Consider the following 51,558-nt stretch of genomic DNA (forward strand, 5'->3'; position numbering starts at 1 on the left):
GCGACGATGCCGGCGGCACCCTGGGCCCGTCCCTGGCCGGCTATGGCATCGGCCGGGGCCTCGATCCCGAGGCCCTGCGCCATCTCTATGAGCGCATCTACAATCCCCAGTCCCAGATGCCCTGTTCCGCCATGCCGCGCTTCGGCCATAACGGCTTCCTGACACCGGAGCAGATCCTGGACATCGCCGCCTATCTGCTGCACCCGGATTCCCCGGTCAACCGCACCGAGACCCTGCGCGAGGCCCCGGCCGATCCCGTCCGTCCCGTGGCCCCGCGCTGATCCCCATGCTGAGCTACCGACACGGTTTTCACGCAGGCAATTTCGCCGACGTGCACAAGCACGCGGTGCTGGCCTGGATCGTCCAGGCGCTGACCGCCAAGGCCAAGCCCTTCTGCGTGCTGGACACCCACGCCGGCGATGCCGGTTACGACCTGGCGAGCCAGTGGGCCGAGAAGACCGGCGAGTGGCGCGAGGGGGTCGGGCGGCTCATGGGGTGCCCCGGCGCGCCCGAGGCCATCGCCCCGTACCTGCAGGTGCTCGAGTCGTTCCGCGCAAGCCATGGCGAGCGCGCCTATCCCGGCTCGCCCGCCATCGCCCGAGGCCTGTTGCGTCCCGGCGACCGCCTGGTGCTCGGCGAACTGCACCCGGCGGCCTGGGAATCCCTCAGGGGCTTCTTCGCCGGGGATGGCCAGGTGGCGGTGCACCGGCGCGACGGCTGGGAACTGCTGGGCGCCCTGCTGCCGCCGGTGGAGCGGCGTGGCCTGGTGCTGGTGGATCCGCCCTATGAGCGTGACGAGGAATATCAGGCGGCGGCCCAGGCCTTGACGGACGCGTCCCGGCGCTGGCCTTCCGGGGTGTACCTGCTCTGGTATCCCCTGCTCGCGGCCGGCCGGCACCAGGCCATGCTGCGTAAACTCGAGGCGGCCAGGCCCGGCCCGATGCTGGTGGCGGAGTTGTGGACCGCGCCCCTGGATACCCCGGCGGGCCTGAATGGTTCGGGACTCTGCATCCTCAACCCGCCCTGGCGGCTCCACGAGGCCCTGGCGAGCCTGCAGCCCTGGCTGGTCGACTGTCTCGCGCCGGGCGGCGCCGGCGGCAGCCGCCTGCACTGGGCCATCCCCGACGCTTGAAATCCCCCGCCAAGACCCCATTTGTTCGGTACAGCTTCGTGCGCTGTCCCGTCTCAGGTTCGCGGGATGGCGTCCATTTCAATGTACCTGATCCAAGGGAGGTCCCATGTCCGTTGCCGGTCACAAGGAAACGCTGAGCTTCCAGACCGAGGTGAGCCAGCTGCTGCACCTCATGATCCACGCCCTGTACTCCAACAAGGAGATCTTCCTGCGCGAGCTGGTCTCCAACGCGGCGGATGCCTGCGACAAGCTGCGCTTCGAGGCCCTGTCCGACGATGCCCTCCTGGAAGGGGAGGGTGAGTTGCAGATCCAGGTGGAGTTCGACAAGCAGGCACGCACCGTCACCGTCCGCGACAACGGCATCGGCATGAGCCGGGAGGAGGTGATCGAGAACATCGGCACCATCGCCAAGTCCGGCACCAAGGAGTTCTTCTCCCGGCTCACCGGCGACCAGGCCAAGGACGCCCACCTGATCGGCCAGTTCGGCGTGGGCTTCTACTCCGCGTTCATCGTCGCCGAGCGGGTGGAGCTGACCAGCCGGCGTGCCGGGATGGGGCCGGAGCATGGCGTGCGCTGGGTCTCCGAGGGCACCGGCGAGTACAGCATCGAGACCGTGGAGGCGCCCCATCGCGGCACCGAGATCGTGCTGCATCTGAAGGCCGACGAGGACGAGTTCCTGGACGGCTACCGCCTGCGCCACATCATCACCCGCTACTCCGACCACATCCCCCTGCCCATCCGCATGCGTGCCTTCAACGATCAGGGCGAGCCGGGTGAGGAATGGGAGACGGTGAACAAGGCCAACGCCCTGTGGGCCCGCTCGCGGAACGAGATCACGGACGAGGAATACAAGGAGTTCTACAAACACGTGGCCCACGACTTCGAGGACCCGCTCGCCTGGACCCACAACCGGGTGGAGGGCCGCCAGGAGTACACCACGCTGCTGTACATCCCGAAGCGTGCGCCCTTCGATCTCTGGGACCGGGACCGCCGCCATGGCATCAAGCTCTACGTGCGCCGGGTGTTCATCATGGACGACGCCGAGCAGCTCATGCCCGCCTATCTGCGCTTCGTGCGCGGCGTGGTGGATTCCAGCGACCTGCCGCTCAACGTCTCCCGCGAGATCCTGCAGAACAACCGGCTCATCGACGGCATGCGCGCCGGGTCCGTGAAGAAGGTACTGGGCCTGCTGGAGGAACTGGCCAAGGACAGGCCCGAGGACTACCAGACCTTCTGGTCCGCCTTCGGCCAGGTGATGAAGGAGGGACCCGCCGAGGACTACGCCAACCGGGCGCAGATCGCCGGCCTGCTGCGATTTGCCTCCAGTCACACGGGCGAGGCCACCCAGGACGTGTCGCTCGCCGATTACATCGGGCGCATGAAGGAAGGCCAGAAGGCCATCTACTACATCACCGCCGACAGTCACGGCGCCGCCGCCCACAGTCCGCACCTGGAGGTGTTCCGCAAGCACGGGGTGGAGGTGCTGCTGCTCTCCGACCGAGTGGATGAGTGGCTCATGAGCCATCTCACCGAGTTCGACGGCAAGCCCTTCAAGTCCGTGTCCAAGGGCGCCCTGGACCTGGGTGAACTGGAGACCGACGAAGAGAAGAAGGCCGCCGAGAGCGCGGAGAAGGAGGCCGGCGACGTGGTCGCCAGGCTCAAGACCGCCCTGGGCGATAAGGTGGATGACGTGCGTGTCTCCCACCGCCTGACGGATTCGCCCGCCTGCATCGTGCTCAACGAGCACGACATGGCCCTGTACATGCAGCAGTTGCTGCGCCAGGCGGGCCAGAAACTGCCGTCCACCAAGCCGGTGCTGGAGATCAACCCGGGCCACGCCCTGATCCAGAAGCTCAAGGACGTGGACGAGGCCCAGCTGGGCGAGTGGGCCGAGATCCTGTTCAACCAGGCCCTGCTGGCCGAGGGTGCCCAGCTGGAAGACCCTGCCGGCTTCGTGCGCCGCCTGAACAGCCTGATCCTGTCGCGGCTCTAACCGACTGACCGTTCCATGTACCCCTGAAAGCCCGGTCTTCGGACCGGGCTTTTTTGTGTCGTCAGGATCAGGTTGGGTGGCACACCAGTTTCCCTCAGAACCAAAAGCCTTTCTCTCGTGGAGGGCGGAGGCGCTGGGAAGATCGCAATCTGATTTCTCGCAAAGACGCAAAGAGGCGAAGAAAAATCCAACAGTTTCAAAAGCTTTTCTTGGCGATGAGATGCTCTCCTGCCTCTTTCTGGCTCGGCATCTGAAGTGCCACGAGGGAGGCGTTAACAACCATCGAATGAAGAAGGGGGAGGCCGTATCCGAGAGGATTACGGTGGGCCTGGATCTGGCAAAGAACGTGTTTCATGGGGTGTCTTTGCGCCTAGGCGTGAGGGCCTTTTTGGGGTTCCCCAGTGACCCTGCGCCTCCGCGAGAGACTGGCTTGTGATCACGCCTCTATTGACAATGAGAACGATTCGTATTCATACTCGCGTTCGTGTTTGAGCCAGCCATCAGCCAGCCAGTGTCTCCGGGTCCTCAGTCCGTTGGTCGTGGCGGTCGTTGGCTGGCCTGGGGCGTGTCCATCAGCGTACTACTGCACGGTGGCGCTCTGACCTGGATGCTCAGGGAGCGGCCCTCCGCGGCCTTCGAGGTCGCCCCGGTGGTGCAGGTGGCACTGCTTCCGGCCGCGGCCCCGGCCCCGGCGAGGCCGGAACCGGATGATCAGCCGCAACCAGAGACCCCGCCAAGGCCAGAGCCTGAGCCGTTGGCGGTGATGTCTGCTGAAGGCGATCGTCCCGTGGAACCGGAACCGGAACCGGAACCGGAACCGGAACCCGAGCCCGAGCCCGAGCCCGAGCCGACGCGGGAAATGACGCAGGCGGAATCCGGGCCACAGGCGAACCAGCAGACCGACGAGGCACTCCAGGCCGAACCGGGCGATGCCCAGACGGCGGTGCGTGCGCCGGACTATCAGGCCGACTACCTGGACAACCCGCCGCCGGCCTACCCGCGCCTGTCGCGGCGCCTGCGGGAAGAGGGCGAGGTGACGCTGAGGGTGCGGGTGACGGCGGACGGTCGGCCGGCCGAAGTGGTGGTCGCCGGTTCCAGCGGATCGAGCCGGCTGGATCAGGCGGCGCAGGCGGCGGTGCAGGGCTGGCGCTTCGAGCCGGCCAGACAGGGGGCACGCCCGGTGGAGGCCTGGGTGGTGGTGCCCATCGTATTCAGACTGGAGGATTGAGATGGATATTGCATTGGTCTTCGAGCAGGGGGACTGGGTACTGATCGGGGTGTTCCTGATCCTGCTGCTGATGTCCGTGGCCACCTGGGCCCTGATCTTCGTCAGGACGGTCACGGCGCTGCGCATACGCCGGGACAATCGTGCCTTTCAGCAGGCGTTCTGGGATGCCCGAGGTGATGCCCAGGCCCTGGCACGGGCGGAACAGTCGGGCTCTCCCCTGGCGGCCATCGCGCGGGCAGGCATCCGCGGACTCAAGCATTACCGTAGCCGGGATCCGCAGAGACTGGGAGACGCCTGCAGCGCCGACGAGTTTCTGGTGCGCACTATTCGCAACGCCCTGGGCCGCGAACAGGCGCGTCAGCAGAGCGGTTTGACGGTGCTCGCGTCCGTGGGCAGCACGGCGCCCTTTGTGGGGCTGTTCGGTACCGTGTGGGGCATCTATCACGCCCTGATGGATATCGCTGCCGCAGGTAATGCCTCCATGGAAGTGGTGGCAGGCCCCCTGGGTGAGGCCCTGGTGGCCACGGCAGCGGGTCTGGCGGCGGCCATCCCGGCAGTGCTGGCCTACAACGCCAGCCATCGCTTCAACCGCAGCCTGGCCCAGGAGATGGATGCCTTCGCCCACGACCTGCATGCCTACCTGACCACCGGCGCCGCCGTGGCCACGGGCATCATCAAGCAGCCGGACATGGCCGGGTCTCAGGCCGTGGCGGAGTCCGCCTGATGGCCTTCGGTGGCTTCAGTCAGGACGGTGCGGGCGAGATGGCGGAGATCAACGTGATCCCCCTGGTGGACATCATGCTGGTGCTGCTGGTGATCTTCATCATCACTGCGCCGGTGATCACCCACGCGGTCAAGGTGGACCTGCCCAAGGCCAGCCACGAGGTGAATCAGCTCAGGCCCGAGACCGTGACTCTGAGCATCGACGCTCAAGGCGGACTGTACTGGAACAACGACCCCGTTGCCGCGGAGCGCCTGGAAATCCGCCTGGCCCGGGCGGCGGCGGAGCATTCGGACATGGAACTGCACCTGCGTGCTGACCAGGAGACCCCTTATGAGCGGGTGGCCTGGGTGCTCACGCGGGCACGCTCGGCGGGTGTGGTGCGCATCGGCTTCATCACCCAGCCGGAAGGAGAGTGACGCCATGAAATCCGAAAATCAGGACACGCAGATCACACCTGGGCGTGAAACCGGAGAATCCCTTGCAGGGAGTCCCGCGCGCGTGGTGTCCAGCCATGAACTGCTGGGTCGTCAGCGGCGCCTGCAGATCGACCATGGGGGTGAGCGCTACGTGTTGCGCGTGACCCGGCAGGGGAAGCTCATCCTGACCAAATGAACGACAGCGGTGCCGCTACCGGCAGCCGTTGATGATATCCAAACAGCCAGCCAGAAAGTCCCTCTGTCCTCCAGGCAGCCTCCCGGGGTCTTCAAGCCAGCCAGACCAACTGTTGAAGAACCCGAGGGGAGTACTGTGATGACCTGCAAGACTTGTTCGACTATCCGATCCGTAAAGGCGCCTCTGTGCCCAACGACCCTTGCCGCCGCGGTCGCATTGGCCTCGTTTCCGATACTGTCGGCTGCACAGGAGGTCCGCGAGTTGTCCCGGGTGGTGGTAACCGCAGGCGGATTCGAGCAGGAACTGATCGAGGCGCCCGCCAGTATTTCCGTGATCACCCGTGATGAACTGGAACGCAAACAGGTGCGCAACCTAGCCGAGGCCCTGAGCGGTATCGAGGGTGTCAATGTCAACGCTCTGGATGCTCGTAGCAACAAAACCGGCAACCAGGTGATCAGTCTGAGGGGGCTGCCCGCTGAATACACCCTGGTGCTCATCGACGGACGCCGTCAGAACGTGCCCGGCACGGTAGCGCCCAATGCCTTTGAGGATTCCGCATCGGTGTTCATCCCGCCCATCGCTGCCATCGAACGCATCGAAGTGATTCGTGGTCCCATGTCCACCCTGTACGGTGCCGACGCACTGGGTGGTGTGGTGAACATCATCACCCGCAGGTCCGGGCGTGAATGGGGCGGGGCGGCGAGCATCGCCGGCACTTTTCAGTCGGACCCCCAATTTGGCGGCGCTAGCACAGCCGAGGCCTATGCAGCGGGGCCGCTGGCCGACGAGCGTCTGTCGATGCAGATTTACGGACGTTTGTTCGAACGGGCCGAGTCACGGGTGACCTGGGAAGGGCAGAACGAAAGCCTGGTGGACAACCGCACCATGGGACAGAGCCCGGTGGGCGCCAATGTGCAGACGGCAGGTGGCCGACTGGTGTTCAGTCCCGATGCCGTTCACGATCTCACCCTGGGCTTTGATCTCACCCGTCAGACCTACAACAACGATCGGGGGCAGCTGGGACGCATCCGGCGCAATGCCCAGGGCCAACTGCGCGACGGCTATGACACGGAACTGGGTTTCGAGCGCGATCAGGTCTACCTGGCCCATACGGGACGCCTGGACGTCGGCACCCTGGAGAGCAGTCTGACACGTAACACCACGCGAACCACGGGGCGCACCATACCGGAGGCGGCCGTGCCGCCTGCTGATCCGCGTCTGGGCACGGCACGTACGCTCGAGAGCGAGACCACGGTGCTGGAATCGAAGCTTATCACGGGCCTTGGGGATCACTTGGTCTCCATCGGTGCCCAGTACATCGACGCAGAACTCACCGACGGTATCCCGGAAACGACCTTCAGCAACAGCCAGTGGGGCGTGTTCATCGAGGATGAGTGGAGTGTCACCGAGCGTCTGGCATTGACCGGCGGCCTGCGCTACGACAAGCACGACGCCTTCGGCGGACAGTTAACGCCCAGGGCCTACGCGGTCTGGTCCGCCACGGAGGCCTGGACCCTCAAGGGCGGCGTCGGTCGGGGATATCGGGCCCCTTATCTCGAGCAACTCCATGATGGGATCGTGGGCTATGGCAACCAGGGTCAGGACCCTCTGTTCGGAGATCCGGAGCTCAAGCCCGAGATCAGCACCAACTACGAGGTGTCGGCACATTTCCACCCAGGCCCCGATCTCACGGGTCACGTGACCCTGTTCTACACGGAGCTCAAGGACAAGATCGAGCGGCCCACGGCCGCCTCCGGGTTGACCAATACCTTCGCGAATATCGGAGAGGCCCGGATACAAGGCGTGGAACTGGCAGCGGCCTGGCGTTTCGCGCCCCGCTGGCGTCTGTCCGGCAACTACACATACACCGACAGTGAGGTCACGAGTTCCATCGTCCAGGGTTATGACAGGGGCGACCCGCTGTTCAGCGTACCCGAGCACATGGTGAATGCCACCCTTGACTGGCAGGTCACGCCGTCACTGAACACCTTCCTGCAGGCGGAATACCGTTCAAGCAGCCACCGTCCTGACAGTTTTCATGAGCCGCATCTGGGCGGCAGCGCACAGGGAGCCAAGGAGGCCCTGGGCGATTTCAAGGGCTATACCCTGCTCAACCTGGGTGCGAGTTACGAGGTCAACCGTCAGGTGAGTGTCAACGGCACCATCCATAACCTGCTCAACAAGGACTTCAACGACTACCGCGCCTATCCCTTGCGCAACGATCCGACGACCACCGCCTATAGCAACGTATACAGCAACCTGCTGGAGCCACGGCGTCTCTGGTTATCCATGAACGTGAATTTCTGAAGCCGTCTTCTCCGAGACCTTCTATGGGTCTTGCCCGGGGTGTTGTTCAGCCCCGGGCTTTTTTATGCCCCCACGCATTTCACTGGGTGCTGTGGGATGCGTCGTAAGCCGCCTGTTACCGCGCTCGGGCATTGAACCTGGTCACCCCCATATCTGTCGGGTGATGCGTACCGTGGGGTCATCGGCTATCCTGAGCAAAGAACAAATATCCGCCCAATCATTCCGTCAGGAGCGTGACATGACCGATTCCCAATCCCCCCTGGGGCAGTTGCAGGACGTCCTGCTGGCCACCGACGCCTCCGAGAACAGCCAGGCCGCCGAGGCCGCTGCCCTGGAGCTGGCGTCGCGTGTGGGTGCGCGTCTGCATATCCTGCGCGTGGTGGTCACCACGCCCGAGCAGGCCGCGGAGATGCCTCGCTGGGTGGCGGAGGCGGGTGACGAGGCCAAGGCCTACATCGATGGCCTGAAGGAGCGTGCCGTGGCACAGGGCCTGAGCGCTGACACCTACGTGCGCACCAGCAGCGATCCCTATGGCGAGATCGCCGCCACGGCCCAGAAGCTCGGCTGCGGTCTGATCATGCTCGGCCGTCACGAGCGCAGCGAGTTCGCCCGCCTGCTCAAGGGCCAGACCATCAACCGTCTCATGGAAAAGGCCCGGTGCAGCGTCATGATGCTGCCCGCGGGCACCACCCTGCCGACCGCGCGCATCCTGGTGGCCACCGACGGGTCCGAGTTTGGCGATGCGGCGGTGGCTGGCGCCGTCGACCTGGCCGGCCGTCTGCAATTGCCGCTCACCGCCGTGTCGGTCTATGCACCGGGCTCCGCCGACGATGTTCATGCCCAGGCCTACGACGCCGTGGCCCGTGCCCAGGAGGCTGCGGGCAGTATCCCGTTCGACGGGCGCACCGTGGAGGGCAAACCCGCCGAGGCCATCCTCGATGTGGCACGGGAGTCCGGTGCCGACCTGATCGTGCTCGGCAGCCTGGGCCGCAGTGGTCTGGGTCGACTGTTCATGGGCTCCGTGGCTCAGAAGGTGGTCTCGGGCTCGCCCTGTGCCGTTCTGGTGACGATCCGTACCTGAGCCCCCCATCCACTCGGCCGCATCGCGGGCCTGAGGAAAACCCTTGAGCACGGATCAGTGGTTGCTGGCCGGGGTGCTGCTCGCCACCCTGGTGTTGTTCCTCTGGGGACGCTGGCGCCATGACATGGTGGCGGTGGCGGCCCTGCTCGCGAGCGTCGCCCTTGGTCTGGTGCCCTCCGCCGAGGCCTTCTCCGGCTTTGCCCACCCCGCGGTGATCACCGTGGCTTGCGTGTTGATCCTGAGCCAGGGGCTGCAGACCTCGGGGGCCGTGGACGCGCTGGTGCGCCGGGTCATGCCCGGCGCCGCCGGCCCGACGCTCACCATCGCCGTGCTCACGGGGCTCGGCGCCCTGCTGTCCGGTTTCATGAACAACGTGGGCGCGCTCGCCCTGCTCATCCCGGTGGCCCTGCAGGTGGCCGCGCGCATGGATGTGGCCCCGGCCCGGGTGCTTATGCCGCTGGCCTTTGGCACCATCCTGGGCGGCATGATCACCCTGGTGGGTACGCCGCCCAACCTGATCGTCTCGGGATTTCGCGCCGAGGCGGGTCTCGGTCCCTTCGGCATGTTCGATTTCACCCCGGTGGGCCTGGCGGTGGCGGCCCTGGGCGTGCTGTTCGTGGCCCTGGTGGGCTGGCGCCTGGTGCCTGCCCGCAAGCCCGGTGCGGAAGGCTTCGAGACCGAGGCCTATCTCACCGAGGTGCGCGTGCACGAGGACAGCGAGCTGGCCGGACGCTGTCTGCGGGATGTGGACGAGAAACTCAGGGACCAGGATGCCCACGTGGTGAGCCTGGTGCGTCACGAGGTGCGCATGGTGGCGCCCCATCCGGGCCGCAGGATCCATGCCGGCGACATCCTGGTGATCCAGGCCGAGGCCGATGCCCTGGCCGGGGTACTGGGCAGTCTGGGGCTCAAGCTGGAAGAGGCCGTCGCGCCGGAGGAGGCCGAAGGGGAGGCGGTCGAGATCGCCAGCACCTCGAAGCACGAGGTCAAGGCCAGTAAGGACCAGGAGGTCGAGGAGGAGGCACCCAGGGAGGACGAGATCGGCCTGGTGGAACTTGCTGTCCTGCCCCAGTCCTCGGTGATCGGACGGACCGCCAGTGATATCCAGTTGCGCACCCGCTATGGCATCAACCTGCTGGCCATCTCCCGTCAGGGCCAGCGTACCGCCACCCGTCTGCGGGCAACGCCCCTGCGCGCGGGGGACGTGCTGCTCATGCAGGGTTCGCCGGAGGCGATCTCGGAATTCGCCGCCAACGCGGGTTGCGTGCCCCTGGCGGAGCGCGCGCTGACCATTCCGGATCGTCGCAAGGCGATCCTCGCCACGGGCATCATGGGCATGGCGGTGGCGGCGGCCACCCTGGGCGTGCCCGCCGCCCTGGCCTTTGCCGCCGGGGTGCTGGTGTCCCTGCTGGTGCGTACCGTCGCCCTGCGCCAGGTCTATCAGTCGGTGGACTGGCCGGTGGTGGTGCTCCTGGCAGCACTGATCCCCGTGGCCGGTGCCATGCAGGCCACCGGGCTTGCCGGCCTGGTCGCCCAGTTCATGGTGGACACCCTGGCTCAGGGACACGTGATCGTCGCGCTGCTGCTGATCCTGGTGGTGACCATGATGCTCTCGGACCTGATGAACAACGCCGCCACGGCGGCAGTCATGTGTCCCATTGCCATCGGCATCGCCGGCCAGCTGGGGGTGAACGTGGATACCTTCCTGATGGCCGTGGCGGTGGGTGCCTCCTGCGCCTTCCTCACCCCTATCGGTCACCAGAACAACACCCTCATCCTGGGGCCGGGCGGCCTGCGTTTCGGGGATTACTGGCGGCTGGGCCTGCCGCTGGAGGTGCTGGTGGTGGCGGTGGCGGTGCCCATGCTTCTGATCGTCTGGCCGCTGTGAGGCGTCAGGGGTGACAGGGGCATCGCTGTCGGCCTGAAGGCCGACTGCGCGGCTTTTCGAAGCCGGCCCAAATGCACAAGGGGCGACCGTCTGGTCGCCCCTTGTGTTGTGTGGAATCAGGTGGTGCGGTGGAGACCGGCTCAGATGGCCTCGTCCACGCTGCGCAGGGTGGCACCGGGGGTCTGAGTGGCGAGTCGTGCCTCCAGGCGATCCCGCAGCTGTTGGATCTGCTCGCGGGTCAGGGCCGTGCCGTTGTCCGGCCGTTCGCGGGTCTCGGCATTGCGTGCGGATTCGGGTCGGCTGCGGGTCTCTCCCCGGGACTGCTCCCGGGCCACGTCCAGCCGGGCCCGGCTGGCCAGCTCCGCGTCGTTGCGCCCGGGGCGGTTTTCGGCGTTGGCCTGTTCCTCGTTGCGCCGGCCGGCGGCACCCTGTTCCGGATCGGCCAGGGGGCGTGGGGATTCGGTGGGCACGGCGGTCGCACCGCCGCCGGGGCGGTCGGAGGGCGGCGGCCGGTTGGCCGGCACGCTCGGCGGGATGACGACCGGGGTGTCGATGATCATGGCGGCGGGGGTGTCAGGCCTTCACGTCCAGCAGGGCGCCCAGCATGCGGTTCTCCGCCTGGAGCACCTTCACGGAGGCCTCGATCTGGGTGGAGTTCTGGATCTGGCCCACCAGGGGTTCCACCACGCTGGTGGTGGCCTCGCCGTTGAGGCGATCGGCGCTGGCGATGTCGGCGGCGTTGCGCTGCAGACCCTCCATGCCACGCTGGATGCCGTTCAGTGCGAAACCCGCTGCGGGGGTGATGGCCATGGGAAGACTCCCTAAACCTTTGGACTCAGGCTTAATTCTAGAACACCTGCGACTCCCGGCGCAGCAAAACCCGACCTTGCGGTGGGGTTAAGCGACCGTTCGTCCGGGTTTTCCGGGGTTTGTGTCTTCCAAACCCCGTCAAAGCAAATCCAGCACCCGTTCCAGGGCGCCGACCTGGTGGTCCAGCCAGCGGCGGGCGGCCTGCGCCTGGCGGCGTGCCTGTGCCAGGTCGCCGAGCAGGGCCTCCGCCCGGGCGGCCAGGGTCTCGACGCTGTCGGCCCGAGTGACCACGCCGGCCAGGACCGCGGCACGGACCAGGGGGTCACGGCCGTCATGGGGGCCCAGCAGCACGGGAACCCCGTGCTGCAGGGGGGTGATCAGGTCCGGGGCCTGCATCTCTGCCACCAGGCTGCCGCCGGGGATGACCAGGTCGGCGCAGGGGTAGAGGGCGGTGCGGGTTTCGGTGTCCTCCACGTAGTAGACCCGGTTCTTGCGCGGCACGTAGGAGGTCATCAGCCGGTTGTGGCGGATGATGGGCAGGCTGTACTTGATGGCGTCCCGGTAGACGGGCTCGTGGCGGGCCGGGTCCCGGGGCGCCAGGATCATGATGGCGGTCTGCCGGCGCAGCAGTTCGAACAGCACGCCGAAGGCCACCGCCTCCTCGCCGGGGCCGGTGTCCGGCACGTAGAACACCCGGTGCTCCCGTTCCCGGTATTCCCTGAAGCGTTCGCACAGGTCTTCGCTGCGCTCCGGCAGTTCGGGCAGTGCGTCAAGGCTCGCAGTGGGGTCGCCGGTGAGGCGGGCCCCGGGCAGCAGCCCAGCGGCGGCCTCGTCGGACACGGTGACCAAGCGGCAGCCGGTACCGGCCACCTCGCCGCTGCGGGCATTGATCCACACCCGGTCGGCGGGGCCGGCGGCCACCAGGTCAAAGCGATTGTCTGCATCGCCCAGCACGATCAGGCGGGCGGCCTTGAGCCTCTCCAGGCGTTTGCGGTCGGCGCCGTGTTCACGGGGCAGGTGCACGTGGGGGCGCGCACCCTGGTAGGGGGTCTCACCCACCACGCCCAGGGCCAGTGAACCGAAGCGGGACGCAAGGGCGTTCAGCAGGGTCTCCGCCGCATCCAGGTCCGGTGCCGTGCCCAGCACCAGGGTGCGCCCCACCAAATCAGCGGGCACGCGGCCGGCACTGAACAGTCCCGCGAGTCTGGCGATGGGCATGGCAGGCGCTCCTGGAGACAATCGAAAGCGCGCAAGTATAGCCCGGCGCCCGGACGGGATTAACCCGCAGGGTGATCAGTGCCCGCGCACCACCTGGCGGTAATGGTTGATCAGGCCGTTGGTGGAGGCATCGTGGCCGGACACCTCCGCCTCGCCGGAGAGTTCCGGCAGGATGGTCTTGGCCAGCTGCTTGCCCAGCTCCACACCCCACTGATCAAAAGAGTTCACGTTCCAGATCACCCCCTGGACGAAGATCTTGTGCTCGTAGAGGGCGACGAGACTGCCCAGGGTGCGGGGCGTGAGCCTGCGGAACAGGATGGAGTTGCTGGGGCGGTTGCCCTCGAACACCCGGTGCGGGCCGACCGCTTCGAGGGTGGCCTCGTCCACGCCCGCGGCGCGCATCTCGTCCTGCACCTCCTCCAGGGTCTTGCCGCGCATCAGGGCCTCGGTCTGGGCGAAGAAGTTGGACAGCAGAATGGGGTGGTGATCGCCGATGGGGTGATGGCTCTCGCAGGGGGCCAGGAAGTCGCAGGGCACCAGCCGCGTGCCCTGGTGGATCAGCTGGTAGAAGGCGTGCTGGCCGTTGGTGCCCGGCTCGCCCCAGATCACCGGCCCGGTGTGGTAGTGCACCCGCCGGCCCTGGCGGTCCACGGACTTGCCGTTGCTCTCCATGTCGCCCTGCTGGAAGTAGGCGGGGAAGCGCAGCATGGACTGGTCGTAGGGCAGGATGGCGTGGCTGTGGGCCTCGAAGAAGTTCACGTACCAGACGCCCAGCAGGGCGAGGATCACCGGCAGGTTCTCCCCGAGTGGCGCGGTGCGGAAATGCTCGTCCATGGCGTGCGCCCCTTCGAGTAACTCCTCGAAGCGTTCCATGCCCACGTACAGGGCGATGGGCAGGCCGATGGCGGACCACAGGGAATAGCGCCCGCCTACCCAGTCCCAGAAGCCGAACATGTGTTCGGGGTCGATGCCGAACTTCACCACGCCGTCGCGGTTGGTGGACACGGCCACGAAGTGCCTGGCGATGGCGGACTCATCACCAGCATGTTCCAGGAACCAGCGCCGCGCGGTGTGGGCGTTGGTGAGCGTCTCCTGGGTGGTGAAGGTCTTGGAGGCGATGATGAACAGGGTGGTCTCGGGGTCGACGCACTTGAGGGTCTCCGCCATGTGGGTGCCGTCCACGTTGGAGACGAAGTGCATGCTGAGCCGTTCATGGCCGTAGGGACGCAGGGCCTCGCACACCATCACCGGCCCTAGGTCCGATCCGCCGATGCCGATGTTGACCACGTGGCGGATGGGCTTGCCGGTGTAACCGGTCCAGGCCCCGCTGCGCACCCGCTCGGTGAAGGCGGCCATGCGCGCGAGCACGGCGTTCACCTCCGGCATGACGTCCTCGCCATCCACAAGGATGGGCCGGTTGGCGCGGTTCCTGAGCGCCACGTGCAGCACGGCGCGGTCCTCGGTGACGTTGATCTTCTCACCGCCGAACATGCGCGCGCGCCAGCCTTCCACGTCGCACTCACGCGCGAGATCCAGCAGCAGCTCCAGGGTCTCGGCGGTGATGCGGTTCTTGGCGTAATCCAGCAGGATGTCCTCGAAGCGCAGGGAGAAGCGCTCGAAGCGCTGCGGGTCCCGGGCAAACAGTTCGCGCATGTGCACGTCCTTGAGCGCGTCGTAATGGGAGGCCAGCGCCTGCCAGGCGCGCGTCTTGTTCGGTTGCATGGTCATGGTTCCTGACTCGTCTCGCATGGGTAAAAGCATTCAACGCAAAGACGCGAAGTCGCAGAGGACGCAAAGATGCTTGAGAGGGTTTTATACATGACTTTCTTCGCGTGCTTTGCGTCTCTGCGCCTTTGCGTTGAAGCGCTTGATTTAATCCGCATCCACCGAATCCCGCCAGCGCTGGTCGTCGCGGTCGAACAGGCGGTTGGCCTCCTGGGGGCCCCAGCTGCCGGCGGGGTAGGTGTGGATGAAGTCGCGCTCCACGGCCCAGAGCTTGAGCACCGGGTCCACCACCCGCCAGGCCCATTCCACCTCGTCGTAGCGCAGGAATAAAGCGTGGTCGCCGTCGATCACGTCCAGCAGGAGGGCCTCGTAGGCATCCAGCTTCACCTCGTCGGCGCGGCAGTAGCTGGCGTCCAGCTGGGTGGTGCGGGAGCGCAGCTCCAGGCCGGTCTGCTTGACCTGCATCTCGATGCGCAGGCATTCGTCCGGCTGGATGCCCATGAGGATCCAGTTGGGCTTGAGGCTCTCGATGGCGGTCTCGCGGAACAGCTGCTGGGGCGGGTGCTTGAAGCGGATGCTCACCATGGAGCTGTTGCGCTCCATGGCCTTGCCGGTGCGCAGGTAGAAGGGCACGTTGCGCCAGCGCCAGTTGTCGATGTAGAGCTTGAGCGCCGCGAAGGTCTCGGTGGTGCTGTTGGCCGGCACGCCCCTCTCCTCCAGGTAGCCGGGGAGCTTCTCGCCGCCCCGCTGCCCGCGGGTGTACTGGGCGCGGAAGGCGTGGGCATGCACGGCGCTCTGGGGGATGGGGCGGATGGAGCGCAGCACCTTCACCTTCTCGTCGCGCAGGGCCTCGCCGTCCAGCAGCGCCGGCGGTTCCATGGCCACCAGGGTGAGCATCTGCAGCAGGTGGCTCTGGATCATGTCGCGCAGGGCGCCGGCCCCGTCGTAGTAATCGGCGCGCCCCTCGATGCCCCGGGCCTCGGCGTGGGAGATCTGCACGTGGTCGATGTAGTTGCGGTTCCACAGGGGTTCCAGCAGCAGGTTGGCGAAGCGGAACACCAGGATGTTCTGGATGGTGCCCTTGCCCAGGTAGTGGTCGATGCGAAAGATCTGCTCCTCGGTGAAGTGCCGGTGCAGCCGGTCGTCCAGGATCTGTGCGCTCTCCAGGTCGTAGCCGAAGGGCTTTTCCACCACCAGGCGCCGCCAGCCGTTGGTCTGCTTGTGCAGGCCCACCTTGGCCAGGTTCGCGCTCACGGTGCCGAACTCCGCCGGGCGGATGGCCATGTAGAAGATCACGTTCTCCGGCAGTTCGGTGCTGTGCTCGATGCGTTCGCGCAGGGCCTGGTAGGTGGCCTTGTCGTTGAGATCGCCGGGGCTGAAATAGAGGCGCTCGCGAAAGCGCTTGAACACCGCCTTGTCCAGGCCGCCGTTGCGCGCCCTTGGAGCGAGGGTTTCTTCCACCTCGCGGCGCCAGGCCTCGTCATCCCAGTCGCGCCGGCCCACGCCCAGCACCACCGCCTTGTCCGGCAGCCGGCCCGCCTCTTCCAGGTGATACAGGGCGGGCAGCAGCTTGTTCTGTGCCAGGTTGCCCGTGGCGCCGAAGATCACGAAGGTGCAGGCGTCGGTCATGGTCCGGATTCCGTGGTCACTTCATCAAAAGCTTGCCGCAGAGACGCAAAGGCGCGGAGAAAATGCAAAATCTGGACAGGATTGACATGATGATGAACAAAGGCGAATGAGCGCCAGCAGGTTTGCCTGTCCTGTGCATCCTGGAAAATCCTGTCAATCCTGTCCATTGATGTGCTCTGCGCCTCGGCGTCTCTGCGGCGGAAGTTCAAAGGGTTTATTTCTTTTCCACCGCATGGCCGCCGAAGGCATTGCGCATCATGGCCAGCACCCGGTTGCCGTAGCCCTCGGCGTCCTGGCTGGCGAAGCGCATGGCCAGCGCCATGGAGATCACCGGCGCGGCCACGCCCTGGTCGATGGCCTCCTTGGCGGTCCAGCGTCCCTCGCCGGAATCGGCCACCACCGGCGCGATGTCCGCAAGCACCTGGTCCTGCGCCAGGGTGTCGGCGGTCAGATCCAGCAGCCAGCTGCGCACCACGGAGCCGTGACGCCAGAGTTCGGCGATCTGGGCCAGGTCCAGGTTGTAGGCCTGTTTGCCCTTGAGCAGGGCGAAGCCCTCGGCGAAGGCCTGCATCATGCCGTACTCGATGCCGTTGTGGATCATTTTGGTGAAGTGCCCGGCGCCCGCCGGTCCCACGTGGGCCCAGCCGCGATCCGGCGCGGGGGCCAGCGCCTTCAGCGCCGGTTCGATGGCGCGCACGGCGCGCTCGCTGCCACCCACCATCAGGCAGTAGCCGTTGTCCAGGCCCCAGATGCCGCCGGAGGTGCCGGCATCCACGAACTCGATGTCGTGATCCGCCAGGCGCCGGGCGCGGTGTTCGCTGTCGTGGTAATTGGCGTTGCCGCCGTCCACCACCACGTCGCCCGGGTCCAGCAGCGGGATCAGTTCGTCCAGGTGCGACTCGGTGGCCGAGCCCGCCGGCAGCATCAGCCACACCACCCGGGGGGCGTCCAGGCGCGCCACCGCGTCGGCCAGGTTGTCGGCGACGATCAGTCCGTCTTCCTCGGCCAGTTGCTCGGCCACGGCGCGGGTGCGGTTGAAGCCCACCACCTGGATGCCGCCGCGCAGCAGACGCCGCGCCATGTTGCCGCCCATGCGGCCCAGTCCCACCATTGCCATGCGCATGTGTGCACCTCGTCCGGGTTTCTTTATCATGAGCCTACACCATTGCCTGTTACGCTATCGATCCAGTCACCCCGCACCGGGAGTCTCCGCCATCCATGCGCATCCTGTTCGCCAGTAGTGAGGTTCATCCCCTGATCAAGACCGGTGGACTGGCCGATGTCAGCGCCAGTCTGCCCCAGGCCCTCAAGCGCCTGCGCCATGATGTGCGCGTGGTCATGCCCGCCTACGGCTCGGTCCTGGACAAGGCGGGTGATCTGGAACAGGTGGCCACCTTGCAGCTGCCAGGTTTCCCTGACGATGCCGTGACCCTGCTCTCCGGTACCCTGCCGGGCAGCCGTGTGCCCCTGTGGCTGGTGGACGCACCGCGCCTGTTCCGGCGCGCCGGCGATCCCTACCGCGCCCCGAACGGCCACGACTGGCAGGACAACTACCTGCGCTTCGGCCTGTTCGCGCGCCTGATCGAACATCTGGCACTGGACCGCGCCGGACTCGAGTGGCGCCCCGATGTGGTGCATTGCAACGACTGGCAGGCGGGTCTCGCGCCCCTGATGCTGTCCATGCATGAATCACGCCCGGCCACCGTGTTCACCATCCACAACCTGGCCTACCAGGGGCTGTTCCCGCGCCATGCCTTCGATGCCCTGAACCTGCCGCCGCATCTCTGGCATTACCAGGGCCTGGAGTTTCACGGCAAGCTGTCCTTCATCAAGGGTGGCATCGGTTTCGCCGACCATATCACCACGGTAAGCCCCACCTACGCCCGGGAGATCCTCACTCCCCAGCAGGGCTTCGGCCTGGACGGCCTGCTCAATCATCGCGCCGGGGTGCTCACGGGTATTCTCAACGGCGTGGATTACAGGGAATGGGATCCGGGCAAGGACAAACACCTGGTGGCCCGCTACAGCGCCGATGACCTGTCCGGCAAGGCGCGCTGCAAGGCGGCCCTGCAGCATCATTTCAAGCTGCCCTGCCACAGCGGCATTCCGCTGCTGGGCCACGTGGGGCGCATGGTGGCGCAAAAGGGGGTGGACCTGCTGCTCAAGGCCGCCGAGCCGCTGCTGGCCGCCGGCGAGGCGCAGCTGGTGGTGGTGGGTTCCGGGGATGCGGCCCTGGAGCAGACCGCCCGGAACCTGGCGCAACGCTACCCCGAGCACATGGGTCTGCACATCGGTTACAGCGAGCCGCTGGCCCACCAGCTGGAGGCCGGGGCGGACATCTTCGTCATGCCCTCGCGCTTCGAGCCCTGCGGGCTGAACCAGATGTACAGCCTGCGCTACGGCACCGTGCCGGTGGTGCGCAACACCGGCGGGCTGGCGGACACCGTGGTGGATGCCGATCCCGAACACCTGGAGGCTGGGGATGCCACCGGCATCCAGTTCGACGAGGCCACGTCCCAGGCCCTGGCCGATGCCCTGGCCCGCGCCCTCGCCCTGTACCACGATCCGGCGTGCTGGAAGCGCCTGATGCTGGCCGGCATGGCCCAGGATTTCAGCTGGGGGCGCAGCGCAGAGGCCTACCTGGCGCTCTACAAGGACCTGGTGTCCTGACGAGAGGTGGGGTTTGCGGGTATAATGCCCGGCTGATCCACGCCAAGCGGTCCGTTCCCAGCCGACTCCCCGCCGTGCCACTGGGCCTTGCGCCACAGCGGCACGGGACGTCGCGCCTCGGGCGGCCGCGCGATCCCCTATGAAAGAAAACCAGTTGATGCCCGCCAATCTGCCGCCCCGGGACAAGGAACTCCGCGCCCGGGTCAAACTGTTCGGCAACCTGCTCGGCAAGGTGCTCAAGCGCCTGGAGGGGCGACGCGCCCTGGCCGCCGTGGAGACCCTGCGCAAGGGCTTCATCGCCCTGCGCAAGCAGGACGATCCCGCCAAGCGCGCCAAGCTCATGGCCTTCATCGACAAGCTGGACGCCGACAGCCTGGAGCTGATCATCCGCGCCTTCAGCACCTACTTCAGCCTGGCCAACATCGCCGAGGAGGATTTCCTCTACCGGGAGCGTCGCCGCCAGGTGAGCGAGGGCGGTCCCCTGTGGGTGGGTTCCTTCGACCACACCCTGCGCCAGCTGTATGAGCAGGGCATCCCGGCGGACAGCCTGCAGCAGCTGCTGGACCAGCTGGCCTACGTCCCCGTGTTCACCGCCCATCCCACCGAGGCCCGCCGGCGCACGGTGATGGAGGCCCAGCGGCGCATCTTCCTGGCCGCCGACCGGCTCAACGACCGGCGCCTGGGGCGCGAGGAACGCGAGGAAGCGACCCAGGAGCTGGAGACCCGCATCCAGGTGCTCTGGCGCACCAACGAGGTGCGCGTCAAGAAGCCCCAGGTGCAGGACGAGATCAAGTACGGTCTGTTCTACTTCGAGGAGAGCCTGTTCGAGGCGGTGCCCATCACCTACCGCTTCCTGGAGAAGGCCATCCGCCGCACCTATGGCAACGACGAGGCCGGCAATCCCCGGGTGCGGGTGCCGAGCTTTCTGCGCTTCGGCTCCTGGATCGGCGGTGACCGGGACGGCAACCCCAACGTCACGCCCGCGGTCACCGAGCTGGCCTGCCGCCTGGCCATGGAGCAGGTGCTGTCCGAATACCTGCGCCGGGTCAGCGCCCTGCGCCACGAGCTGACCCATTCCCTGTACATGTGCCAGCCCTCCGAGGCCTTTCTGGAGAGCCTGGAGCGGGACAGCAACATCGCCACCGCCGTGTTCCGGGGCAGTGCCGACCGCTTCGAGACCGAGCCCTACCGGCGCAAGCTCTACATCATGCGCTACCGGCTCACGGAGACCCTGAACACCGTGCGTCGCCGGCTCAACGGCGAGAACGCCGTGCTGCCGGCGAACTCCGCCTATGCCTCGGCCACGGAGATGCTCAACGATCTCAGGCTGATTCACGACTCCCTGGTGAGCCACGGAGACGCCAACGTGGCCGCCGGCAAGCTCACCGACCTGATCCGCCTGGCGGAGACCTTCGGCTTCCATCTGTTCCACCTGGATATCCGCCAGGAGTCCACGGTGCACGGCCAGACCGTGGCCGAGATCCTCAAGGTCACCGGCCTCAACGAGGACTACGACGCCCTCTCCGAGCCCGAGCGCGTGGCCCTGCTGGCACGGCTGGCCGAGGCGGAGGAACTGCCCAGGCTGGACGGGGAGGCGCTGTCCGAGACTGCCCGCGAGACTCTGGAGGTGTTCCACGTGATCGGCCGTATGCGCGCCGAGGTGGGGCCCGAGGGCATCGGCACCTACGTGATCTCCATGACCCACGCCGCCTCCCACGTGATGGAGGTGATGTTCCTGGCGCGCCTGGCCGGCCTGGCTGGGCGCAACGAGGCCGGCGAGTGCTTCTGCCAGATCCGCGTCTCGCCCCTGTTCGAGACCATCGAGGACCTGCGCCACATCGAGGAGGTGCTGGAGGACCTGCTCACCCAGCCGGTGTACGCGCGCATGCTCAAGGCCTCCGGCAACCTGCAGGAGGTGATGCTGGGCTACTCCGATTCCTGCAAGGACGGCGGCATCCTGGCCTCCAGCTGGAACCTCTACGAGGCCCAGCAGAAGATCCTGCGCATCACCGGTGCCCACCACGTGGCCTGCCGTCTGTTCCACGGCCGGGGCGGCACCATTGGTCGGGGCGGCGGCCCCACTCACGAATCCATCCTGGCCCAGCCGCCGGGCACGGTGCATGGTCAGATCAAGTTCACCGAGCAGGGCGAGGTGCTCTCCTACAAGTATTCCAACGTGGAGACGGCGGTCTACGAGCTGAGCATGGGCGCCACCGGCCTGATCAAGGCCAGCCGCTGCCTGATCGACAACCCGCCCATGGACCGGCGCGATTATCTGGGCATCATGGACGAGCTGGCGGCCCTGGGCGAGGAGGCCTACCGGGACCTCACCGACCGCACCGAGGGTGTGCTGGATTACTTCTACGAGATCACCCCGGTGCAGGAGATCGGCCAGCTGAACATCGGCTCGCGTCCCTCCCACCGGCGCAAGGCGGATCGCTCCAAGAGCTCCATCCGGGCCATTCCCTGGGTGTTCGGCTGGGCCCAGTCCCGCCACACCCTCCCGGCCTGGTACGGCATCGGCACGGCCCTGGAGCGCTGGCGTCAGAACGACCCGAGTCGCCTGGCCAAGCTGCAGACCATGTACAACGAGTGGCCCTTCTTCCGCTCGCTGCTGTCCAACTGCCAGATGGCGCTGACCAAGGCGGACATGCGTACCGCCGAGGAATACGCCAAGCTATGCCACGACCCTGAACTGGCGAAACGCGTGTTCGGGCGCATCCGTGATGAATTCGAGCGCACCGTCACCCAGGTCCTCAACGTGGCCAACACCCAGACCCTGCTGGACGAGAATCCGACCCTGGCCCTGTCCCTGATGCGCCGCAATCCCTACATGGATCCCCTGAACCACATCCAGATCACCCTGCTGCGCCGGCACCGTGAACTCCACGAGCGACAGCCGGAGGCGGAACAGGATCCATGGATCAGTCCGCTGCTGCGCTCCATCAACGCCATCGCGGCGGGGATGCGCAACACGGGGTGAAGGGGAACTGAAGTGGGAATTGAGAAGTGGGAAGTGAAGTACTGTAGTTCCCACTTCCCACTTCCCACTTTCCACTTCCCACTTTCCACTTCCCACTTCCCACTTCGACAAAGGCCGTCTCACTGCGCACCGCTTTGGTGCGCAGTGAGACGGCCTTTGTCGTTATCGGTGCGTCATCGGCCTGTTACGGCCGCCGGGCAGGCTGACGGGTGCAGGTACGAAACTTGCTGATCGTCAAGGAACCGCCGGCGTCGATGGACGATGCTGGCGGCCACCACAGCAGTGCATCAGAGGGAAACCACGCATGAACGTACAGTCGATCCGTGAAATCGCCAAGGGCCTGGAGATCAAGCCCGGCAAGCTCAACAAGACCGAGTTGATCCGCACCATCCAGACCACCGAGGGCAACTTCGCCTGCTTCGGCACCGATTATGTGGACAGCTGCGGCCAGCTGGGGTGTCTGTGGCGGGAGGACTGCCTGAAACCAGGTGGGAAGTAAGAACTAGGAAGTGCGAAGTGGGGTTTTGTTCCCACTTCCCAATTCACACTTCCGACTTCAGTTACGCGGCCTGAACCGGGATGTCGCTGCCGGTGCGCACGATGCGGTTGTCCGCGTCCAGGTAGACCAGGCGCGGGTGGAAGCGGGCGGCCTCTTCCCTGGGCAGCTGGCCGTAGGCGCAGATGATCACCCGGTCGCCGGGGCTCGCCTTGTGGGCGGCGGCGCCGTTGACCGAGATCACCCGGCTGCCGGCCTCGGCGCGGATGGCATAGGTGGTGAAACGCTCGCCGTTGGCGATGTTGTAGATCTGGATCTGTTCGTAGGGCAGGATGCCGGCGGCGTCCAGAAGATCCCCGTCAATGGCGCAGGAACCCTCGTACTCCAGCTCGGAGTGGGTCACGGTGGCCTTGTGAAGCTTGCATTTGAGCAGGGTCAGCAACATGTCATATCTCCCGCCGGGGGCGCGACGCGTGCAATTTGCCGCGGGGGTCACATTATGAGGGATCAGCCGGAGGGCGGCAAATCCACGGGCAGGTTGTCGATCAGCCGCGCCGGGCCGCACCAGGCGGCCGCCAGTATCACCAGTTCCCGGTCTCCGGGGCCGGGCAGGGCCAGGTCCTGCCGGCGCCGCAGGCTGACGTACTCGGGCCGCAGCCCGGCGGCCTCGATCTGTGACCTTGCGGCCTGCTCCAGGGCCGGAAAATCCCGCTCGCCCCGTGTCAGTGCTTCGCCGAAGGCCGAGAGGGCGGCGTGCAGGGCCGGGGCCCGGGCCCGGTCCTCGGGGCCCAGGTAGCCGTTGCGGGAGCTCATGGCCAGGCCGTCCGGTTCGCGCACCGTGGGTTCGGCCAGCACGCGCACCCCCAGGTCCAGGTCGGCGTTCATGGTGCGGATGATGAGCAGCTGCTGGAAATCCTTCTCGCCGAACACCGCCACGTCCGGGCGCGTCATGGCAAACAGCTTGCACACCACCGTGGCCACGCCGATGAAGTGCCCCGGCCGGTGTGCGCCCTCCAGCTCCTCCCCGAGCCCCGGCACTTCCACCCGGGTAACCCCGTCGCGGCCCCGGGGATAGACCTCCTGCTCGGGGGGGGCGAACAGCAGATCCACCCCGGCCCCGGACAGGGCGGCGGCGTCCGCCTCCAGGGTGCGCGGATAGGCGGCCAGATCCTCGGCTCGATCGAACTGCAGGGGATTGACGAAGATGGTGGCCACCACCCGGTCCGCCTCGGCCCGGGCACGGCGCATCAGGGCCAGGTGGCCGGCGTGCAGGTTGCCCATGGTGGGCACCAGGGCGATGCGCTCGCCGGCGCGGCGCCACGGGTCGAGCGCCGCGGCCAGGGCCGCGCGGGTGTGCACCGTCAGCATGGGGGTCAGGCCGAAAAGCCGTGTTCGGGACCGGGGAAGCGGCGTTCGCGCACGGCGCTCACGTAGGCCTCCACGGCGCCGCAGATGCTGCCCGCCTCGGCCAGGAAGTCCTTGGCGAACCTGGGCGGCCGGGCGGTCATGCCCAGCACGTCCTGGAGCACCAGGATCTGCCCGTCGCACTCCACCCCGGCGCCGATGCCGATCACCGGGATATCCACCATGCCACGGATCTCGGCGGCCAGCAGGGCGGGCACGCATTCGAGCAGCAGCAGGTCGGCACCGGCGTTCTGCAGGGCCACGGCATCGTGGATCATGCGTTCGGCGGCGTGGCTGTCCCGACCCTGCACCCGGTAGCCGCCCAGCTTGTGGATGTACTGGGGGCGCAGGCCCAGGTGGGCGCACACCGGGATGCCGTGGCGCGACAGGCTGGCCACCACCGCCTCCTGGGCGCCGTCGCCTTCCAGCTTGACCATCTGCGCGCCGCCTTCCTGCATCAGGCGCGCCGCATTGGCCAGGGCCTGCTCGGGGCTGGCGTAGCTCATGAAGGGCATGTCTGCCATGAGCAGGGCGCGCCGGGTGCCCCGGGCGGCGAGGCTCGTGTGGTAGATCATGTGCTCCAGGGTCACGGGCACGGTGGTCTCCAGGCCCTGCACCACCATGCCCAGGGAATCCCCCACCAGCACCACGTCCACGCCGGCCGCATCCAGCACGGCGGCAAAGCCCGCGTCGTAGGCGGTCAGGCAGGCGATGGGGGTGCGGCTGGCGCGCATCTCCTGCAGGCGGCGGGTGGTGATGCGGGTCTGTTGGCTGTGTACGCTCATGGAGTCTCTGGTTCGCTGGCCGTCCGCGTTGCGCTCACATCGCGAAGGGCAGGGGATTGAAGTAGTGGCGACCGGCGCTCACCCCGCGCATGAAGTCCAGCAGCTGCTGGAAGTCCTCGTCGCGGTTGACCCAGTCGATGCCGCTGGCGTTGACGATCAACAGCGGCGCGTCCTCGTAATGATAGAAGAAACTGGCGTAGGCCTCGCTCAGGCGGTGCAGGTAAGCGCTGTCCATGAGCCGCTCGTAGCCCCGCCCGCGCCGGGCGATGCGCTCCAGGAGCACCTCCACCGGGGCCTGCAGGTAGATCACCAGGTCCGGCTTGGGGGCGTCCAGGGTCATCTGGCTGTAGACCTGCTCGTAGAGGCTGTGCTCGTCGTCGTCCAGGGTCACCTGGGCGAACAGGCGGTCCTTCTCGATGAGGAAATCCGACACCCGCACCGGCTTGAAGATGTCCCCCTGGCGCAGTTCCGCCATCTGGCGCACCCGCTGCATGAGGAAGAACAGCTGGGTGGGCAGGGCCGCGCCCCTGGGATCCTGGTAGAAGCGCTCCAGGAAGGGGTTCTCCTCCGGGGCCTCCAGCAGCAGCTCCGCGTTGAGGGTCTCGGCCAGGCGCCGGGCGAGGCTGGTCTTGCCCACGCCGATGGGGCCTTCCACCACGATGTAGGAGGGCGTCTTCTCGCTCACTCGGGCACGGGCTCCAGGCGACGCAGGTCGCCCTGCGGGCAGCGGCTGAGCAGCAGGGCCAGGGGGCCGTGACCGGGCAGTACCAGGTCCCTGGGCGCGATCTCCGCCAGCGGATGGACCACGAAGGGGCGTTCAGGGATGCCGGGGTGGGGCACGCTCAGGCCCGGCTCGTGGATCTGGCGCCCCCCGTAGAGCAGGATGTCCAGGTCCAGGGTGCGCGGTCCCCAGCGGGTGCCGTTACGCACCCGGCCGTGGGCCCGTTCGATGGCCTGCAGGCCGGCCAGCAGGTCCCGGGGGGCAAGCGCCGTGGACAGGCAGGCGACGGCGTTGATGTAGTCGGGCTGGTCCTGGGGACCCATGGGCGGACTGGCGTACAGGGCGGAGCGCGCCACGCAGCGGGTCTCGGGCAGGTCGGCCAGGGCCATGAGCGCCCGGGCGACCTGATCGACGGGGTCCTGGAGGTTGCTGCCAAGACCGATGTAGGCCAGTACGCCGCTCACTGGGGTTCGGCGGGGTTGCCATCGGAGCGGCGCGGCCGCCGGCGACGCTTGCGCCGTCCGCCGCCGCCACCACCGCCGGGGCGGTCCATGCCGGCCATGTGGCGCTGTTCGGCCTCGTCCACCTCCTGGATGCGGGTCCACCAGTCGCAGCCCTCTTCCAGGGCCTCGCCGGACTGGGCGCGCAGGCAGTAGAAATCGTAGGCGGCGCGGAAACGGGGGTGGGTCATCAGGCGCAGGGCCCGGGCACCGCGGCGCTGTTCCAGGCGCGGTTGCATCTCCCAGATCTCGCGCATGGGCAGGCTGATGCGCTTGGGGATGGCGATGTGGGCGCACTGGTCGGCCAGCACTGCCGTGCCCGCCTGCTGCAGGGCCACCAGCCAGGGCAGCTCGCCGTTCTCCATGAGCCGGTCGGCCAGGCGGCGCACCGGCTCCCAGAGCATGACCGCGTACAGGAAGGCGGGATTGACCCCTTTGCCCTCCTGGATGCGCGCATCGGTGCTCTTCAGGGCATTGGCCACGAAGGTGATGGGGAAGCCCTGCTCCTCGTGGGACAGGGCCTCCTCGGTGGCCGGGAACAGGAAGCGGAACAGGTCGTGGCGGCGCAGCATCTCGAAGGTCTGCAGCCCGTAGCCGCTGTGGAACAGCTTGATGGCCTCGTCGAACAGGCGCGCCGGGGCCACTTCCTCCAGCAGGCCCGCCATGCGCGGGATGGCCTGCTCGCAGGCGGTGTCGAGGCGGAATCCCAGCTTGCCGGCAAAGCGCACCGCGCGCAGCATGCGCACCGGGTCCTCCCGGAAGCGCACCTCCGGGTCGCCGATCAGGCGCAGCACACCGGCCTTCAGGTCCGCCATGCCGCCGGCGTAGTCCACCACCGAGAAGTCCTCGATGTCGTAGTACAGGGCATTGATGGTGAAGTCCCGGCGCCAGGCGTCCTGTTCGATGGTGCCGTAGACGTTGTCGCGGATGATGCGACCGTCCTCCACCAGGGCGTCGCCGTTGAACTCCTCGTCGTCGTCGCCGTTGAGCACCTCATGGGGGGCGCGGAAGGTGGCCACCTCGATGATCTCGCGGCCGAACTGCACGTGGGCGAGGCGGAAGCGCCGGCCGATCAGCCGGCAGTTGCGAAACAGCTGGCGCACCTGCTCGGGATGGGCGTCGGTGGCCACGTCGAAGTCCTTGGGCTCGCGTCCCAGCAGCAGGTCGCGTACCCCGCCGCCCACCAGGCAGGCGCGAAAGCCCGCCTCACGCAGGCGGTAGAGCACCTTCAGGGCGCTCTTGCTGATGTTGGCGCGGGAAACCCCGTGTTCGGCGCGGGGAATGATCGCCGGCGACGCCGGGCTGGCATCGGGGGACGGGACGTGATTGGGGGTTGCTGTATTGTGCTGCTCCATTGGCCGGTTATAATACCAGCTTTGCTGCACGCGTAGTCACTACGCTCCCTTCGTCTAGCGGTCTAGGACGTCGCCCTCTCACGGCGAAAACAGGGGTTCGAGTCCCCTAGGGAGCGCCATTTTCTTCAAGGATGAAGGTGGAAGGCCGAAGCATGAATCAGGCCGATCCACCCGTCATCCGGTCTTCCCCGAGTTTCTTTCCCTCTCCCGTTTTGAGCCATCTCAGGTAATCGGCCAGGATCCTTCCGTGGTCGAACACCAGGGGCAGGCCGGGGTCGCGGGCATCCACGCACCTGAGATTGCGGGCATCATCCGCCGCCCGGGGTTCGCCCCGACCGTTGGCCACATAGACCGCGCTCACCGTGTGCCCGCGCGGATCCCGCGCCGGATCCGAATAACAGCCCAGCAGGGCCTCCAGCCGCACCTCCAGGCAGGTCTCCTCCCGGGCCTCGCGCACCGCGGCCGCCTCCAGGGTCTCGCCCACGTCCACGAAGCCCCCGGGCAGGGCCCAGCCATGAGGCGGGTTGCGCCGCTCGATCAGCACGATGGTGTGCGGGTCTTCCGCCAGACGGATGATCAGGTCGACGGCGATGAGGGGGGTGACGGGGCGCATCTGTGAAGTACGAAGTGTGAATTGGGACAGGAAGTACGAAGTGTGAATTGGGAAGTGCGAAGTGAAAAGCCTGTACTTCCTACTTCCCAATTCCCACTTCATACTTCATTTCGCACTTCCCGATTCCCACTTCTCACTTCCCCGTTCTCACTTCCCCGTTCTCACTTCCCCGTTCTCACTTCCCAAGGAGTTTCCTCAACTGGCGCCTTTCCCGCTTGTCCGGCCGATGGTCCATGTGCGGTGTGGCGGCGTGCAGCAGGCGGCGTTGTTCCGCTTCGGCCTCGCGTCGGGCGCGGCTCTCGGGACTCTCCACGTACAGGCGCTGGGCCTCGGCGGCGGGGCGGCGCTGTTCGTTCAGCCCCAGGATCTCCACCTCCCAGGTCTCCTGCCCGCGGGTGATGCGCAGGTGCTCTCCGGGGCGTACCGCCCGGGCGGGTTTGACCCGCTCGCCGCCCACGTGCACCTTGCCGCCGCTGACCGCCTCGGCGGCCAGCGCCCGGGTCTTGAAGAAGCGCGCGGCCCAGAGCCATTTGTCGATGCGTTGTGAGTCCATGAAGGCAGTGGCAAGTGGCAAGTGGCAAGTGGCAAGGATAGCATCGCGTGCCTTTGTGCCCAGTAGAGACGTTTTGTTCCTGCGCAATTCCTCTGCGCCTCCGCGTCTCTGCGGCAAATCGCCTTTCGCCGCAAGTACCATCGGCTATGATGAGGATCTTTCCACTCACACCGGCCCCACGACCATGCACCTGAAACTCGTCAGCTTCGACCTGTGTCCCTTCGTGCAACGCAGCGTCATCACCCTGCGCTACAAGCAGGTGGACTTTGACATCGAGTACATCGACCTGGAGAACCCGCCGGGTTGGTTCCTGGAGATCTCGCCGCTCGGCAAGGTGCCGCTGCTGGTCGTGGACGGGGAGACGGTGCTGTTCGAATCGGCGGTGATCAACGAGTTCGTCGACGACATCACCCCGCCGCGGCTGCAGCAGGAAGAGCCGCTGGCCCGGGCCCTGGACCGGGGCTGGGTGGAGTACGGTTCCCAGTGCATCATGGACCAGTACGGGCTGATGGTGGCCAGCGATGCCAAGGCCTTCGAGGAGGCCCATCACCGGGTGCTGGCGCAGCTCGCGCGCCTGGAGCAGAAACTGGGCGACGGGCCCTGGTTCAACGGCGAGCACTTCAGCCTGGTGGATTCCACCTGCGCGCCGCTGCTGATGCGCTACGACCTCCTCAATCGCCGCCACCGCCTGTTCGATGATGACGACTATTCGCGCCTGCACCGCTGGTGGCAGGCGCTGGCCGGACTGGAGGCGGTGCGGGGTTCGGTGCCGGCGGACTTCGAGGACAGGCTCATGGCCTATCTGCGCCGGCGCGGCGGCTACGGCCCGGAGATGTTCGCCGGTCAGGCCTGACCGTCAGGCTTGAAGCAGACGTTCGGACAGGGCATGACCGCTCAGGAAGGCGCCCTCCACCCGGGGGGCCAGGCACCAGTCGCCGCACAGGGACAGGCCCAGGGACGCGTCGCGCAGGAAGGGCTCGCCCAGGGTGTGGATGGGGGCGGCGTGGGGCCAGAAGCGCGCCTCGGTGAACACCGGTTCCAAGCTCTCGATGCCCAGGGCCGTCTCCAGGGCCCGCAGCAGGTGGGCCAGCACCTCGGAGTCGCTCAGGTCCTCGTGGCCGACTGACCACTCGGGGGTGGCGTGCAGCACCCAGGCCTCCCGCTGCACCCGGCCCGGCTTGCTGTTGTTGCGCGCCACCCAGGCAAGCGGCGACTGGTTCACATAGGCGGCATCGAAGGGCACCGGCAGGGGCGCGTCGAAGCCCAGCATCACCGCCCAGCAGGAGGTGGTCTCGAAGTGGGCCAGGCGCGTGCTCACCTGCGGCGCGGCATCGCCGAGGATGTCCAGGGCCATGGGCGCGGGCAGGGCGAGCACCAGTTCCCGGCAGCGGGCCAGTTCCACGCCCCGGCCGTCACGCAGCCGCCACAGGCCATCGACGCGATCGGCCCGGGCCACGGCCTGGTGTTCGCGCACGTCGCAGAATTCCGCCAGGTGGCGCACCAGGGCGCCCATGCTCGGCTGGGCCACGTAGCGTTCCGCGGATTCCCGGCTGATGAAGTCCCCCCGGTCCAGTTCCACCACCCAGCCCCGCCAGGGCATCACCCGCTGACCCGAAAGCCAGGTGTCCACGTAGCTGCGAAACACCGGGTCGCGCACGGTGAAGTACTGGGCGCCGGCGTCGAATTCAAAGCCCTGGGTGCGCAGGCCGTCCATGCGCCCGCCCGGATGCCCCGAGGTCTCGAGCACCACCGCACTGCGGTCACCCAGGGCCAGGCCCACGGCACAGGACATGCCGGCCATGCCGGCGCCGACGATGGCGATCTCGTGCTCCCCTGGGTTGGACATCCACGCTCCTGTTGGTTTTTTCACTGGCAGTGGCTCGTGCCGTCGGGCTGTCCTGCCCTTCGTGCCCGCGCCTAGCCCGCATATCTCACCACCCTTCTACTGCGGCCGCCGATCTGCGCGCTGTGACGGGGCGTGCTCACTTCAGCCGGCTTGACGTAGTGTCGGCTACGCCGGCGCCGTCTTGCGCTCCGCGCGCCCCGTCACAGCGGCATCTCGACGCCCTCGCTACGAAGGGTGGTGAGATATGCGGGCTAGGCCGTCGGTGACGGCCTGTCAGACAAATTTACACGTCCCGGCCCGGCCACACCACGATGCGTGTCTCAAGGGGGTCGCCCTCGTCCTCGCTCACCACCCGGCCGCGCACCGAGACGCCGGCCCGGTGCACGCTGTCCGGGTCGCCGCTCACCAGGGGATGCCAGGGCGCGAGCCCGCGACCCTCCGCCACCCGCCGGTAGGCGCAGCTGGGCGGCAGCCAGCGGATGGCGGGGATGTCGGCGGGGGTGAGCTGGATGCAGTCGGGCACCCGCTGCTTGCGGTGCGCGTAGTCGCTGCAGCGGCAGGTGTTGAGGTCCAACAGGCGGCAGGCCACGGCGGTGTGGTAGATCTCGCCGGTGTCCTCGTCCTCCAGCTTGTGCAGGCAGCAGCGTCCGCAGCCGTCGCACAGGGATTCCCACTGGGCCTGGCTCATCTGCGCCAGGGGCGTGGTCTCCCAGAAAGGGGCGCTGCCTTGACTCACGCGCGGGTGCTTACTGGACCAGGGATTCCAGGCCCTCGCCCCGCAGGATGCGGTCGCGCACCGAGGCGAAGTCCGACGGCGGGGAGTAGTGCAGCATGTCCCGGCCCCGGTCGTTGAGCATCAGTACCAGGCCCTTGTCCGGGTACAGCCAGTACTGGCGTCCGTCCATCACCGGCAGGCGCTGGGCCGGTTCGCCGAAGCGGCGCAGCACCACCTCCGCGTCGTAGCGCGCCCGGGGCACGTAGGTGATCTCGCGCACCGGCAGGGCCAGGGCGGCCTCGGTCATGGCCTCGGACAGCTCCAGGCGCCGGGCGCCGCTGGGCATGGGCCGGTTGCTGATGCCTTCCGCCACGATGCGTTCCACGAAGGCCTCGTCTGCATCCAGCAGGGTGACCAGGTTGGCCTCGAAGGGGCCGAGCTTCACGGAACTGAAGTAGGCCTCCAGGGTGCGGCTGCCGTCGGGCAGGGTGAACAGGCCGATGCTCGGCAGCAGGCGCAGCTTCTGGCGGACCTCGTTGAGGGGCGTCTCGCCGAGGGTGATCTCGAACACCCGGGCGGTCCGTCCGTCCGGGGAGACCTCCACCTGCCAGGGCAGGTCCTGGTAGCCGGTGTCACGGGGCGTGCCGCCCAGCCACCACATGAGCAGGAACAGCACCGGCACGGCCAGCAGGGTATAGAGCAGGAACTTTTTCATGCAACTTCCGAAGGGATTCGAAGAGGGCGCCGCGGCGTCGAGGCGGCATGGTAGCACCGGGGGCGAGGGGGCTCCAACGGCCGTGCCGGGCTCACGTGCCCAGCACGACCCGGGCCAGCAGCAGCACCGCCAGGCTCACCACCAGGAGCGCCACTGCGCTCAGCCGCCAGCCGGCGCGCACCATGTCCGGCACCGTGATGCGCCCGCTGCCGAACACGATGGCGTTGGGCGGCGTGGCCACCGGCAGCATGAAGGCGCAGGAGGCGGCCAGGGCCACGGGCACCGTGAGCAGCAGCGGGTCTTCCCGCAGGCTCACGGCCAGGGCGGCGGCCAGGGGCAGCAGGGTGGCGGCGGTGGCGGTGTTGCTGGTGACGTGGCTGAGCAGCATGGCGGTAAGCGCGACGGCCACCACCACCACCCACACGGGCCAGGCGGCGAGCCCGCCCAGGGCCAGGGCCACCGCATCGGACAGGCCGCTGGTGCCGATGGCCGCCCCCAGGCTCAAGCCCCCGCCCACCAGCACCAGCACTCCCCAGGGCAGCTGGCGGGTGGCGTCCCAGTGCAGCAGGTTCTCGTCCCGCCCGCCGCCGGCGGGGATCAGGAACAGGGCCAGCGCGCCAAGGATGGCGATGCCCGGGTCGGTCAGCGACAGGCCGGGGATGAGCCGGTCCAGCAGCGGCCGGGTGAGCCAGGCCAGGGCCACCACGGCGAACACCACCGCCACCCGGCGCTCGGGTCCGGTGATGGGCCCCAGGGTCTCGCGCTGCTGCCGGATCAGGGCGTCGATGCCCTCGATGCGCCGCCGGGGCAGGGGGAAGGCCCAGCGGCACAGCACCCACCAGCACACCAGCAGCAGGGTCAGGGCCACTGGCAGGCCCAGGGCCATCCACTGGGCGAAGCCGATGCGCAGGTCGTGGTGGTCGGCCAGGTAGCCGGCCAGCAGGGCGTTGGGCGGGGTGCCGATCAGGGTGGCCATGCCGCCGATGTTGGCGGCAAAGGCGATGCCCAGCAGCAGGGCCAGGGCGAAGTTGCGCCCCTCGGATTCGGTCACCCCCTGCTCCTCCAGCAGCACCAGCACCGAGATGCCGATGGGCAGCATGAGCGCGGCGGTGGCGGTGTTGCTCACCCACATGCTCAGGCCCGCGGTGGCGGCCATGAAGCCGGCCACCAGCTGTTCCAGGCGCTGTCCCGCCGCGGACAGGATCAGCAGGGCGATGCGCCGGTGCAGGTTCCAGCGCTGCAGGGCGAGGGCGATGATGAAGCCGCCCAGGAACAGGAAGATCAGCGGGTTGGCGTAGGGGGCCGCGGCGGCATTGATGTCCACGGCGCCCATCAGGGGCAGCAGACCCACCGGCAGCAGGGCGGTCACCGGGATGGGCAGGGCCTCGCTGACCCACCAGGTGGCCATGAGCGCCGTGAGCGCCGCCACCTGCCAGGCGGCGGGGTCCATGCCTGCCGGCGGGCCGGACAGCAGCATGAGCGCGAACAGCCCCGGCCCCAGCACCAGCCCGATCCGCTGGCGCCAGCGGGAACGGGACGGGCTGGCGGGGGTGGCTTGGGGGTCTTGGGGGTCTGCCATGGCGCGTCGTAGGGGGCGGCGTGTCAGGCCCCATTCTGAGCCCTGCGGACCTCGCAAGTCCAAGCCGGGGGCCTGAGATCAGGCCCGGGCGATGCGGTGTTCGCGGGCGAGCCCGTCCAGCCACAGGGTCATGGCCTGGGCATCCACCGGCGGGCTGAAGCCGAAGCCCTGGTAGCTGTCGCAGCCCTCTCTCTTGAGAAAGGCCAGCTGCTCGGGCGTCTCCACGCCTTCGGCCACCACCTCCAGCCCCAGGGTGCGGGCCATGGCGATGATGGTGGCGGCGATGGCCATGTCGCTGACGTCGTGGGGGATGTCGGAGACGAAGCTGCGGTCGATCTTCAGGGCGTCGATGGGCAGGCGCTTCAGGTAGGCGAGCGAGGAGTAGCCGGTGCCGAAGTCGTCGATGGCCAGGCGCACGCCCAGGGCCTTGAGCTCCGCCAGGGCGGAGAGGGTGCGTCCGTCGCCGGCCATGAGTACCGATTCGGTCAGTTCCAGTTCCAGGCTGCCGGCTGGCAGGCCCGTGTCGCGCAGGATGGCGTCGATCTGGCTGATCAGGTCCGGCTGGCGCAGCTGGCGCATGGACAGGTTCACGGCCATGTGGATGGGCGCGCCGTAGAGCCGCATCCAGGTCTGGGCCTGGCGGCAGGCGGTGCGCAGCACCCACAGGCCCAGCGGCGTGATCAGTCCGGTCTCCTCGGCCATGGGGATGAACGCGTCCGGCGGGGTCAGGCCCCTGTCGGGATGATGCCAGCGCACCAGGGCCTCCACGCCGATCATGGCGTCGTCCTGCGTGCGCACCCGGGGCTGGTAATGCAGGGTGAATTCCTCCCGCTCCAGGGCGTGGCGCAGGCTGGTCTCCAGGGCCAGGCGGTCGTTGGCGGCCAGGGTCAGGGCGCTGGTGTAGAACTGGTAATTGGAACGCCCCTGGTCCTTGGCCTGGTACATGGCGGTGTCCGCCTTCATGATGAGCTGCTCGGCGCTCCTGCCATCCTCGGGGTAGAGGCTGATGCCGATGCTGCCGCCCACGAAGACTTCCTGGCCGTTGCTCAGGCGGTAGGGCTCGGCCAGTTCGGCGAGGATGCCCTCGGCCAGCAGGGACAGGCCCTGGGGGTCGTCCACCTCGTCCACCAGCACGATGAACTCGTCGCCGCCCCAGCGGGCCAGGGTGTCCTCCTCCCGCAGTCGCCGGCGCAGTCGATCCGAGACCTGGCGCAGCAGCTCGTCGCCGTAGGCGTGCCCCAGGCTGTCGTTGACCACCTTGAAGCGGTCCAGGTCCAGGAACAGGATGGCCACCTGCCGGTCCCGGCGCCGGGCCACGTCCAGGGCGTGGGAGATGCGGTTCTGCAGCAGGGTGCGGTTGGGCAGGCCGGTGAGCAGGTCGTAGTGGGCGATGTGCTCCAGCTGGGCCTGGGTGCGCCGGCGCTCGGTGATGTCCAGGCCCAGGGCAAAGAAGTACTCCACCTGACCCTGGCCGTTGCGCACGGTGTTGCCATGCCATTCCACCAGCAGGCGCTCGCCGTCCCGGGCCACCACGTGGCTCTCGTGCTGGATGGGGTGGCCGGTGCGCAGCATGTGCTGGAACACCGCGTGGAGGGCCTCGCGTTCCTCTTCGGGCACGCACAGGCTGGCAAAGGGGTGGCCCTGCACCTGCCGGGCGCTATAGCCCAGGGCGCGCAGCATGGCCGGGTTCATCAGGCGCACCCGGTGTTCTGTGTCGATGGCCACGAAGAAGGCCGGTGAGGCGTTGAGGATGGACTGGGAGAAGTCCCGCTCGGCACGCAGGGTGGCATTGGCCTCCCGCAGGGCACGGGTGTGTTCCGCCACTTGGCGGCGCAGTAGGCGGTTGTGCAGGCCCAGGGCGCCGAACAACAACACCAGCAGACCGCCCAGCACCACGGGCCAGAACCAGGGGCCGGCGGGGCCGTGCAGATGCCAGAACACATCCCCTGCCGAGGCCTGAGCCCAGGGAAACAGCGAGCCCGCCAGGACGGCCGCGCGCAGGCGCGTGCGAGTGGGGAGGATGGGGGTGCCAGGATGACGAACCGGCATGGGGTCCTGCCTGCCGCCTGCGCGGCCCAGAATTGGCAAACGCAAAATTCCTAATATTATCAAATATTGAGATGGCAGTCACAGAACTGTCACGATACGTGGCAGTGATGGACCGATAGGTGGCGAGGTCTGGCGGAGGAGGCGCCCTGGGTCTGGCGGAGGGTCGTCAGTAGATTGATTTCATGGGGATTCTTGCCTGGCCCTGAGGCGCGCCAGGGCCCAGTTCGCGTGTTCACTGACGAGAGGCGATGGGTGGCTTGTTCGTGATTCGAGAACAGCGATTGCGTCCGCGGTGGCCTCGCCGTTGCCCAGGGCCACGGCCACGTTGCGCAGCCAGCGTTCATGGCCGATGCGCCGGATGGCGCTGCCCTCGGTGCGGGCCAGGAAGGTGGCCTCGTCCCAGGACAGCAGTTCCGCCAGGTCGGGGCTGTCCAGGCCGTGCCGGGCGCGGAAGTCCGGCTCGGCGCTGATCCGGGCGAAACGGTTCCAGGGGCACACCAGCTGGCAGTCGTCACAGCCGTAGATGCGATTGCCGAGCAGCGGGCGCAGGGGCTCGGGGATGGTGCCTTTCAGTTCGATGGTGAGGTAGGAGATGCACAGCCGGGCGTCCAGCACATAGGGGGCGACGATGGCCCGGGTGGGACAGACCTCGATGCAGGCGGTACAGGTGCCGCAGTGGGCCTCCCCGGGCGGGTCCGGGGGCAAGGGCAGGTCCGTGTAGAGTTCGCCCAGGAAGAACCAGGAGCCCGCCTCCCGGGACAGCAGGTTGGTGTGCTTGCCGATCCAGCCGAGCCCGGCCTTCTCCGCCAGGGCCTTCTCCAGCACCGGGGCGCTGTCCACGAAGGCCCGGTAGCCGAAGGGGCCGATCTCGGCCTCGATGCGCGTGGCCAGTTGTTGCAGGCGGGCTCGCAGCACCTTGTGATAGTCCCGCCCCAGGGCGTAGCGGGAGACGAAGCCCAGGGCAGGGTCGTGGATCACCGACCAGGACTCCCGGGCCTCCGGAGGCTGGTAATCCATGCGTACCGAGATCACCCGCAGGGTGCCCGGGTGCAGCTCCGCCGGGCGCGAGCGCTTGGTGCCGTGACGGGCCATGTAGTCCATCTCCCCGTGGCGCCCCGCATCGAGCCACGCGATCAGCCGGGACTCGTGCTCGTCCAGGTCGGTGTCGCTGATGCCCACCTGCTGAAAGCCCAGTTCCAGGCCCCAGGCCTTGATCTGACGGGCGAGTTCCCCCGCCTGCGCGTTGCTTAGTCTTGCGGTCATGGGCATAGCTTATGCGGATCGCCGGCGGTCAGAAACGCCGGGACAGCAAACGGGTCCGCGAATGAACGCAAATGGACGCGAATGAAGTTGAAAAGCCAAACCGCGAAGGGCGCGAAGGTATGCGCGAAGGGCGCCAAAGAAGACGTATGAAAAAGTCATTCGGTCCTTCGTGGTTCACTACTCAAAACTTCATTCGCGTCCATTTGCGTTCATTCGCGGACCACGACCGGCGATAATCTGGGCATGCAACCATCGCTTCCCGAAAATCTCTACACCGCCGCACAGGTGCGCGAACTGGACCGGCGCGCCATCGAGGATCACGGCGTGCCCGGCTACACCCTCATGACCCGCGCCGGACAGGCCGCCTTCGACCTGCTGCGTGAGCGCTGGCCCGATGCCCGGCGCATCGGTGTGCTGTGCGGGCCGGGCAACAACGGCGGCGACGGCTACGTGATCGCCCGTCTGGCCCGGGCCGCAGGGCTCGGCTGCTGGGTGCTGGAGGCGGGTGATCCGGGGCGCCTGAAGGGCGATGTCGCCCGGGCCCGGGCCGACTGGGTGCAGGCGGGCGGCGAGCCGCTGTCCGGGGGTGCGCCCTGGCCCGAGGCGGAGCTGCTGGTGGATGCCCTGCTGGGCACCGGGCTCGACCGGGCCGTGGAGGGCGCCCTGGGCGGGCTGATCGATGCCATCAATGCCACCGGCCTGCCGGTGCTGGCGGTGGACATCCCCTCGGGGCTGCATGCCGACACCGGGGCGGTGCTGGGCAGGGCGGTGCGCGCGGCCGTGACCGTGAGCTTCATCGGCCTCAAGACCGGCCTGTTCACCGGCGAGGGGCCGGCCTGCTGCGGGGCGGTGGTGTTCCATGGCCTGGACGTGCCCGAGGCGGTCTACCGGGACCGGCCCCCCGCGGCCACCCGCCTGGATGCCGCCTGCATCCAGCGGCTCGGGCGCCGCCCCCGCAGCGCCCACAAGGGGCACTTCGGGCACGTGCTGGTGGTGGGCGGTGACCGGGGCATGCCCGGGGCCGTGCGCCTGGCCGGGGAGGCGGCGGCGCGCACCGGGGCGGGGCTGGTGTCCGTGGCCACCCATCCGGATCACGCCCCCCTGCTGCCCCTGGCGCGACCGGAGCTGATGGTGCGCGGGGTCGCCACGCCCGCCGATCTCTCGCCCCTGCTGGCCCGGGCCACGGTGCTCGCGGTGGGGCCGGGCCTGGGGCAAGGGGACTGGGGCCGGGCGCTGCTGGGCCGCCTGCTGGAGACGGGCCTGCCCCTGGTGCTGGATGCCGATGCCCTGAACCTGCTGGCCCAGGAAGGCGCGCGCTGTGACGACTGGGTCCTCACCCCCCACCCCGGCGAGGCGGCCCGCCTGCTGGGCCGCGACACCGCCTCGGTACAGGCGGACCGTATCGCCGCCGCCCGGGAGATCCAGGCCCGCTATGGCGGCGTGTGCGTGCTCAAGGGGGCGGGCACGGTGATCCGGGACGCCGAAGGCACCGCCATCTGCAGCGGCGGCAACCCGGGCATGGCCAGCGGCGGCATGGGCGATGTGCTCACCGGCATCATCGCCGGCCTGCTGGCCCAGGGCCTGTCCCCGGTCCAGGCCGCCCGCCTCGGTGTCTGCATCCATGCCGAGGCCGCCGACCGGGCGGCCCGGGCGGGTGAACGGGGGCTGCTGGCCTCGGATCTCCTTATTGAACTGCGCGAGGTTGTCAATCCATGAATACCGAACACTGCCTCTACCTGCCCGATGAACAGGCCATGATGGCCCTGGGGGCGCGTCTGGCCGTCAGCAGGCCCGAGGGCGGCAGGGTGGTGCACCTCACCGGCGACCTGGGGGCGGGCAAGACCACCCTGACCCGGGGCTGGCTGCGGGCCCTGGGGCATTCAGGCGCGGTTAAGAGTCCCACCTATACCCTGGTGGAAAGCTACCGCCTGGCCGGCCTGGACGTGCACCACTTCGACCTCTACCGCCTGGCCGACCCCGAGGAACTGGACTACCTGGGGCTGGATGACTACTTCGACGGCCAGGCCCTGTGCCTGGTGGAGTGGCCCGAACGGGGCGAGGGCGTGCTCAAGACCCCGGATCTCGCCATCCGGCTGACGGTGGCCGGTGAGGGCCGGGAGGCCCGGATCGAGGCGCTCAGTGAGACGGGGCGTGTGTGGCTGGATAAGTTCGTGAAAACAGAGGGTTAGCCGCAGAGGGTACAGAGGTCTCAGCGAACTAGGGGGAACGCCATGTCTGTTGACGAGGTTCGTCTCACTGGATCGCTCCTCCTAGGCGGACACCAAGTGCTCACGGGTTTACGAGGCATCATCTCTGCGCCTCCGCGCCTCTGCGGCAAGATTCAAGTTTCTCGAGGCGCTTCAGGGATCTGATAAACGGCAGTAAAAGATTTCTCTATCTGCATGGATTGACTGAAAAATCCCCCTTGCATTTTGCGCGCGTTGGGTCACACTATGGCCAGGGGGCCTGAAATCCACCGGGAGTCCGTCGTGAGCCAGTCCAACCAGGGATATCCGAGACGCCGTTTTCTGCTGGAGCTGCTGCGCGCCTCCGGCATGACGGCCGCGTCCGTGATGGCCCCGGGTGTGCTGCTGGCCTCCGGCCGTCATCACCAGGTGCAGGGCATCCGACTGTCCGCCCACGAGGGCCAGACACGGCTGGTGTTCGACCTCACCGGTCCCGTGGAACACAGCCTGTTCACCCTCACCGACCCGCACCGGGTGGTGATCGACATCCAGGGCGCCAGCGCCCGGGACCTGGTCGTGCCCTCCGTACCCGATTCCGTGGTTTCCCGCCTGCGCTACGCGCCGCGCAACAACACCGACCTGCGGGTGGTGCTGGACCTGCGCGCCCAGGCCAACCCGCGCAGTTTCGTCCTGCGTCCCGGCGAGGGCGCCGGTCATCGTCTGGTGGTGGACCTGCAGCGTCAGGGCAGTGCCCTGGTCTCCGCGCCCTCCCCGCAGCCCCAGCAGCCGACACGTTCCATGGATCAGCCCGCGCCCCGCCTGCGCGAGGTGGTGGTGGCCATCGATGCCGGCCACGGCGGCCGGGATCCCGGCGCCGTGGGCCAGGGCGGCACCCGGGAGAAGGACGTGGTGCTGGCCATCGCCCAGCGCCTGGAGCGCCTGGTGGCCCGGGAACCGGGCATGAAGCCGGTGATGATCCGCACCGGCGATTACTTCCTGCCCCTGCGCGATCGCATCCGCCGCGCCCGGGACCAGCGCGCCGACGTGTTCATCTCCATCCATGCCGATGCCGCCCCGGACCGCCGGGTGCAGGGTTCCTCCGTGTATATCCTCTCCCAGGGCGGCGCCACCAGCGAGGCCGCCCGTTGGCTGGCCGAGCGCGAGAACGCCGCCGACCTGGTGGGCGGCGTGAAGCTGGACGACAAGGACGACGTGCTCGCCTCGGTGCTCCTGGATCTGTCCCAGACCGGCACCATCGAGGCCAGCGCCACCCTCGCCGACTCCCTGATCGGTGACCTGCACCGGGTGGGCAAGGTGCGCAGCCGCCGCGTGGAGCGGGCCGGCTTCGCCGTGCTCAAGTCCCCGGACATCCCCTCGGTGCTGGTGGAGGCCGCCTTCATCTCCAACCCCGCCGAGGAGCGCAAGCTGCGCACCCCGGCCTTCCAGCAGTCCCTGGCCGAGGCCCTGATGGGCGGCCTGCGCTCCTATTTCAGCAACCACGCCCCGCCGGGCACCATCCTGGCCGAGACCCGCCGTGGCCGCCACGTGATCCAGAACGGCGAGACCCTGTCCACCATCGCCAGCCGCTACCAGGTCTCCCTGAACGAGCTGCGCGAGCACAACAACCTGTCCAACGACCGCATTCATGCGGGTCAGGTGCTGGTGATTCCGAGAAGGGACAGCTAAGAAGTACGAAGTGTGAATTGGGAATTGGGAATGAAGGCCTGCGTCGAGGATTTTGCCGCCGCGTCGATGGTCTCACTTGGGTTACACTTCCCATTTCCAAATTCCCACTTCTCACTTTCATTCCGTGCCCATTTCCCAACTCCCCCCCCAGCTCATCAACCAGATCGCCGCTGGTGAGGTGGTGGAGCGTCCGGCCTCGGTGGTCAAGGAATTGCTGGAGAACAGCCTGGACGCCGGCGCCCGGCGCATCCAGGTGGACGTGGAGCAGGGCGGGGTGCGGCGCATCCGCATCCGCGATGACGGCACGGGCATCCCGCCGGAAGAACTCTCCCTGGCCCTGTCACGCCATGCCACCAGCAAGATCGCGAGCCTCGAGGACCTGGAGCGGGTGGCGAGCCTGGGGTTTCGCGGCGAGGCCCTGCCGAGCATCGCCTCGGTCTCGCGCCTGACGCTCACCTCGGCCACCCCGGGGGCGGACAGCGGCTGGACCATCCAGGGCGACGGCGGTGACCGCTTCGAGGCACCCATGCCCGCGGCCCATCCCCAGGGCACCACCGTGGACGTGAAGGACCTGTTCTTCAACGTGCCCGCTCGGCGCAAGTTCCTGCGCGCAGAGCGCACCGAGTTCGGCCACCTGGAGGAGGTGGTGCGGCGCATCGCCCTGTCCCGCTTCGGGGTGGGCTTCGAGCTGACCCACAACCAGAAACCGGGCCTGCGCCTGCCGCCGGCCAGCGACGAGGCGGGCCAGCTGGAGCGGGTGGCGGCCATCTGCGGCGAGGCCTTCGCCACCCAGGTGCTGCGCATTGACCACGAGGCGGCGGGGCTGCGCCTGTCCGGCTGGCTGGGCCTGCCCACCTATTCCCGCAGCCAGGCGGATCTGCAGTACTTCTATGTGAACGGACGCATGGTGCGCGACCGGCTCATCAGCCACGCGGTGCGCCAGGCCTACCAGGACGTACTGTTCCATGGGCGTCACCCCGCCTTCGTGCTGTACCTGGAGCTGGATCCCGCCCTGGTGGACGTCAACGCCCATCCCGCCAAGCACGAGGTGCGCTTCAGGGAGTCGCGCCTGGTGCATGACTTCCTGTTCCGCAGCCTGCACCGGGTGCTGGCGGGGCTGCGCCCGGGCCAGGCGGTGGCGCCTGCGCGGCTTGAAACCCCCGAGCGGGATCCGGCCGCGGAGTCACGTGCCGGGGGTGGCTGGGGCGGTTCAGCCTGGCGCCCCAGCCAGTCCGGGCTCGGCCTGCGGGTGGCCGAGGTGATGGAGACCTACGGGAGCCTGCACATACCTGCCGCGCCGGCGGCCATGCCGCTGTCCCCGGAGATGGCGTCCGAGCGCGAGGCCGAGGAACTGCCGCCGCTCGGCTATGCCCTGGCGCAGCTGCACGGGGTCTACATCCTGGCCCAGAACGCCGAAGGCCTGGTGCTGGTGGACATGCATGCCGCCCACGAGCGCATCACCTACGAGCGCCTCAAGCGCGGCTACTGGGGCGAGGGGCTCAAGTCCCAGCCCCTGCTGGTACCGGCCACCCTGAACGTGAGTGCGCGCGAGGCGGACCGGGTGGAGAGCGATGCCGAGGCCTTCACCCGCTTCGGCTTCGAACTGGAGCGCATCGGACCCGAGCAACTGCGGGTGCGCGCCGTGCCCACCCTGCTGGCCCGGGCCGACACCGAGACCCTGGTGCGCGACGTGCTCGCCGACCTGCTCGCCCACGGCGAGTCCAGCCGGGTGGAGCAGACCGTCAACGAGCTGCTGGCGGGCATGGCCTGCCACGGCTCCGTGCGCGCCAACCGCCAGCTCACCGTGCCGGAGATGAACGCCCTGCTGCGGGACATGGAGGCCACCGAGCGCAGCGGCCAGTGCAACCACGGCCGCCCCACCTGGGTGCAGTTGAGCATGGGGCAGCTGGATAAATTGTTCATGCGCGGACAGTGAGGCGTGAGGGGATAGGGGATAGGGGATAGGGGTGAGGCGATGGCTTCGCGTACACTCTTCGCCTCACGCCTCACGCCTCACGCCTCACGCCTCACGCCTCACGCCTCACGCCTCACGCCTCACGCCTCACGATGCATCCCCCCGCCATCTTCCTCATGGGCCCCACCGCCTCCGGCAAGACCGACCTGGCGGTGGAGCTGGTGCGGCGCCTGCCCTGCGAGATCATCAGCGTGGATTCCGCCCTGGTGTACCGGGGCATGGACATCGGCACCGCCAAGCCGGGGCCGGAGATCCAGGCCCAGGCGCCCCATCGCCTCATCGACATCCTCGATCCCGCCGAGGCCTACTCTGCGGCACGCTTCCGGGAGGATGCCCTGGCGGCCATGGCCGAGATCACCGCGGCGGGCCGGGTGCCCCTGCTGGTGGGCGGCACCATGCTGTATTTCCGTGCCCTGGAATTCGGCCTGGACCGGCTGCCCGAGGCGGACCCCGAGGTCCGAGCGCAGATCGAGGCCGAGGCGGCCGCCTCGGGCTGGGAGGCGATCCATGCCCGTCTCGCGGCGGTGGACCCCCCATCCGCCGCGCGCATCCACCCCAACGACCCCCAGCGTCTGCAGCGGGCCCTGGAGGTCTACCTGCTCACCGGACGTCCCCTGTCCGCCTTCCACGGGGGGGCAGATGCATCGACGCTGCCCTACCGGCTGCTGCGCTTGGCCCTGATCCCCGCCGACCGGGCGGCGCTTCGGCAACGGATTGCCCGGCGTTTCGATCAAATGCTGGAACTGGGCTTGATTCGCGAGGTCGAGACCTTATATCGGAGGGAGGATCTGAATCCCTCTCTGCCGGCCATCCGCGCCGTGGGTTATCGGCAGGTCTGGGCCTATCTGGCCGGCGAGATGGATTTCGAGACCATGCGCCGCAAGGCCATCGTCGCCACCGGGCAGCTGGCCAAGCGGCAGCTCACCTGGCTGCGCAGCTACCCGGGCATCGAGGCCCTGGAGATGGAGCAGCTGGACCCCGCGACCGTGGTGGCCCGGGTCCGGGCCTATCTGGAAGCGATCCAGGCAGGCGCCGGGCCGTGAAACAATCGACGTCGCATTTTGCGACCCTATGCTAGACTGCAAAAAGAGCTGATTTTGGGTGCAAATCCCGCCTCTGCCCGGATTCGGCAGAGCCCAAAACACCACATCCACGAGACTCAAGGAGTACGCTCATGTCAAAAGGGCAGACCTTACAAGAACCCTTCCTCAACGCGCTGCGCAAGGAGCGGATCCCGGTGTCCATCTACCTGGTCAACGGCATCAAGCTGCAGGGCCAGATCGATTCCTTCGACCAGTTCGTGGTGCTGCTGAAGAACACCGTCAGCCAGATGGTCTACAAGCACGCCATCTCCACCATCGTGCCCTCCCGGCCGGTGAAACTGGCCATGCCCGAGGACATGCAGCCGGAAGACTGAGGTCTTCCGCCTCGGCAGGCCCATGACCCTCAAAGAGACCGCCATTGTTTGAAAGACCGAAGCAGGGCGAGCGCGCAGTGCTCGTCCACATGGACCTGCCGGACAGCCCCCGGGATGACGACTGCGGCGAGTTCACCGAACTCGTGAATTCCGCCGGCGCCGAGCCCGTGGCGCTGATCACCGGTCCCCGCCAGAGCCCGGACCCGCGCCTGTTCGTGGGCAGCGGCAAGGCCGAGGAGATCCGCGAGCAGGTGGAGGCCCAGGGTGCCGAGGTGGTGATCTTCGATCACGAACTCTCCCCCAGCCAGGAACGCAACCTGGAACGCCTGTTCAAGTGCCGGGTGCTGGACCGCACCGGCCTGATCCTGGACATCTTCGCCCAGCGCGCCCGCTCCCACGAGGGCAAGCTGCAGGTGGAGCTGGCCCAGTTGCGCCACATGTCCACCCGCCTGGTGCGTGGCTGGACCCACCTGGAGCGGCAGAAGGGCGGTATCGGTCTGCGCGGCCCGGGCGAGACCCAGCTCGAGACCGACCGCCGGCTGCTGGCCGGGCGCATCAAGCAGATCCTGCGTCGCCTGGAGAAGGTGGAGGCCCAGCGGGAGCAGGGGCGTCAGTCCCGGCGCCGGGCCGAGATCCCCACCGTGTCCTTGGTGGGTTACACCAACGCCGGCAAGTCCACCCTGTTCAACAGGCTCACCAACGCCGGCGTGTACGCCGCCGACCAGCTGTTCGCCACCCTGGACCCCACCCTGCGCCGTGTCGACCTGCCGGACCAGCAGGCCGTGATCCTGGCGGACACCGTGGGCTTCGTGCGTCAGCTGCCCCACGACCTGGTGGCCGCCTTCAAGGCGACCCTGACCGAGACCCGGGAGGCGAGCCTGCTGCTGCACGTGGTGGACGCCGCCGACCCCCGGCGCGAGGACAACATCCAGCAGGTCAACAGCGTGCTCGAGGAGATCGGCGCCGCGGAGGTGCCGCGCATCCTGGTGTATAACAAGATCGATGCCCTGCCCGAGGTGCAGCCCCACCTGGTGGAGGCTGCCCACGGCGAACCGGCGCGGGTGTATCTCTCGGCGCGCACCGGCGAGGGCGTGGGGCTGCTCATGGACTGGCTGGCCAACCGCTTCGCCGAGTCCCTGGTACAGGGATGGATCAGCCTGCCGCCCTCGGCGGGTCGCGAGCGTGCCGGCCTGTATCGCATGCAGGCGGTGCTGGGCGAGGAGGTCCAGCCCGACGGCGGCCTGCGCCTGCACATCCGTCTGCCCCGGCGGCGCTTCGAAGAACTTTTCCGCGACAGCGGGTTCATACCGGAACTGCAGGCGGACGCGCGCCAGGTCGCCTGACGTCACGGATGGCCTGCTGGTCGGCGTTTTTTTCCGGTAATTTTGCGCAAACGAGATTCGGTCTCTAGAATGACCGCCTTGTCCGGGTGAGCCTGCGCGCCCGAAACGGTTTCGAAACACGGAGAGCCCCTTCATGCCCTGGAACGAACCAGGAAAGAACAGCAACGACCCCTGGAGCGGCGGTGGCCGCAGTGGTGGCGGTGGTGGTGGCGGCCAGAGCGGCCCGCCGGACCTGGACGAGGTGCTGCGCAAGCTGACCCGCCAGCTGAACGGCATCTTCGGCGGTGGCGGCGGCAGCGGTGGCGGTGATGGCGGCGGCATGGGGCGTCACGCCTCCGCCGGCATCAGCCTGATCCTGATCGTCGCCCTGGTGGTGTGGCTGGCCTCGGGCTTCTACATCATCAGCGAAGGTGAGCGCGGCGTGGTGCTGCGTTTCGGTTCCTTCCAGTCGGTGTCCCAGCCGGGTCCCAACTGGCATCTGCCCTATCCCATCGAGACGGTGGAGCGGGTGGACATCGACAGCATCCGAAGCATCCAGCACCGGGCCCTGATGCTCACCGCGGACGAGAACATCATCGACGTGGACGTGGCCGTGCAATACCGCGTCATGGATCCGGTGGACTTCCTGTTCAACGTGCGTGATCCGGACCGCACCACCCGCCAGGTGATGGAATCGGCCATCCGCGAGCGGGTGGGCAAGAACAACCTGGAATTCATCCTGGGTGAAGGGCGTGGCGAGATCGCCACCAGCGCCCGGACGGTGATCCAGGAGGCCCTGGATGCCTACGGCGCCGGTGTGACCGTGACCACCGTGAGCATGCAGCAGGCCCAGCCGCCGGAACCGGTGCAGGAGGCCTTCGCCGACGCCATCCGCGCCCGTGAGGACGAGGCCCGCTTCCGTAACGAGGCCGAGGCCTATGCCAATGCCATCGTGCCCCAGGCGCGAGGCGAGGCGGCCCGTATCCGCGAGGAGGCCCAGGCCTACCGCGAGCAGGTCATCGCCCGGGCCGAGGGTGATGCCTCCCGCTTCAGCCAGCTGCTGGTGGAATATCAGCGCGCCCCCGACGTGACCCGTCAGCGTCTCTACCTGGAGACCGCCGAGGCCGTGCTGGGTGGCACCAACAAGGTGATCGTCGACATGCAAGGCGGCAACAACCTCATGTACCTGCCTCTGGACAAGTTCATGCAGTCCCAGGGCGCCACGACCACGGCCCCCCGCGTGATCGATCAGCGTGGCGTGGACAGCTCGCGGCCCGCGCCGCTGCCGAGCCTCGGCACGCGTCCTGATCCCCGTGCCCGGGAGGTGCGCTGATGATCCGCATCATTGGAATCGTGGCGGTGGTGTCCGCCATCATCGTGGGCATGTCCACCTACACCGTGGACGAGCGTGAGCGCGTGATCCTGTTCAGCCTGGGTGAGATCAAGGCCCTGGACCTGGAGCCGGGCCTGCACTTCAAGTTCCCCCTGGTGAACAACGTGCGCAAGTTCGACGCCCGGGTGCTGACCCTGGACATCCCGCCGGACCGCTTCCTCACCAGCGAGGCGAAGAACGTCATCGTCGACTTCTACGCCAAGTGGCGCATCGACGACGTGGGCCAGTTCTTCCGCTCCACGCGCGGCAACGAGCGCAACGCCGAGGACCGCCTGGCGCAGATCCTGCGCGACGGTATGCGTAACGAGTTTGCCCGCTACACCCTGGAACAGGTGGTTGCCGGCGAGCGTCTGACCATCATGGGTGCCGTGCGTCAGCAGGCCCTGGACACCGCCCGGGAGCTGGGCGTGGTGCTGGTGGACGTGCGCATCCGTCGCATGGACCTGCCCGACGAGGTGAGTGAGTCCGTGTACGAACGTATGCGCGCCGAGCGTCAGCGCGTGGCCCAGGACTTCCGTGCCCGGGGCCGCGAGGAGGCCGAGCGCATCCGCGCACGTGCCGACCGCGAGCGCACCGTGATCCTGGCGGATGCCTACCGGGAGTCCGAGCAACTGCGTGGTGAGGGCGATGCCCGTGCCGCCGAGACCTATGCTGGTGCCTTTGGCGAGGACGAGGAGTTCTTCTCCTTCTACCGGAGCCTGATCGCCTATCGCAACACCATGACCGGCGACAACGCCATGTTCGTCATCGAGCCGGATTCGGACTTCTTCCGCTACTTCGGCAGCCCCATCGGGGCGCCCCGACGGTAGTCACGACGGCATGATGAAGGGCGGGTCTCCCGCCCTTCATCGTCTCCGGGACCCTCCCCATGCTCTGGAACGACCTGCTCGCCGCCCTGGCCCTGCTGCTGGTGCTGGAGGGGCTCATGCCCTTTCTCAACCCGGCCGGACTCAAGCGCGCCCTGCTGCAGGTGGCGGAACTCCCCGACAGCGTCCTGCGTGGCTTCGGCCTGGTGAGCATGGTGCTGGGGGCCCTGCTGCTGTGGTGGCTCAGGGGCTGAGGGGGCCGCAAATGAACGCCAATCAACGCGAATAAACTCACGAACTCTCTGCGCCTTTGCGTCTCCGCGATCTTTGTATTGACGGCCCCACCTGGCCCGAAAAAACTCGAAATCCACGCCGAATCCCACCGAAACCGCCCGAGTATGTATAATCACGGGCCTTGAACGGGGCGCCGGAGTCGTGCGCGGCCCGAAGTCCACGACGACGACGACAGACCCATGACCGATTCCAATCGCTGGCTGCTGCCGGAAGGCATCGAGGAGGCCCTGCCGCCCCTGGCGGAGCGCCTGGAGACCTGCCGCAGGCAGCTGCTCGACCTGTATCACCGCTGGGGTTACGAGCTGGTGATGCCGCCGATGATCGAATACCTGGAGTCCCTGCTCACGGGCACCGGCAGCGATCTGGACCTGCAGACCTTCAAGCTCACCGACCAGCTCAACGGACGCCTGATGGGCGTGCGTGCCGACATGACCCCCCAAGTGGCGCGCATCGACGCCCACAGCCTCAACCGCGACGTGCCCACGCGCCTGTGCTACATGGGCACGGTGCTGCACACCCGTCCGGACGGCTTCGCCGGTTCCCGCAGCCCCCTGCAGGTGGGCGCCGAGCTCTACGGCCACAAGGGCCTGGACAGCGACGTGGAGACCATCCGCCTGATGCTTGAGACCTTCCGGGTCTGCGGCGTGGGCAACATCTTCCTGGACCTGGGCCACGTGGACATCTACCGCAGCCTGGCCGCCGACGCGGGGCTCACTGCCGATGACGAGGCGCAGCTGTTCGATATGCTGCAGCGCAAGGCCCTGCCGGAGATCCGCACCTTCCTCAAGGGGCTGGATGCGCCCGCAGAGGTGCGCGAGCGGCTGCAGGCCCTGGGCGAGCTGAGCGGCGATACCGCCGTGCTGGACGAGGCCCGCCGGCTGCTGGCCGGTGCCGGCGAGCGGGTCGGCCGTGCCCTGGACGAACTCTCGGCCATCGCCGGGGCGGTGCAGCGCCTGTATCCCGAGGTGCGACTGCACGTGGATCTCTCGGAACTGCGCGGCTTTCACTATCACACCGGCGCTGTGTTCGCCGCCTACGTGCCCGGCCACGGCCAGGAACTGGCCCGGGGTGGGCGCTATGATGACATCGGCCGGGTGTTCGGCCGGGCCCGCCCGGCCACCGGTTTCAGCACCGATCTCAAGACCCTGGTGCGCCTCTCCGGGCAGCCGCTGGCCGCAGCGCCCCGGGGCATCTTCGCCCCGGCGGACCCGGATCCCGCCCTGCTCGATGCGGTGGCGGATCTGCGCGCCCGCGGCGAGCGGGTGATCCAGGGGCTCGCGGGGCAGGGCGGCGACGCCGTGGCCATGGGCTGCGACCGGGTGCTCGCCCGGGATTCCAAAAATCAGTGGACAGTGACGGACCTTTGACTATGGGCAAATTCGCAGTGGTTCTCGGTAGCCAGTGGGGTGACGAGGGCAAAGGCAAGGTGGTGGACCTGCTGACGGAAAACGCCGCCGCGGTGGTGCGTTTCCAGGGCGGTCACAACGCGGGCCATACCCTGGTGATCGACGGCAAGAAGACCGTGCTGCACCTCATTCCTTCCGGCATCCTGCGTGAGGGCGTGGAGTGCATGATCGGTAACGGCGTGGTGCTCTCCCCCGAGGCCCTGATGAAGGAGATGGCCCAGCTGGAGGCCGAAGGCGTGCCGGTGCGCGATCGCCTGCGCCTGTCCGAGTCCTGCCAGCTGATCCTGCCCTACCACGTGAGCCTGGATTTGGCCCGTGAACAGGCCCGGGGCAAGTCCGCCATCGGCACCACCGGCCGGGGCATCGGGCCCGCCTACGAGGACAAGGTCTCCCGCCGCGGCCTGCGCCTGGGCGACCTGTTCCACCGGGAGCGCTTCGCCGCCAAGCTGGGCGAGGTGCTGGACTACCACAACTTCGTGCTACAGCACTATTTCAAGAGCGAGGCGGTGGACTTCCAGCAGGTGCTGGACCAGTCCCTGGCCCTGGCCGAGACCCTGCAGCCCCTGGTCATGGACGTGCCCGAGCGCCTGCGCGAACTGCGTGCCCTGGGCGCCAACGTGATGTTCGAGGGTGCCCAGGGCACCCTGCTGGACATCGACCACGGCACCTATCCCTACGTGACCTCCTCCAACACCACCGCCGGCGGTGCCTGCACCGGCAGCGGCGTGGGTCCCCTGGATCTCGATTACGTGCTGGGCATCACCAAGGCCTACACCACCCGGGTGGGCGCCGGCCCGTTCCCCACGGAGCTGTTCGACGCCATGGGCGAGCACCTGGCCCGCCGCGGTCACGAGTTCGGTTCCACCACCGGGCGCGCCCGGCGCTGCGGCTGGTTCGACGCCGTAGCCCTGCGCCGCGCCGTGGCCATCAACAGCATCAGCGGCCTGTGCGTCACCAAGCTGGACGTGCTGGACGGCCTGGAGACCCTGCAGCTGTGCGTGGGCTATCGCTGCGGTGACACCGAGTTCAGCGTGCCCCCCGCCGGCGCCGACGCCTTCGCCACCTGCGAGCCCATCTACGAGGAGATGCCCGGCTGGCAGGAGTCCACCCTGGGCGTGACCCGCCGGGAGGATCTGCCGGTGAACGCCCTGCGCTACCTGGAGCGCATCCAGGAGATCATCGGCGTGCCCGTGGACATGATCTCCACCGGTCCCGACCGGGATCAGACCATCGTCCTGCGCCATCCCTTCGACTGATCGCTTCGGGCACTCCGCGCCCGTTCCTGGCCCGCAAACCTCACCGCCCGTGACCCAGGTCATGGGCGGCGTGCGTTTGGGCGTGTCATGATGCGGGCATTCCCGGGTGTGAACGGCAGCGCGACGGCGCAGTCAAACCGGAGCAAGGAGGTATCCGAGATGAGTCAACGATTCAGCGAACGCAGCGTGGTGGTCACCGGTGCCGGCAAGGGCATCGGCCGCACCATCGCCCGGGTGTTCGCCCACGAGGGTGCGCGGGTGCTGGTGGTGGACCGGGATGCCGAGGCCGCCGCCGAGACCGCCCGGGCGATCACCGAGGCGGGCGGCCACGCCGTTGCCTGCGTCACCGACGTGAGTCAGCGCGCCGAGGTGGAGGCCATGGTGGGCGAGGCCATGACGCACTTCGGCGGCATCGACGTGCTGGTGGCCAACGCCGGCATCTTCCCCTCGGTGAGCATCGAGGAGATGACCGAGGCGGACTGGGACCAGGTCCATGAGGTGAATCTCAAGGGGGCGTTCTTCTGCGTGAAGGCCGCCGCCGCCCAGATGCGCCGCCAGGGTAGCGGCGGGCGCATCCTGCTCACCTCATCCATCACCGGCCCCATCACCGGCTTTCCCGGCTGGGCCCACTACGGCGCCACCAAGGCGGGCATGCTCGGCTTCATGCGCACCGCCGCCATCGAGTTCGCCCGCACGGGCATCACCATCAACGCGGTGCTGCCCGGCAACATCCGCACCGAGGGCCTGACCGATGTGGGCGCGGAGTACCTGCGCAAGATGGAGGCCTCCATCCCGCTGGGCTACCTGGGTGAGCCGGAGGACATCGCCTACGCCATGCTGTTCCTGGCCTCCGACGAGGCCCGTTACATCACGGGTCAGACCCTGGTGGTGGATGGCGGACAGACCCTGCCCGAATCATCGCTGGCGCTGGAGTGAACGCACGCTAGGAGCCTGGGCGGTAGAAGTTTTCGGTCGAGCATAAATCGATGCTGATCTGCGGGGGCCGGGTGGCGCCGGGACTGTTATCCAGCCACAGTGACCGGCATGCAGGGTCACCCGGCGTCACAGTGGGCCGCCGGCCCCGCACTGGCGGGGTGTCGGTTATGCCGGGCGCCATCCCAAGCGCTGCATCCGTCGCAGGTTGAGCGCCAGACACACCAGATTCCATTCACCCGTGACCGCTTCAAGCCCCCGGACACTGAAGCGGCGAAAGCCCATCGCCT

The 51,558-nt window shown here is 67.9% G+C and carries 48 protein-coding genes and 1 tRNA gene (1 of these 49 cut by a window edge); 28 read left to right on the top strand and 21 right to left on the bottom strand.

Annotated elements, in window-relative coordinates; all coding sequences use genetic code 11:
* From soxX to D580_RS0103620, 10 genes are all read left to right on the top strand, one after another.
* Positions 1-281, top strand: the final stretch of a protein-coding gene (soxX, locus tag D580_RS0103570; protein WP_018953066.1) for a sulfur oxidation c-type cytochrome SoxX. The gene continues 430 nt to the left of window position 1, outside the view; only the last 281 of its 711 coding nucleotides appear in the window; the start codon falls outside the window, past its left edge; it ends in the stop codon at positions 279-281.
* Between the two features lie 5 nt (positions 282-286).
* Entirely contained in the window at positions 287-1,132 is an 846-nt protein-coding gene (locus D580_RS0103575) for a 23S rRNA (adenine(2030)-N(6))-methyltransferase RlmJ (RefSeq protein WP_018953067.1), read from the top strand.
* Positions 1,133-1,238: 106 nt separating this feature from the next.
* Positions 1,239-3,125, top strand: coding sequence for a molecular chaperone HtpG (gene htpG / locus D580_RS0103580; protein ID WP_018953068.1), 1,887 nt, complete (start codon positions 1,239-1,241; stop codon positions 3,123-3,125).
* 565 nt (positions 3,126-3,690) lie between these two features.
* Positions 3,691-4,353: an energy transducer TonB gene (locus tag D580_RS0103590; RefSeq protein WP_231363483.1), complete on the top strand. Its 663-nt coding sequence runs from the start codon at positions 3,691-3,693 to the stop codon at positions 4,351-4,353.
* Between the two features lies 1 nt (position 4,354).
* A complete protein-coding gene (locus D580_RS0103595; RefSeq protein WP_026289677.1) occupies positions 4,355-5,077 on the top strand; it encodes a MotA/TolQ/ExbB proton channel family protein in 723 nt (240 codons plus the stop codon).
* Positions 5,077-5,493 carry an ExbD/TolR family protein gene (locus D580_RS0103600; protein WP_012637442.1) on the top strand — a complete coding sequence of 139 codons (417 nt, stop codon included), beginning with the start codon at positions 5,077-5,079 and terminating at the stop codon, positions 5,491-5,493. Before D580_RS0103595 ends, D580_RS0103600 begins: the two co-directional genes overlap by 1 nt.
* Positions 5,494-5,497: 4 nt before the next feature.
* Entirely contained in the window at positions 5,498-5,689 is a 192-nt protein-coding gene (hemP, locus tag D580_RS0103605) for a hemin uptake protein HemP (protein ID WP_026289678.1), read from the top strand.
* A gap of 138 nt (positions 5,690-5,827) precedes the next feature.
* Complete coding sequence (locus D580_RS0103610) at positions 5,828-7,996, top strand: TonB-dependent receptor domain-containing protein (protein WP_051081768.1); 2,169 nt, start codon at positions 5,828-5,830, stop codon at positions 7,994-7,996.
* Between the two features lie 238 nt (positions 7,997-8,234).
* Positions 8,235-9,077: a universal stress protein gene (locus tag D580_RS0103615; RefSeq protein ID WP_018953074.1), complete on the top strand. Its 843-nt coding sequence runs from the start codon at positions 8,235-8,237 to the stop codon at positions 9,075-9,077.
* 43 nt (positions 9,078-9,120) lie between these two features.
* Entirely contained in the window at positions 9,121-10,965 is a 1,845-nt protein-coding gene (locus D580_RS0103620) for an SLC13 family permease (protein WP_018953075.1), read from the top strand.
* A gap of 140 nt (positions 10,966-11,105) precedes the next feature.
* On the opposite strand, the gene D580_RS15820 is transcribed toward D580_RS0103620, so the two are convergent.
* The 6 genes from D580_RS15820 to gnd form a co-directional block, all read right to left on the bottom strand.
* Positions 11,106-11,525, bottom strand: coding sequence for a hypothetical protein (locus tag D580_RS15820; RefSeq protein ID WP_018953076.1), 420 nt, complete (start codon positions 11,523-11,525; stop codon positions 11,106-11,108).
* Positions 11,526-11,538: 13 nt separating this feature from the next.
* Complete coding sequence (locus D580_RS0103630) at positions 11,539-11,775, bottom strand: hypothetical protein (protein ID WP_012637448.1); 237 nt, start codon at positions 11,773-11,775, stop codon at positions 11,539-11,541.
* Between the two features lie 138 nt (positions 11,776-11,913).
* Positions 11,914-12,993: a hypothetical protein gene (locus tag D580_RS0103635; RefSeq protein WP_018953077.1), complete on the bottom strand. Its 1,080-nt coding sequence runs from the start codon at positions 12,991-12,993 to the stop codon at positions 11,914-11,916.
* Between the two features lie 75 nt (positions 12,994-13,068).
* Positions 13,069-14,715 (bottom strand): glucose-6-phosphate isomerase, encoded by a 1,647-nt coding sequence (pgi, locus tag D580_RS0103640; RefSeq protein WP_038043112.1) that lies wholly within the window; start codon positions 14,713-14,715, stop codon positions 13,069-13,071.
* A gap of 150 nt (positions 14,716-14,865) precedes the next feature.
* Positions 14,866-16,347: a glucose-6-phosphate dehydrogenase gene (gene zwf, locus D580_RS0103645; protein ID WP_018953079.1), complete on the bottom strand. Its 1,482-nt coding sequence runs from the start codon at positions 16,345-16,347 to the stop codon at positions 14,866-14,868.
* 214 nt (positions 16,348-16,561) lie between these two features.
* The gene (gnd, locus tag D580_RS0103650) at positions 16,562-17,470 is read right to left on the bottom strand and encodes a phosphogluconate dehydrogenase (NAD(+)-dependent, decarboxylating) (RefSeq protein WP_018953080.1); all 909 of its coding nucleotides are present in this window, start codon (positions 17,468-17,470) and stop codon (positions 16,562-16,564) included.
* A 95-nt stretch (positions 17,471-17,565) separates the two neighbouring features.
* Here gnd and glgA point away from each other — a divergent pair, with 95 nt between their 5' ends.
* From glgA to D580_RS0103665, 3 genes are all read left to right on the top strand, one after another.
* Positions 17,566-19,017: a glycogen synthase GlgA gene (gene glgA / locus D580_RS0103655; protein WP_018953081.1), complete on the top strand. Its 1,452-nt coding sequence runs from the start codon at positions 17,566-17,568 to the stop codon at positions 19,015-19,017.
* Positions 19,018-19,156: 139 nt separating this feature from the next.
* On the top strand, positions 19,157-22,000 hold the full coding sequence (gene ppc, locus D580_RS0103660; RefSeq protein WP_018953082.1) for a phosphoenolpyruvate carboxylase: 2,844 nt from the start codon (positions 19,157-19,159) through the stop codon (positions 21,998-22,000).
* 304 nt (positions 22,001-22,304) lie between these two features.
* Complete coding sequence (locus tag D580_RS0103665; protein WP_012637455.1) at positions 22,305-22,499, top strand: hypothetical protein; 195 nt, start codon at positions 22,305-22,307, stop codon at positions 22,497-22,499.
* 61 nt (positions 22,500-22,560) lie between these two features.
* Here D580_RS0103665 and panD read toward each other — a convergent pair whose 3' ends face one another.
* From panD to pcnB, 6 genes are all read right to left on the bottom strand, one after another.
* Positions 22,561-22,941, bottom strand: a complete 381-nt coding sequence (gene panD / locus D580_RS0103670) for an aspartate 1-decarboxylase (RefSeq protein WP_018953083.1) — start codon at positions 22,939-22,941, stop codon at positions 22,561-22,563.
* A gap of 62 nt (positions 22,942-23,003) precedes the next feature.
* Entirely contained in the window at positions 23,004-23,864 is an 861-nt protein-coding gene (panC, locus tag D580_RS0103675; RefSeq protein ID WP_018953084.1) for a pantoate--beta-alanine ligase, read from the bottom strand.
* 5 nt (positions 23,865-23,869) lie between these two features.
* Entirely contained in the window at positions 23,870-24,685 is an 816-nt protein-coding gene (panB, locus tag D580_RS0103680; RefSeq protein ID WP_018953085.1) for a 3-methyl-2-oxobutanoate hydroxymethyltransferase, read from the bottom strand.
* A gap of 34 nt (positions 24,686-24,719) precedes the next feature.
* Positions 24,720-25,370: a deoxynucleoside kinase gene (locus tag D580_RS0103685; protein ID WP_012637459.1), complete on the bottom strand. Its 651-nt coding sequence runs from the start codon at positions 25,368-25,370 to the stop codon at positions 24,720-24,722.
* Positions 25,367-25,870 carry a 2-amino-4-hydroxy-6-hydroxymethyldihydropteridine diphosphokinase gene (folK, locus tag D580_RS0103690; protein WP_018953086.1) on the bottom strand — a complete coding sequence of 168 codons (504 nt, stop codon included), beginning with the start codon at positions 25,868-25,870 and terminating at the stop codon, positions 25,367-25,369. Before folK ends, D580_RS0103685 begins: the two co-directional genes overlap by 4 nt.
* Entirely contained in the window at positions 25,867-27,261 is a 1,395-nt protein-coding gene (gene pcnB / locus D580_RS0103695) for a polynucleotide adenylyltransferase PcnB (protein ID WP_018953087.1), read from the bottom strand. The genes folK and pcnB overlap by 4 nt, the downstream gene beginning before the upstream one ends.
* A 43-nt stretch (positions 27,262-27,304) precedes the next feature.
* On the opposite strand from pcnB, the gene D580_RS0103700 reads away from it, so the two are divergent.
* Positions 27,305-27,380 (top strand) — tRNA-Glu (locus tag D580_RS0103700).
* 38 nt (positions 27,381-27,418) lie between these two features.
* Here D580_RS0103700 and D580_RS0103705 read toward each other — a convergent pair.
* Together D580_RS0103705 and D580_RS0103710 are read right to left on the bottom strand one after the other, a co-directional pair.
* Positions 27,419-27,874, bottom strand: a complete 456-nt coding sequence (locus D580_RS0103705) for an NUDIX domain-containing protein (RefSeq protein WP_018953088.1) — start codon at positions 27,872-27,874, stop codon at positions 27,419-27,421.
* A 175-nt stretch (positions 27,875-28,049) separates the two neighbouring features.
* Positions 28,050-28,427: an RNA-binding S4 domain-containing protein gene (locus D580_RS0103710; protein WP_018953089.1), complete on the bottom strand. Its 378-nt coding sequence runs from the start codon at positions 28,425-28,427 to the stop codon at positions 28,050-28,052.
* Between the two features lie 184 nt (positions 28,428-28,611).
* Here D580_RS0103710 and D580_RS0103715 point away from each other — a divergent pair, with 184 nt between their 5' ends.
* Positions 28,612-29,280 (top strand): glutathione S-transferase family protein, encoded by a 669-nt coding sequence (locus D580_RS0103715; protein ID WP_018953090.1) that lies wholly within the window; start codon positions 28,612-28,614, stop codon positions 29,278-29,280.
* 3 nt (positions 29,281-29,283) lie between these two features.
* On the opposite strand, the gene D580_RS0103720 is transcribed toward D580_RS0103715, so the two are convergent.
* The 6 genes from D580_RS0103720 to queG all read right to left on the bottom strand — a co-directional run bounded on the left by D580_RS0103720 (position 29,284) and on the right by queG (position 36,600).
* On the bottom strand, positions 29,284-30,273 hold the full coding sequence (locus tag D580_RS0103720; protein WP_018953091.1) for an NAD(P)/FAD-dependent oxidoreductase: 990 nt from the start codon (positions 30,271-30,273) through the stop codon (positions 29,284-29,286).
* 283 nt (positions 30,274-30,556) lie between these two features.
* On the bottom strand, positions 30,557-31,009 hold the full coding sequence (locus tag D580_RS0103725; RefSeq protein WP_026289682.1) for a YcgN family cysteine cluster protein: 453 nt from the start codon (positions 31,007-31,009) through the stop codon (positions 30,557-30,559).
* 10 nt (positions 31,010-31,019) lie between these two features.
* Positions 31,020-31,703, bottom strand: coding sequence for a hypothetical protein (locus D580_RS0103730; RefSeq protein ID WP_018953093.1), 684 nt, complete (start codon positions 31,701-31,703; stop codon positions 31,020-31,022).
* A gap of 91 nt (positions 31,704-31,794) precedes the next feature.
* Positions 31,795-33,282: an SLC13 family permease gene (locus D580_RS0103735; protein ID WP_018953094.1), complete on the bottom strand. Its 1,488-nt coding sequence runs from the start codon at positions 33,280-33,282 to the stop codon at positions 31,795-31,797.
* Positions 33,283-33,360: 78 nt separating this feature from the next.
* Entirely contained in the window at positions 33,361-35,331 is a 1,971-nt protein-coding gene (locus D580_RS0103740; RefSeq protein ID WP_018953095.1) for a putative bifunctional diguanylate cyclase/phosphodiesterase, read from the bottom strand.
* Between the two features lie 180 nt (positions 35,332-35,511).
* The gene (gene queG / locus D580_RS0103745; protein WP_018953096.1) at positions 35,512-36,600 is read right to left on the bottom strand and encodes a tRNA epoxyqueuosine(34) reductase QueG; all 1,089 of its coding nucleotides are present in this window, start codon (positions 36,598-36,600) and stop codon (positions 35,512-35,514) included.
* A 237-nt stretch (positions 36,601-36,837) separates the two neighbouring features.
* Here queG and D580_RS0103750 point away from each other — a divergent pair, with 237 nt between their 5' ends.
* The 13 genes from D580_RS0103750 (at position 36,838) to fabG (ending at position 51,271) form a co-directional block, all read left to right on the top strand.
* On the top strand, positions 36,838-38,310 hold the full coding sequence (locus D580_RS0103750; protein ID WP_018953097.1) for a bifunctional ADP-dependent NAD(P)H-hydrate dehydratase/NAD(P)H-hydrate epimerase: 1,473 nt from the start codon (positions 36,838-36,840) through the stop codon (positions 38,308-38,310).
* Entirely contained in the window at positions 38,307-38,783 is a 477-nt protein-coding gene (gene tsaE / locus D580_RS0103755; RefSeq protein ID WP_018953098.1) for a tRNA (adenosine(37)-N6)-threonylcarbamoyltransferase complex ATPase subunit type 1 TsaE, read from the top strand. Before D580_RS0103750 ends, tsaE begins: the two co-directional genes overlap by 4 nt.
* Positions 38,784-39,083: 300 nt before the next feature.
* The gene (locus tag D580_RS0103760; RefSeq protein WP_018953099.1) at positions 39,084-40,466 is read left to right on the top strand and encodes an N-acetylmuramoyl-L-alanine amidase; all 1,383 of its coding nucleotides are present in this window, start codon (positions 39,084-39,086) and stop codon (positions 40,464-40,466) included.
* Between the two features lie 124 nt (positions 40,467-40,590).
* The gene (mutL, locus tag D580_RS0103765; protein ID WP_018953100.1) at positions 40,591-42,402 is read left to right on the top strand and encodes a DNA mismatch repair endonuclease MutL; all 1,812 of its coding nucleotides are present in this window, start codon (positions 40,591-40,593) and stop codon (positions 42,400-42,402) included.
* 131 nt (positions 42,403-42,533) lie between these two features.
* Positions 42,534-43,484 (top strand): tRNA (adenosine(37)-N6)-dimethylallyltransferase MiaA, encoded by a 951-nt coding sequence (gene miaA / locus D580_RS0103770; protein WP_018953101.1) that lies wholly within the window; start codon positions 42,534-42,536, stop codon positions 43,482-43,484.
* A gap of 131 nt (positions 43,485-43,615) precedes the next feature.
* Positions 43,616-43,858 (top strand): RNA chaperone Hfq, encoded by a 243-nt coding sequence (gene hfq, locus D580_RS0103775; protein WP_012637476.1) that lies wholly within the window; start codon positions 43,616-43,618, stop codon positions 43,856-43,858.
* A gap of 44 nt (positions 43,859-43,902) precedes the next feature.
* The gene (gene hflX / locus D580_RS0103780) at positions 43,903-45,201 is read left to right on the top strand and encodes a ribosome rescue GTPase HflX (RefSeq protein WP_026289683.1); all 1,299 of its coding nucleotides are present in this window, start codon (positions 43,903-43,905) and stop codon (positions 45,199-45,201) included.
* A gap of 133 nt (positions 45,202-45,334) precedes the next feature.
* Positions 45,335-46,513, top strand: a complete 1,179-nt coding sequence (hflK, locus tag D580_RS0103785) for an FtsH protease activity modulator HflK (RefSeq protein WP_018953103.1) — start codon at positions 45,335-45,337, stop codon at positions 46,511-46,513.
* Positions 46,513-47,382: a protease modulator HflC gene (hflC, locus tag D580_RS0103790; protein WP_018953104.1), complete on the top strand. Its 870-nt coding sequence runs from the start codon at positions 46,513-46,515 to the stop codon at positions 47,380-47,382. Before hflK ends, hflC begins: the two co-directional genes overlap by 1 nt.
* A 59-nt stretch (positions 47,383-47,441) precedes the next feature.
* Positions 47,442-47,633 (top strand): DUF2065 domain-containing protein, encoded by a 192-nt coding sequence (locus tag D580_RS0103795; RefSeq protein WP_018953105.1) that lies wholly within the window; start codon positions 47,442-47,444, stop codon positions 47,631-47,633.
* A 219-nt stretch (positions 47,634-47,852) separates the two neighbouring features.
* Entirely contained in the window at positions 47,853-49,040 is a 1,188-nt protein-coding gene (locus D580_RS0103800) for an ATP phosphoribosyltransferase regulatory subunit (RefSeq protein WP_018953106.1), read from the top strand.
* Positions 49,041-49,042: 2 nt separating this feature from the next.
* Positions 49,043-50,335, top strand: a complete 1,293-nt coding sequence (locus D580_RS0103805) for an adenylosuccinate synthase (RefSeq protein WP_018953107.1) — start codon at positions 49,043-49,045, stop codon at positions 50,333-50,335.
* Positions 50,336-50,494: 159 nt separating this feature from the next.
* Positions 50,495-51,271: a 3-oxoacyl-ACP reductase FabG gene (fabG, locus tag D580_RS0103810; RefSeq protein ID WP_018953108.1), complete on the top strand. Its 777-nt coding sequence runs from the start codon at positions 50,495-50,497 to the stop codon at positions 51,269-51,271.
* Between the two features lie 165 nt (positions 51,272-51,436).
* Here fabG and D580_RS16045 read toward each other — a convergent pair.
* On the bottom strand, positions 51,437-51,558 hold a 122-nt coding region (locus tag D580_RS16045), incomplete at its 5' end, for a transposase (RefSeq protein WP_155999695.1).

It is taken from the genome of Thioalkalivibrio sulfidiphilus, from assembly GCF_000377945.1.
Lineage (GTDB): Bacteria > Pseudomonadota > Gammaproteobacteria > Ectothiorhodospirales > Ectothiorhodospiraceae > Thioalkalivibrio_A > Thioalkalivibrio_A sulfidiphilus_A.

Coding starts and splice junctions, on each gene's coding strand:
- D580_RS0103575 (WP_018953067.1), top strand. CDS start 287: ATGCTGAGCTACCGACACGGTTTTCACGCAGGCAATTTCGCCGACGTG.
- htpG (WP_018953068.1), top strand. CDS start 1,239: ATGTCCGTTGCCGGTCACAAGGAAACGCTGAGCTTCCAGACCGAGGTG.
- D580_RS0103595 (WP_026289677.1), top strand. CDS start 4,355: ATGGATATTGCATTGGTCTTCGAGCAGGGGGACTGGGTACTGATCGGG.
- D580_RS0103600 (WP_012637442.1), top strand. CDS start 5,077: ATGGCCTTCGGTGGCTTCAGTCAGGACGGTGCGGGCGAGATGGCGGAG.
- hemP (WP_026289678.1), top strand. CDS start 5,498: ATGAAATCCGAAAATCAGGACACGCAGATCACACCTGGGCGTGAAACC.
- D580_RS0103610 (WP_051081768.1), top strand. CDS start 5,828: ATGACCTGCAAGACTTGTTCGACTATCCGATCCGTAAAGGCGCCTCTG.
- D580_RS0103615 (WP_018953074.1), top strand. CDS start 8,235: ATGACCGATTCCCAATCCCCCCTGGGGCAGTTGCAGGACGTCCTGCTG.
- D580_RS15820 (WP_018953076.1), bottom strand. CDS start 11,525: ATGATCATCGACACCCCGGTCGTCATCCCGCCGAGCGTGCCGGCCAAC.
- D580_RS0103630 (WP_012637448.1), bottom strand. CDS start 11,775: ATGGCCATCACCCCCGCAGCGGGTTTCGCACTGAACGGCATCCAGCGT.
- D580_RS0103635 (WP_018953077.1), bottom strand. CDS start 12,993: ATGCCCATCGCCAGACTCGCGGGACTGTTCAGTGCCGGCCGCGTGCCC.
- pgi (WP_038043112.1), bottom strand. CDS start 14,715: ATGCAACCGAACAAGACGCGCGCCTGGCAGGCGCTGGCCTCCCATTAC.
- zwf (WP_018953079.1), bottom strand. CDS start 16,347: ATGACCGACGCCTGCACCTTCGTGATCTTCGGCGCCACGGGCAACCTG.
- gnd (WP_018953080.1), bottom strand. CDS start 17,470: ATGCGCATGGCAATGGTGGGACTGGGCCGCATGGGCGGCAACATGGCG.
- glgA (WP_018953081.1), top strand. CDS start 17,566: ATGCGCATCCTGTTCGCCAGTAGTGAGGTTCATCCCCTGATCAAGACC.
- ppc (WP_018953082.1), top strand. CDS start 19,157: ATGAAAGAAAACCAGTTGATGCCCGCCAATCTGCCGCCCCGGGACAAG.
- D580_RS0103665 (WP_012637455.1), top strand. CDS start 22,305: ATGAACGTACAGTCGATCCGTGAAATCGCCAAGGGCCTGGAGATCAAG.
- panD (WP_018953083.1), bottom strand. CDS start 22,941: ATGTTGCTGACCCTGCTCAAATGCAAGCTTCACAAGGCCACCGTGACC.
- panC (WP_018953084.1), bottom strand. CDS start 23,864: ATGCTGACGGTGCACACCCGCGCGGCCCTGGCCGCGGCGCTCGACCCG.
- panB (WP_018953085.1), bottom strand. CDS start 24,685: ATGAGCGTACACAGCCAACAGACCCGCATCACCACCCGCCGCCTGCAG.
- pcnB (WP_018953087.1), bottom strand. CDS start 27,261: ATGGAGCAGCACAATACAGCAACCCCCAATCACGTCCCGTCCCCCGAT.
- D580_RS0103705 (WP_018953088.1), bottom strand. CDS start 27,874: ATGCGCCCCGTCACCCCCCTCATCGCCGTCGACCTGATCATCCGTCTG.
- D580_RS0103710 (WP_018953089.1), bottom strand. CDS start 28,427: ATGGACTCACAACGCATCGACAAATGGCTCTGGGCCGCGCGCTTCTTC.
- D580_RS0103715 (WP_018953090.1), top strand. CDS start 28,612: ATGCACCTGAAACTCGTCAGCTTCGACCTGTGTCCCTTCGTGCAACGC.
- D580_RS0103720 (WP_018953091.1), bottom strand. CDS start 30,273: ATGTCCAACCCAGGGGAGCACGAGATCGCCATCGTCGGCGCCGGCATG.
- D580_RS0103730 (WP_018953093.1), bottom strand. CDS start 31,703: ATGAAAAAGTTCCTGCTCTATACCCTGCTGGCCGTGCCGGTGCTGTTC.
- D580_RS0103735 (WP_018953094.1), bottom strand. CDS start 33,282: ATGGCAGACCCCCAAGACCCCCAAGCCACCCCCGCCAGCCCGTCCCGT.
- D580_RS0103740 (WP_018953095.1), bottom strand. CDS start 35,331: ATGCCGGTTCGTCATCCTGGCACCCCCATCCTCCCCACTCGCACGCGC.
- queG (WP_018953096.1), bottom strand. CDS start 36,600: ATGCCCATGACCGCAAGACTAAGCAACGCGCAGGCGGGGGAACTCGCC.
- D580_RS0103750 (WP_018953097.1), top strand. CDS start 36,838: ATGCAACCATCGCTTCCCGAAAATCTCTACACCGCCGCACAGGTGCGC.
- tsaE (WP_018953098.1), top strand. CDS start 38,307: ATGAATACCGAACACTGCCTCTACCTGCCCGATGAACAGGCCATGATG.
- miaA (WP_018953101.1), top strand. CDS start 42,534: ATGCATCCCCCCGCCATCTTCCTCATGGGCCCCACCGCCTCCGGCAAG.
- hfq (WP_012637476.1), top strand. CDS start 43,616: ATGTCAAAAGGGCAGACCTTACAAGAACCCTTCCTCAACGCGCTGCGC.
- hflK (WP_018953103.1), top strand. CDS start 45,335: ATGCCCTGGAACGAACCAGGAAAGAACAGCAACGACCCCTGGAGCGGC.
- hflC (WP_018953104.1), top strand. CDS start 46,513: ATGATCCGCATCATTGGAATCGTGGCGGTGGTGTCCGCCATCATCGTG.
- D580_RS0103795 (WP_018953105.1), top strand. CDS start 47,442: ATGCTCTGGAACGACCTGCTCGCCGCCCTGGCCCTGCTGCTGGTGCTG.
- D580_RS0103800 (WP_018953106.1), top strand. CDS start 47,853: ATGACCGATTCCAATCGCTGGCTGCTGCCGGAAGGCATCGAGGAGGCC.
- D580_RS0103805 (WP_018953107.1), top strand. CDS start 49,043: ATGGGCAAATTCGCAGTGGTTCTCGGTAGCCAGTGGGGTGACGAGGGC.
- fabG (WP_018953108.1), top strand. CDS start 50,495: ATGAGTCAACGATTCAGCGAACGCAGCGTGGTGGTCACCGGTGCCGGC.